The sequence below is a fragment of the uncultured Nostoc sp. genome (genome assembly GCF_964247315.1).
In the GTDB taxonomy this organism is placed as follows: Bacteria; Cyanobacteriota; Cyanobacteriia; order Cyanobacteriales; family Nostocaceae; genus Nostoc.
Genome location: NZ_CAXTTT010000012.1, coordinates 1 through 57,671 on the forward strand (window position 1 = coordinate 1; position 57,671 = coordinate 57,671).

The following is a 57,671-nucleotide window of genomic DNA, read 5'->3' on the forward strand; positions in this document are numbered from 1 at the left end:
TACGAACTCACCTCTATTTACCACTTTGCCAACATTTAGATGCGTTTGCCCTGGGATTTCTCGCTTGTGAAAAATCCGGGTGTTTTGTTTCCGAAAAAAAGCGTGTCAACCTCTTCAGGGAAGTCAAAAATCAAAGGTTGGTTATTTAGTTTCTACTAACAACAATTTTAACAATGTAGTCTTGAAGTGCGATCGTCTGTCCGCTCTTTGGGTACGGGGAAACCTGTGTCAATCTCACCGAATATTTATCTGAAAGTTGAATTGGTAAAGGATCGCGACCTGGGATCAGGGTTAGCATTAATGTTGAAAGTTGCTTTCCATTTTTTATGATGTCTAATCCAATAATAACTTGCCCTTGCCAAATACAAGTGACATTAGAAGGACACCGAGAATCTTGGATAACTTTTGAAAATTTGATTTCAATATTTTCAGTGGGGAGGTAAGCTGTCTTTCCATATTTAAGATAAAATGGAGTATCTAAAGTAGTTCCTACTCTAGCCATCAATTGTTGATGATTACCTTGAGCAATTGATTGGACTTCGATTTTTGAAGGCTTGATATTTGATAACATTCCATAGCTAGGAAGACAATTTCCTCCACTAAGAAATGTTAAGATAACTGCTGCGCTCACTACACTTTTCATTTTTATACTCCATAGTCAGGAATTTTATTATTAATTGAGCTAGAAAGCAAGCTTATAAATTGTTCTGTCTCTGCTAGAATGAAGCTTCAAAACACAAAACGCAATTAGCTAACTTTTGTACGTAGGCACAGCCTGTCGTAGACATCGCTTCTTGCATAACCATTAAGATTGAGAGCCGTTTGCTTTCTCACGCTTGAGTTAAAATACCATAAAACCAGCAATCTAAATACACAAGCTTTTTTCTGATTTCAAAAACTTCAACAGCGCTTTTCAAAGAATTTATTCCTTGATTTATCTTGAAGATTCACTCTAGTTTTACTTTCTAGCATTATTACTGCATAGTTGAGCAATTATTACATTATGTAAAAGGGACATTATTTTTTCTCTGTTCTCAACAAGCCCAGTTTTTTGCGACGATGAGCAATGACCACGATTTCACAAGGCGTAGCCCGTCGTAGACATGGCTTTGAGACTTGGAAAATAAATCAAATGAGAAATGCTGATTTTTTCGTTGGTTCTTAACACTTGGTTGCGATCGAGGGTAATTTAGATGTGTTTGCTTTAGCGATCGCAGAACTTAAATCTTTAAAACTCGATAAAATCTCACAAGTAATATTTTGCCACTCAACAGACTACAAAAATCAAGCTTCACTCTTTTTTGTAGTGTAATTGCATTGGTTTGTAGTACTCAACAGAGGTAAATTTCCCCTGTTTGAGCCGAAAAATCACTACTAAAACTGCCTCTAAAGCATTCACCATAAAGAATTATTGGGCAATTTTGCTGAAATCTGCCTGAACAATATCAAAAGAATGGCCAATCCAATCTAAATTTTGTTCATTTGAAATGTAAATCTGATTTTGTATACTTTTGATAAGTGTGCTACTTGCTGTTTTATTGAGAGCATCCCTATTTGGCAAGAAGATAAAAGCATTTTTTGGCTTTCATTCATGTCGTTAATCTTCCTGTTGATGGAGGAATTTCAGTTTGAGTTAATAGGAGTTTAATTCTAATGGCAACTTCTGACAATAGCAATCAAACTGCTGAACCACAAGGTACTAGCAATAATTCAACTGGTAATGGCAATTTTTCTTTCAGTGATGGCAGCAGTTTAGATGGTGGCGGTGGCTTCAGTGGGGCTACTACTGGTAGTAATAACTTCGCTTCCTTCAGTGGTGGTAGCAACCCCTTTGCTGGCAGTAGCGCATCTAGTGCTAACAATGCCACTGCTAGCGGAAACCTCCCCGGTAACTTACCATTTGGCAGCACTCCCCCCTCCAAGGAGAGTGGTAGCAACCTACCTAAAACTAGCAACGGTCTACCTGTACCTTATAACAGTGATAACTGGATATCTGATCTTAAAAACTTAGATAGTGCAAATGCCACTAGCAACGGTGGTCAAGGTAATGGTAACTGGTTATATGGTAGTAACAATACAACTGACGGTAATGGTAACTGGAATTTTGCTATAGGACTCCGATTTGATTTCTGAAAACATACTGAGACTGAAAAGCCCGTTTTATCAGGGTTTTATCTGAAATCTTGTTCAGAAATCAGATATGAGTCCTATAGTAGCAACACAACCAACGGTAACGGTAACTGGAACTACAGTGATGGCGGCAAAACCAAAAGGTAATGGCAACTGGAGCTTTGCTAAAGATAATACAACCTCCGGTAACGGTAACTGGAACTTAGGCAATAACAACGACATATTTGGTAATGCCAATACACTCGCTGGTAGTAACAACGACATCCTTGGTAGTGGCAACACAGGCAGTGTAAGTAACAGCAATCTCCTTGTAAATCGGATTGAAGCCAGTGGTGATGGCAAAACACTCGTTGGTAATGAAAACTAGAATTTTTCTGTTAGTGACGAACTGATATCGCTAGGTAGTACTACGCCCAGCAAAGCTATCGGCACTGATATCATCAGTTTAATCAGCAGTGCTGACCTTGTAACATCTGCCACATTAAATCCAGCCTACAACAACCCGAATTATGATTTCTCTGCCATATACTAAAACTTTGTAGCAGACAGAAGCTAGTTTTTGCATTTGGCGGCAGAATTCAAAACCGCTAATTTCTGGGATTATCACATTAGTAATAATTGCATCCAAACGATAGATTATTGCCTTGCTCATTCCATCTTTGGCATCATAAGCTTTAATTACCGTATGTCCCCTGTCTCTTAAAAAGCTATTGATTAACTCCAACTGAGAAGGAGCATCTTCAACAACTAAAATTGTTGCCATATTTATCTTCACTAGCTCAAATTAGTTAGATTTTATGGTTAATTTAAGTCAAATGCATAAAGACTATTTTCAGCAATTCGGCACGAGTAAATGGTTTGGTTAAGTAACCAGAGGCCCCGACTAATTTTGCTTTTACTTTGTCTACAATTCCTTTACTACCAGTGACAAAAATAATAGGAGTTTTTTGAAATAGGGAATTATTTCGTATAATTCGGCACAATTCATAGCCATCAATTCCTAGCATATTTAAATCCAACAAAATTAAGTCTGGTTTGTGCCTTATAATTGACAAAACGGCTTTTATTGGATCGTTAATAGTCACTACAGAAAAATTTTCATTTTCTAAGAAATAACTAATTTCTTTAAGAATTGTGGGACTATCATCTACAGAAACAATTTTGTGGAATTTTTGTACTGTTACAGTAGCAGCCGTTACTCTTTGGGAAGCAAGATTTATGTTATTTGATATTGTTGGTTCCTGAAAGTTTTCTTTTGAAGGAGTAGTAATCTGTGGTAATCCCTGAATAGGAACTATTTTCTCTTCAAGAATATTTGGGTAAGAATTTACAGTGGTACTTAGTTCTTGTTTGGTGTCAACTAACCCTGAAATCAATTTTGAGAAAAGCGGTCGCTCCTCGAAAAGCTTTGGTAATTTATCAAATGGTGGATCGGGTTCATGGAGGATAATCGCACCCTTAAGGATATAAGGGTATAAATTGCGAGCTAGTTGAATTTCATCTTGATTCAAAATTGCAGCCAGATGACAGAGGCTAAAACCCTTCATCCAGTTAGTTAAATCTGGCTGGAGGTCTGGCAAATCTTGGTTATCAAACTTGGTGTTAATCAACAGATATGGACGTTGATATGGAGAAGAAATTTTGGGTACAAAAGCCTGCCAATTCTGTAATCTTACTTGGCAACGGTCAAGAACTTTTTCTACATCTAGCCTGCAAATTTTTGGCATTTTATCAACTGGTTCTGTTAATTCATAAGTACCTTCTTGGATGAGCAAAAATGATTCAATTACCTCTTTAACTAATTCTTGAACCAGCACTGCTGCTTGTGTAGAATGTAGATGTTGTTGACTAACAAGCCAGGATATAGCCTGATACTCAAGAGGGTGGCTTCTCGAATTAGTGTCATCTTTGATTAGCTGACTGTGTGAGTCAAGTTCAAACATCAGCCGTACTTGCACACGAACCTCATTAGTAAGGAGTAGAATTTGCTGGCTGAGGCGTCGCAAATGGCGTTCTAGTCGATCAAAAGGTTCCACGGAATGGGTAGCGTAAGTTATTTTGCCCTGTTCTAAGTAAATCGACCAAGAAACTGAGTTACTCAATACTTGTAAACAAGTACTGTCGGAACAATTGGATAATTGCCTTAACAAACTTAGAGGACGTAGTTTGGTAAATGTACCTGAGTAATTCATATTTTTCAAGTTTTTTTGCGGAATCAACAACTGAACATTTGTAGATTGAAAATATGAGCTATAAAGTATTCTTTTCTTTCTAATATTTTTCTACCCACAAACTATTTATTTGAAAGTATGTACATATATTAAAAATTGTAAGTATTTTAAGTTTTTTGTTACATTTAGCACATTTAACTTAATCTATCTCAAAAAATAAGTAGGTATGAATAAAGGTAAACATCTATCATAGCTAGATTATCAGTCGATGTTGCTTAATTCTGGATTTTACCTCCTACTGACAACTCTTGAGTGAAGACCTTAATAATGACGTTTATTTATACCCATTCACTTAAAGAGGCAAATTTGATTCCAAGTTCGCGCAGTTACGCTGGTATAATTCTAGAGTTAACAAGCTTAATTATGGTTAATTACTTTTCCTTAAAGAAACGATTCTTCTACATAAAATCTTTAAAAATTTATCTAGGAAAGTTTACGTATTTATTGTACTGTAGGTTTAATGGATATAACTTTTTGGTAGATACATTACAACAGGTAATGCTGGGTTTTGATAAACTCTTTTTTGCTAAACTAAGCTGTGCTCAAGTTCATCTTAAATATATAGAGTATATAGAGAACTTCATGAAAATAATTTGTTTAATAAAGATTAGAGCATCTACCACTAGATACTATATTCTGTAGTCGCCTCGGCGATTAAAATTATATACTTTGAGCAAAGGAAAATAAAGCTTTGGACTTTAACATAACACAAAAAGTTATGCATGATACATTAAGACTTGATGAAGTAGTAGAATTTGCTGAGAACCCAGAACCACGTTGTCCTTGTGTACTTTTATTAGACACATCTGGGTCGATGCAAGGAGAGCCAATTGAGGCTTTAAATCAAGGTTTACTAAGCCTAAAGGATGAATTAGTCAAAAATTCTTTAGCCGCTAGACGGGTGGAAGTGGCGATCGTCACTTTTGATAGTAATATCAATGTATTACAAGACTTTGTGACTGCCGATCAATTCAATCCGCCTATTTTGACAGCACAGGGCTTGACTACAATGGGTGCGGGAATTCATAAAGCTTTGGACATAATTCAAGAGCGGAAATCTCAGTATCGTGCCAATGGGATTGCTTACTATCGTCCTTGGGTATTTATGATTACCGATGGAGAACCCCAAGGTGAGTTAGAGCATATAGTAGAACAAGCATCCCAGCGGCTACAGGGAGACGAGGCAAACAAGCGGGTAGCATTTTTTACAGTTGGAGTAGAAAATGCGAATATGACGCGTTTAAATCAAATAACTGTACGTACTCCCTTAAAGCTTAAAGGATTAAATTTTATCGAGATGTTTGTCTGGCTGTCAACTAGTATGTCAGCTGTTTCTCATTCCCAAGTAGACGAACAGGTAGCACTACCGCCAATTGGTTGGGGGACTGTTTAATTAAAAATTGCAGCTTGATGTTTACACAGCTAGCTGCTTGAAAAAAATTTATGAACATATCAAAACAGATTGCTCAATGGCGGATTGTGGCTGCGTCTGTATGTGGTACAAGTCACTTAAAAAACAATCAATTATGTCAGGATGCTCATCACTGGCAGATATTGTCAGATAATGTTTTAGTGGCGGCCGCAGCAGATGGTGCGGGTTCTGCTAGCCTTGGGAAAGTGGGAGCGATGGTTGCTGTGGAGACAGCAATAGAAAACATTTCTACCAAAGGGCTGACCCGAAAAAGTTTGACTGATGATACATTGGTGCGATCGCTCTTAAATGATGCTATATTAGCCGCCAAAAAAGCTGTGGATGATGAGGCAGCTACTTGTGAAAAACAGCCTCAAGATTTAGCAACTACCTTAATTATGCTGGTTGCCACACCAGAAGTTGTAGCTGTGGTACAGATAGGTGATGGTTTGGCAGTGGCAAAAGATCGTATGGGCAACCTGTTAGCACTGACTATGCCTGACAGCGGTGAATACATCAACGAAACCACTTTTTTAACTTCGCCTAATGCCTTAGATACAGCACAGATGAGACTATGGCGCACAGAGATAGTAAACGTTGGTATCATCACCGACGGATTACAAATGCTGGCTTTGAATATGGTTGTTGGCGAACCTCACAAACCATTCTTTTTTCCACTGTTTGAATTTGTCGCCAATACCGAGGATAAGACAGAAGCGAAGGAGCAGTTAGTAAAATTTTTACACTCAGAGCGGATTACGCAACGCACTGATGATGATTTGACACTCATTATAGCCGCATTCAACGACTTGTGAGCAATCAATCTACAGGTTTCACATCTTACAATAACTCCCGTTAGCGGTAATTTCATTATGCAGGTACTACGTTGTTCCCCTAAAAAAGAAATCCTCAGCCTCAATGTCAGTTTGGGGCGTGGGGGTGAAGCTTGCGTTTATGCAGTACCATCCGATAGCAATTTGGTAGCGAAGATTTACCACAAGCCAACCACTGCTCATGCTGATAAACTCCAAGCGATGCTTGCCAACCCGCCAGAAAACCCTACCGCTAGTTTAGGGCATATCTCTATCGCTTGGCCAGAGGATTTATTACGGGCGGCAGATGGTAAAAATAGCATCATGGGCTTTTTGATGCCACGTATTCAGGGGATGCGTCCAATCATCGACTTTTACAACCCCAGAACCCGTCGGCAACACTGCCCTTTATTCAACTATCAGTACCTGCTCCGCACGGCTCGTAACCTGGCGGCGGCTTTTGCAGCTTTGCACGCTAGTGGATATTGCATTGGTGATGTGAACGAATCCAATATTCTCGTCAGCGATACGGCATTGGTGACTTTGATAGACACAGACTCTTTCCAAGTAACCGACCCAAACAAGAAAGTTGTTTATCGCTGTCCAGTGGGTAAACCAGAGTTTACTCCACCAGAATTACAGAATAAAACTTTTGCCCAGCACGATCGCGAAATCTCTCACGATTTATTTGGGTTGGCGGTGCTAGTATTTCAACTCTTAATGGAAGGCACCCACCCATTTTCGGGGATTTTTCAAGGTGCGATTGAGCCACCACCTTACGAAGCACGCATTGCATCGGGTCATTTCACTTACAGCGAAAAGCGTTACGTACCCTACCTGCCGACACCGATTGCCCCCCCTTGGGAAATACTTCATCCCAGCTTACAAGAACTATTTGTCCGTTGTTTTGAAGAGGGTCACAACAATCCACAACTGCGCCCCAGTGCTCAGACTTGGCTCTCGGCAATGGCTGAAGCCGAAGATTCCCTGATTACCTGCACAACAAATCCCCAGCATCGCTACAACAACCACATGCGTAGCTGTCCGTGGTGCGAACGTACCGTGCGATTAGGCGGACGCGACCCCTTTCCATCACATCGGGCTATAGAAGCTAGAGAACATCTCCAACCGCGAATCAAAGCGAGAAAGCGCTACACTCAGACACCGCATTTTCCCCAGCGAGCCATGTCACCGCAGCAGCTAGTTAATTACTGGCAGCCAATAATGACTCCCAGCGGTTCATATAAACCTTCCAAAAAGTCAAAGTTGTACCCGATTATTTTTTGTTTGCTAGGTTTTGGTTTATTGGGATATGCAGACGTAATGATTAAATTTACTCAGCCGTTGGTTTCCCAAAATGCTTACACCCAACAAACAATCAAATCTCCCCATTCAAATAACAAACTCAGCTTCGCTGATTCTTATCAGCAAGGTTATATTGCTTATAAAGAGCGAGACTATGATAAAGCAATTGTCAACTTTAGCCAAGCAATTGAACAAGAACCGACACATGCTAGAGCAATTGTAAATCGTGGTAATGCTCGCTATAACCTGAAAGACTACGAAGGAGCAGTTACAGATTATAGCCAAGCTCTGAAAATCAATCCCAATCAAATCAAAGCTCTGGTAAATCGGGGCAATGCCCGCTATATGCTTGCCGAATATAGCAACGATCCTGATAAAGAATATAATCTAGCGATCGCTGATTATAATCGAGCCATCGGTCTGGATAATAATGAAATTGAAGCTTATGTCAGACGGGGGATTGTCCGCGCTCAAATGGCTAAATATAGCGGGGAATCTCAACAAGCTTACAAAAAAGCGATCGCAGATTTTACTCAGGCAATAAAACTTAATGTTTCCAAAGCCGAAGCTTACTTCCAGCGGGGTGTTGTCTATTATCAAATTGCTCAATATAGCAGCAATTATCAGCAAGAATATAATCAAGCGATCGCTGACTTTAACCAAGCATTAACTCTAAGCCCCAAACTAGCAAAAGCATATCTCAAACGAGGTATGGTTCGCTATGAACTGGCACAATATGGCGGTAGTGAAGCTAACAAAAACCAGACAAAAGCTGTCGAAGATATACAGGCATCTGCCAAAATATTTCTTGAGCAAGGTGACATGGATAATTATCAGCAAGCACTCAGTAATATGTGCGTAGTTGTAGAAAACAAATGTGACCCTTTATTCCAAGGTTCAATTAATGGCGAGAAAACTAACTAGAAACAAGTAACTTTTCTGACTAGCATATTATTGGTTTTGACTTCAAAAATCAAGCTTGACTAGGGTTAGCTGGCGCTAACCCTAGTTATTTTATAGGTGATATTTTTATTTATTTCATTGAGTAATTTATTTTTGTATTTATAGATATTCATAGAGCTTTTATATAGAAAAGATTTTAATTTATCTTACCTTTATAATTTCATCGAAAATTACAGTTAGATTATTGACGGAGAAACAGAAATCAGAAATACATTTTTCTCCCTTTAAGTGCATCCTCTTCATCTCGAAAAAGTCAAATAATCATATCCCTACAAATCTCCAAGGTAATTGCATGAAAGCGGTGATTTTGGCTGGAGGTCTTGGTACACGCCTCAGTGAAGAAACCAGTATTAGACCCAAGCCGATGGTTGAGATTGGTGGTAAGCCAATTCTCTGGCATATAATGAAAACATACTCTGCCCATAGCATTAATGATTTCATTATTTGTTGCGGTTATAAAGGTTACATCATTAAAGAGTATTTTGCTAACTACTTCTTACACATGTCAGATGTTACTTTTGACATGCGCTTTAACCAGATGAACGTGCATTCTGGTTATGCAGAACCCTGGCGTGTCACCTTAGTAAATACGGGTGATAATACAATGACAGGCGGACGTTTAAAGCGAATCAGCGAACATCTTGGTAACGAGACTTTTTGCTTTACTTATGGTGATGGTGTCAGTAATATTAATATCACCGAGCTAATTAAGTTTCACAAAGAACAAAATAGCTTAGGAACACTTACTGCTGTTCAACCAGCCGGACGTTTTGGTGCTATTTCTTTAGGATATGAGCAAACCAAAATCACCAGCTTTCGGGAAAAACCGGAAGGTGATGGAGCTTGGATTAATGGTGGTTATTTTGTGTTAGAACCAGAAGTAATCAACTTAATTGCTGATGACTCTACAGTATGGGAGCAAGAGCCATTAGAAAAGCTAGCTGATATGGAACAGCTATCTGCTTTTAAACATGATGGGTTCTGGCAACCGATGGATACTTTACGTGATAAAAACTATCTCGAAGGGCTGTGGAAAAACAATCAGGCTCCTTGGAAGGTATGGTAGCCGCTAGGCGGAAGTCAAAAGGTGCCAGTGCGTTGGGCGGCTCTGCCGACTTGTTCGCGCAGCGTCTCCCCTTGGGAGAAGCAACTGGCGTTCAAAAGTCAAAAGTCAAAAGAACTTTATTTCGGGCTTTTCTTTTGATATTTTATGATAGGGCATGTTGGCTTCCGTCTTAATGTACTAGATTGTAACTCCAAAAAACACTTATTTACTCTGGCTCTTAGCTACAATAATACTAATGTATGATTTTGCGATTATAGGTGGGGGAATAGTTGGACTTTCGACAGCGTTGGCTTTAGGAAAACGCTATCCCAATGCGCGTATTTTAGTACTAGAAAAAGAGAGCCAATGGGCATTTCACCAAACTGGCAATAATAGCGGGGTGATTCATTCTGGTATTTACTACAAGCCAGGGAGTTTCAAAGCTAAATTTTGTCGTGATGGTTCTCGTTCAATGGTAGAATTCTGCCAAGAGCATGGAATTGACCATGAAGTTTGTGGTAAGGTAATTGTTGCAACAGAAAAACAAGAACTACCACGCTTAGAAAATCTCTACCAACGCGGCTTAGACAATGGCATAAATGTCCAGAGAATTAGCCCCGAAGAAGTCAAGGAAATTGAACCTCACGTAAGATGTGTAGGTGGAATTCGCGTATCTTCAACTGGTATTGTTAATTACAAGCAAGTTTGTTTGAAATATGCCCAGATAATTCGACAGCAGGGTGGAGATTTACACCTGAATACAAAAGTCCTGAAAATCTCTCCAAGTGGTAAAAATCAGGTACTGCAAACAAACAACGGCAACTTTGCAACCCGCTTTGTAATTAATTGTACTGGATTGCATAGCGATCGCACCGCCAAACTAGGTCAAGTTGAACCCCAAGCCAAAATTGTCCCATTCCGGGGAGAATACTACGAACTCACCCCAGAAAAACGCTATCTAGTCAAAACACTAATTTACCCAGTTCCCAATCCAGATTTTCCCTTCCTGGGTGTCCACTTTACCCGGATGATTGATGGTAGCGTCCATGCAGGGCCAAATGCGGTTCTATCCCTCAAACGCGAAGGTTACAAAAAAACCGATTTTGACTTGCGGGATTTTTTGGAAGTCATCACCTATCCCGGTTTCTGGAAGTTAGCAGCTAAACACGCTGATGAAGGCATTCAAGAAATCATTCGTTCTTTTAGTAAAGCAGCCTTTACCAGAAGTTTGCAAAAACTAATTCCCGAAGTGCAAGCAGAAGACTTAGTTCCCACCCATGCAGGAGTTCGCGCTCAAGCCTTAATGAACGATGGCAAGCTTGTGGACGACTTTTTGATTGTTTCTGGTCAAAACTCCATTCATGTTTGCAATGCTCCTTCTCCTGCTGCCACATCTTCTCTAGAAATCGGCAAAGCGCTTGTGGCAGAAATTCCCCAACTTTCGCATCTAGAGAGTGTAGTAACTGCATAGATAGCATAGTTATTATTTCCGGGACTGCTGAATTAAGGGATGAATCTTGTATAGCGGGCATCTTTCCCTGCCTGAAAATACAACAAACAGGTAAGACACCCATCCCACAAGAAATAAAGTGTCATGCATCTATTAAGAACCACTATAGAGTGCTGCGGTAAGCCTGCAAAGGTTTTATTAACTACATAATGACTGTTAGCCAAGTCATATATAGTGCTTCTGGGTTCAGTCCAATGACATAAGAAAAGGGAGTAAGATTCAAAGCCTCTCTCCTCTTAAGAGAGAGGTTTGGAAAGAGGTTAAGTGATTGCATACAAACGAAAAATATAGCGGTTCCCTTCTAGATGCAACACACTCTAGGGCGTACATCTATGCGTCCAGATAAACGAAGAATTTAACTCATCAACACAATACAAAGGAATTAACCACAATGAAAATATTAGTAACTGGAACAGAAGGTTATCTAGGTTCATTATTACCGCCTCTGTTAATCGAACGAGGACATGAAGTTATTGGTCTAGATACCGGTTTTTATAAAGTTGGTTGGCTATACAACCCTAGTGGGGTGACACCCAAAACTCTCAACAAAGATATCCGCAACATCACCCCTGATGATTTAGAAGGTATTGAAGCCATAGTTCACATGGCTGAACTCTCCAACGACCCAGCCGGACAATTAGCACCCAATATTACCTATGAAATTAATCATGTAGGTTCAGTTCGTCTAGCTAGTCTGGCTAAGGCTATGGGTGTGCGTCGCTTCGTATATATGTCTTCGTGCAGTGTCTACGGTGTTGCTACCACAGGTGATGTTACAGAAAAATCCGCAGTTAATCCCCAAACAGCCTACGCAGAATGTAAAACTCTCGTAGAAAGAGATGTCGCACCACTCGCTGACGATGACTTCTCTCCCACCTTTATGCGGAATGCAACAGCCTTTGGTGCTTCTCCTAGAATGCGCTTTGATATTGTTTTAAATAACTTAGCAGGGTTGGCATGGACAAGTAAAGAAATCAAAATGATTAGTGATGGCACACCCTGGCGGCCATTAGTCCACGCATTGGATATTTGCAAAGCAATAGTCTGCACCTTAGAAGCACCACGAGACATTGTACATAACCAAATCTTCAATGTGGGAGATACAGCGAATAACTATCGCGTTAAAGAAATCGCGGAAATTATTGCTGATGTTTTTCCAGATTGTAAATTATCCTTTGGTGACAACGGCGCAGATAACCGTAGCTATCGCGTATCTTTCGAGAAAATTAACACAATCCTACCCGGATTTAAATGTGATTGGAATGCCCGACTTGGTGCCCAGCAGTTATTTGATTTATTCAGTCAAATACACATGGCTGAAGATACTTTCTTATTTAGAGGATTTACTCGTTTAAAACAGCTAGAGTATCTAATTCGGACAGAGCAAATTGACAAAGATTTTTTCTGGAATAAAAAGTAGCTAAACTCGTCTAGCAGTAACGGACAAATAATCTCAGCTTCCGAATCAACAGTATTTGATTCGGACTTATTTCATCCATAAAATTATTTGCAGGTCGCTATATGAATAAATTACTGACTATCGCAATTCCTACATTCAATCGTGCCCATATTTTAGATAAACAACTTACATGGTTAGCCAAATCTATTAAACGGTTTGAGTCTGACTGTGAAATCTTTATTTCTGATAATTGTTCTACAGATAATACCCAAGAAATTATTAAAAAATGGCAGTTGATTCTTAGTAATGTTACATTTAAATCAAACAGGAATAGTGAAAATATCGGGGTTATGGGTAATATTGCTTGTTGCTTAAAAGCCCCAAATAGTAAATATGTTTGGACAATTGGTGATGACGATCCAATTCAAGAGAGAACCCTAGATTATGTGTTAACAACACTAAAAAAAAATTCAGACTTAGCATTAATGTTTTTAAATTTTTCTGGTCGTCAAAAACAAACAGGTCAACTTGTTGTCGAACGCTGGTTGAATAGTGAGAACGATGAATTAAGAGTTGATGGTAAAAATGTCTTTCAAAGTTATCTGAATGAAAATTTTGGTGGTGTACTTTTTATATCAGCAGCAATTTATCGCACAAATTTAGTACAACGCGCTTTACAAAAATGGCCGTCTGCTACTAATAATTGGGCCTCTCAAGCATATTGGACTGCATTTTGCGCTGCTCATGGAAGTGTCATCGTCACTAAAGACACTTATTTAGAATGTACTATGGGCGCTAGTCTTTTGGATCTTGACCCAACATGGAACCTTAGAATGCGATATGCATACATACCTGAAGTTTATATAAAACTACTAAAGGTAGGATATCCTCATAAATTTTGTCAGGAAATGATTTGGCAGAATTTCCATCAAAAAACTGACTTGAAAATCCTATTAGGTGCTTTAAAACGTTGGCCTTTCTTGACAATCAAGATATTTATTCCTTACCTACGTTTGTTAAGTATATCAGCTTGGGCAATTCTTTTTCCACCAAAACAGCTAGAGACTAGTCTGTAACTATTCATATATCAATTTATTAACTACTATTTATTACCATGCACAAATTACTGACCATTGCTATACCAACTTATAATCGTGCTGAATTGCTGGATAAACAGTTAGCATGGCTAGCTCAAGCTATTAAAGGTTTTGAAGATGATTGTGAAATTTTAGTTTCTGATAATTGTTCAACAGACAATACTCAGGATGTGATTAAAAAATGGCAAATAATACTCAGCAGTATTCCATTTAAATCAAATAAAAATCCTCAAAATTTAGGCGTTGTCAAAAATATTATGTATTGCCTGAATTCGACGACAACAAAATATGTTTGGACAATTGGTGACGATGACCCAATTCAAGATAGAGCCATCGCTTATGTGATTAGCAAACTTAAGCAATATGAAGATTTATCATTATTGTTTCTCAACTTTTCCGGTCGAAACCAAATTACTGGTGAACCAGTTCATCCACCAACAATTGTTGGTAATCGCTGGTTTGATATAGATAGTGAAGATGGTGATGGTGATGGTAAAGCTATATTTGAGCATTGTTTCTCAAAAAGTGTCGGTGCAGTCATTTTTCTGACTGCTACAATCTACCGCACTGATTTAGTGAAATGCGCTCTACAAAATTGGCAAGATGCTGAGAATAATTGGATATCTTTAGCATATTTAGCCGGGTATTGTGCTTCTAATGGTCGTGTAATTGTCACGAAAGAGACTTATTTGGAATGTGTTGTTGGTGTGAGTTATTGGCAGAAAGAACCAAAATCTGCACTGTTAATGCAATACAAACACATACCCGAAGTAATTTTGAAATTGGAGCAGAGTGGATATTCTAAGCAGTTTTGTCGGCGGATGCTTTTACAAAACGGTAAAGAAGTCAACTTGAAAGTTTTCTTAGGTGCTTTAAGAAGATGGCCTATGTCTGCCATTAAGACAGTAGTCCCATTTTTAGCTTTAGTCAGTTTATGTGCTTTTGATGTGATGGTTTCTAAAGATTTTAGTTTAGCTGAATCAAGTGAAATACCTACTCAAGAAATGCGGAGCTATAAGCCATAAGCTACTCAATTACCGAACAATTGACATTGAAACTAGAAAGTATTTACTACATGTTTAGTGTAATTAAACGCAAAATATCTACGTTATCTTCTGACTTTCGATATTATGTAGCTCTTTGGAAGCATAGCAGAAATCTGCCAGCATTGGAAGGGTGCGATCGCAACATCCTGAAGGCTCTCAAAAAAGAGGGTGTTTATGTTACAACATTAGCAGATTTAGGCTTCAACTCTAGCTCTGAACTGCTCAAAGCTGCTTACCAGCAATTGTCTCAGATGGAAAATTCCAACAACGACCATCTAGATGAAAAGTTACCACAAATTTACACAGTTACAGGTTTACTAGAATTTTATGCCTGGGGAATGGAGAAAAGACTTCTCAATCTGATCGAAAACTATATTGGTCTTCCTATTGCTTTTCATGGTGTACATTTACGTAAAGATTTCCCTAGCAAACATCAGTTTGGCACACTACTATGGCATGGCGATTCTGAAGACCGTCGCATTATCAAAATCTTTATTTACTTGAATGATGTCGAAGAAAAAACTGGGCCTTTTGAATATATTCCCCGCTCTTTAACTTCCTTATTTAGTTGGAATTATTTTCGGCTTTACTACAAACTTTGGAAGTCAGGCTATAGGGGTATCGATGATGAAGAAGTGAAAACAGTCATCCCCAAATCAACTTGGAAATCCTGCCCAGGTCCAGCAGGTACTGTCTTGATTGTAGATGCAAAAAATACTTTGCATCACGGCACAGTCCGCACAGAAGAACGCTCAACACTATTCTTTTGTTACACCGCCAACCCTCCTGAAAGACCAGAACTCTGCACCCAATACTGGGATGATACTTATCCAAGAGCAGAGTTAAGGCAACAAATAGAGAATAGCCGATAGTGTATTAAAGGTAGTCATGCCATGCTGCTCAAGATTAAACGCAAAATTTCTTCACTGGGATCTGAGTTAGTTTACAGATTAGCACTTTTGAAACACGCTGCTAATTTACCTGCACTAGAAGAAGGCGATCGCCAAATTCTTGACAATCTTAAATGTGATGGTATTCATATCACCACACTTAATGAATTGGGATTCGATTCAACATCAGAATTGCTCAAGGCAGCTTATACTTATTCGTCCCAGATGGCATCTATCAATAATGACGATTCAAATGAAAAAATTCCCCAAATTTACACAGTTACATATTTACCTGAATTTGCTACTTGGGGAAGTGAAAAAAGGCTTCTAAACATCATTGAAAACTACATTGGTCTACCGATCATTTTTCATGGTGTACATCTCCGCAAGGATTTACCGAATAAAAATCAGTTTGGTACACAACTATGGCACAAAGATGCAGAAGACCGTCGCATGATCAAAATCATTATTTACTTGAATGATGTGGAAGAAAAGCACGGCCCCTTTGAATATATTCCAGCCTCTTTAACCTCTTTATTGAGATTAAATTATTACCGTACTTACTACAAGCTTTGGCAATCTGGTCATTTAGGCATCACAGATGATGAACTAAATAAAATTATCCCGAAACAGGCTTGGAAATCTTGTACGGGATCGGCAGGAACAGTCATTATTGTAGATCCCAAAAAAGTCATACATCACGGGACATTACGCACAGAAGATAGGTTAACTCTATTCTCTTGCTACACTTCTACTTCTCCCGATCGTCCAGAAGTTTGTACTCAATATCGAGACAATACTTTTCCCCAACCAAAGTTAGCGCCATATAGTTCAGTCTAAGCAAGCTAATTGTTAATCTAAAAACCCACTCAAGACTATTTTGGATGAGGTTTGTAACAAGTTAATTTTTCAAACTTGCCAAGTTTTGTTGTTCTCAATATTCCTCTCAAGGTTATTTATTCATGATCTTCACTCAAACTGCACTAAAAGACGCATTCATCATTGATTTAGAAGAAAAACCAGATCGCCGTGGTTTTTTCGCTCGGTCTTTCTGCGCTCAAGAATTTGAAGCACACGGATTAAAGCCAACAGTTGCCCAATGTAACCTATCTTTTAATTACAAAAAAGGCACTATTCGGGGAATGCACTATCAAATTCTGCCAGCAGCAGAAACAAAATTAATTCGCTGTACTAAAGGCGCAATCTACGACGTAATTATTGATATGCGTCCTGAATCTCCTAGCTTTTTATCACACATTGGTGTAGAACTAACACCAGAAAATCGCCGCGCTTTGTATGTTCCAGAAATGTTTGCTCATGGCTATCAAGCACTCACCGATGAGACTGAAGTTGTATATCAAGTGGGTGAATTTTACACCCTAGGATATGAAAGAGGTTTACGCTATGACGACCCATTCTTTAACATTGATTGGCCTCTAGATGTGACTGAAATCTCTGAGAAAGATTTAAATTGGCCTTTGTTGAGAATGATGACTGTTGGCGGTACAGCTTCCAGATAACTATAGACTATTTCTCTGTGCCAGGTGTTTCCCGTACAACACACTGGCTCCTCTACATGAGGTAATACAATAGACCTCTTGCAAAAATCCTTGAATTACCCCTCCCCAACCCTCCCCTTGTGAAGGGGAGGGGGCAAGATTTCAAGTTTCCCCCCTTTATAAGGGGGGATTAAGGGGGGTCTATTCGACTTATGCAAGAGGTCTAATAATGCGAAAGTCATAAGTATTGCCAATTTGTCTGCTAAAGACTTAAAGCTGATGTCTCGTCAGGTATGGGAATATGCAAGAGCAAATCATACCAAAGAAAAGTTTGCCCAAACATACAGAAATGCTGTGGAGCAAATTATCAAAAATCACAGCCAGAAAAAACAGACTACTACTATAACATCTAGCAAAAAACTAGTTAGTAGCTGTCATTAATGAAAATGTACTTAATATTTAGCCGTAACAAATTATTAAGTGCAAAATTATCGAGAATTTGTAACACAACAAACAGTTCCAAAAAGGAGTATAGTTCATGATTATTATCGATCGCGCCTTACAAGCCCGTGCAGCAGCAGGAAATCCTATCAAGGTGGGAATGATTGGTGCTGGTTTTATGGGTCGAGGAATTGCCAACCAAATTGTCAATTCAGTGCCAGGAATGGAGTTAGTTGCTATCTCCAATCGCCAGATTGGTGCAGCTAAACAAGCTTATTCGGAAGCAGGAATTGAAGATATTCAAGTTGTTGCAACTGTCAGCGAATTAGAAGATGCGATCGCTAACGGTAAATATGCAGTCACAGAAGACGCTAAGTTACTGTGTCGGGCTGAAGGCATTGATGCATTAATCGAAGTCACGGGTGCAGTGGAATTTGGCGCTGGGATCGTTATGGAAGCGATCGCCCACCGCAAACATGTGATTATGATGAATGCCGAACTCGATGGCACCATTGGCCCCATCCTGAAAGTGTATGCCGACAAAGCAGGCGTGATTCTCAGCGCTTGTGATGGCGATCAGCCAGGGGTGCAAATGAACCTTTATCGCTTTGTAAAAAGCATTGGTTTAACTCCCTTATTGTGCGGTAACATTAAAGGACTCCAAGACCCCTATCGCAATCCCACCACCCAGGAAGGATTTGCTAAACGTTGGGGTCAAAAGCCCCACATGGTGGCTAGCTTCGCTGACGGAAGCAAAATTTCCTTCGAGCAAGCGATCGTTGCCAATGCCACAGGCATGAAAGTCGCCAAACGGGGAATGTTGGGATATGACTTCAGCGGTCATGTCGATGAAATGACCCAGTTATATGATGTTGAACAACTTAAAGAACTGGGCGGTATTGTCGATTATGTAGTTGGAGCAAAACCAGGCCCAGGTATATATGTATTTGCCACTCACGACGACCCCAAGCAACGCCACTATCTCAACTTATACAAATTAGGCGAAGGCCCACTTTATAGCTTCTATACTCCTTATCACCTCTGTCATTTTGAAGTTCCCTTGTCCGTAGCGCGTGCTGTTTTATTTGGTGATGCTGTAATGTCTCCACTAGCAGGCCCGCTAGTAGATGTTGTCACCACCGCCAAAATCGACCTGAAAGCAGGAGAAACTTTAGATGGCATCGGTTACTACATGACCTACGGACAATGTGAAAATTCCGATATCGTCCAACAGCAAAATCTTCTACCAATGGGTTTAGCTGAAGGGTGCCGCCTCAAACGAGATATTTCTAAAGATCGAGTCCTCACTTATGAGGATGTAGAATTACCTGAAGGCAGACTCTGCGATCGACTACGAACTGAGCAAAACACCTATTTCGCTCCAGAAAAAATCTTAGTAGCAGTTGGATAATATCGGTTCTAAAAATATTTGCCACAAATGAATTAGCTGTAGGGGCGTACAGCTGTACGCCCCTATATATTTGTCGCCAGAATTTCATCAAGAGGATAGAAAGCTATACTGCGGGACACTAAAGTTGTTGATAGTAACTTGCTGGGGAGCGTTTCAACAAACTCGATCGAAACTTTAGGTCAAATTTCATGAAAATTGCTCTCGTCCATGATTATTTAACCCAGCGAGGTGGGGCAGAGCGTGTGTTTGAACTGCTTTGTAAGCGCTATCCCGAAGCAGATATTTTCACATCTTTGTACGATCCCCAAAAAACGATTGATCTAGGCGATCGCATAGTTAATACAACCTTCTTACAAAAGATTCCTGGTGCAGCAAAGTATTTCAGGTCGATGGCTCCTTTATATTTTCCTGCCTTTCGTGCCTTGGATCTACAAGAATACGATTTAATTATTAGCAGTAGCACCAGCTTCGCCAAAGCAGTGCGAAAAAATCCCAATGCCCACCATATTTGTTTTTGCCATAACGTCACCCGTTTCTTATGGGATACAGCAACTTATTTAAGAGAGTACGGAGACTATAGATATTTTGCTCCTTTAATCGAACAAGTATTTCAAGAAATGAGAAAGGTAGACCTGAAATATGCACAGGAGCCTGACCTTTACATTGCTAATTCTAGTGTTGTTGCCCGCCGGATTGAAAAGATTTATGGCAAAAAGGCAATGATGGTGAACTATCCAATTGATACTAGTAAATTTGTTTTTTCAGATATAAAAGATGAATATTATCTGGCCTCTGCCCGGATGATCGGTTATAAGCGACTTGATATAATAGTCGAAGCTTTTAATTGGTTAGGGTGGCGGCTATTAATATCTGGTGACGGGCCAGAACTAGCACGGTTAAAATCCAAAGCATTACAAAATATTGTGTTCTTGGGACACGTAAGTGATAGAACCCGCAAAGACTTGTTTTCCAAAGCCAAGTCTATTATTGTCGCAGCCTTAGAAGACTACGGATTAGTTCCAGTAGAGGCTAATGCTAGCGGCACACCAGTCATCGCCTATGGTGCAGGTGGAGTATTAGATACTCAAATTCCAGGTGAAACAGGAGTCTTTTTCAAAAGACAAACACCCGAATCTCTCCAAATTGCCTTATTAGAAGCGAATGGTATTTCTTGGAATTACGATCGCATCCGCAATCATGCTGTAGCAAACTTTTCAGAAAATGCATTCTTTAGCAAGGTTGAGCAAATTATTCATCAAGCTTGTGGCGTGCATCAATTATTCATTTAATTTCTGAATCTTTTTTCACTATCAGATTACCTATTTATTCGCTCACTCCTCATTGGTGATTCGTCAAAAAATAGATATTCTTCGGAGAATCTCTTAGCGTAAGTCTTGAAGACAAGGATAATAAAAGTGGTTCAAACTAGTCTAAATCCTCATCTAGCTCCAGCTTCTGAAAGTGAACCAAGTTACGGACAAATGTTTGCCGTATTTGTGCGGAGATTTCCTTGGTTCTTAGCAGTATTAATTAGTTCTCTTGTCATTGCTAGCATAGTAACTGTAAAGACAAAGCCTACTTATAAAAGTTCTATGCAACTGCTAGTAGAACCTAACTATCAAGGTAAAACAGAAGGTGGTGCGGGGGTAGACAATCAGTTTACTGACTCTAATGTGGTCATAGATACTGCCACCCAGCTTAACTTGATGCAAGGTTCAGGACTCATCCAAAAAGCAGTTGATAAACTTCAGTCTAATTATCCAGATATAACTTCAGCTGAAATTAAAGCTTCTTTGGTCTTAACTCAAATCAGGAGCAAAGAAGATAATGTTGCTACTAAAATATTTCAAGTTGAATACACTGCTGGAGATCCTGAAAAAACCCAAAAAGTTCTAGATGCAATTCGACAAGTTTATCTAGAATATAACAAACAACAACAGAGTTCGCGTTTACAAAAAGGTCTGCAAATCATCAGGGAACAGTTAAGTAAAGCCAGTGAAGAAGTAAACGCCGCTGAGACAAATTTACAAAGATTTCGCAGAAATCAGAACTTAATCGATCCAGAATCACAGGCCAAAGCGATTGAAACAGCTTTGAACAATCTTTCCCAAGAAAGACAGACAACTCGCGCTCAGTATGGGGAAGCTTTAGCACGCCAAAAATCTTTAGAAGAACAACTTAACCGTTCTCCTCAAAATGCTCTAGTTGCTTCTCGTTTGAGTCAGTCTACTCGCTATCAAGGCTTACTAAACGAAATCCAAAAAAGCGAATTGGCATTAGCACAGGAACGCTTACGCTTTACAGATCAAACTCCGAGCGTGCAAAAGCTCAAAGAACAGCTTCAGGGCCAGAAGGAATTATTGCAACAAGAGGTAGGAAGAACTTTAGGCGAAAAATCTGCTGGTGCATTCACTTCTGGAGACTCTCTTCTCGAAAAAGGGCAGCTGGGTCAAATCGATCTTAGCCTTGCTGGTCAGTTAGTAGAAACGCAGACAACTATAGTTGCTTTAACTGCTCGCGATCAAACTTTGGCCCAGAAAGAAAACGAGCTACGTTTTGAAATCAAACGCTTCCCGCCTCTGTTGGCTTATTACAATCGAATGTTACCGCAGTTGCAATTTAGTCGTGAAAGATTAGAGCAGCTTTTAAGAGCAGAACAACAATTACGGCAAGAACTTTCCAAGGGTGGATTTAATTGGGAAGTGGTAGAAGATCCTCAAAAAGGTGCAAAATTAGGCCCCAATCTCCAGCAGAATTTGCTGTTAGGTGCTGTGGTTGGCTTAATGTTAGGAGGTATTGCTGCCTTTATTCGCGAATCGGCTGATGATGCAGTTCACACCACTGCTGAGTTAGAGAAGCAAATGGCCATGCCGTTGTTGGGAACAACTCCCAAGTTACCGCCAGCCAAACCCAGAGAATCAATGATCAAGTTGCCTTTTGGCAAGCCAGAAGTTCTCGCTCCTTGGACGATTCAGGTATTGCAATCTCCACCGCGTTGGGAATCGCTGGATCTGATTTACAAAAACATCGAACTTTTAAATACTGTTACTAATTTAAAATCTTTGATGATTACCTCGGCTTTAGCCGATGAGGGTAAATCAGCTTTGGCGTTGGGTTTGGCAATGAGTGCTGCTCGTTTACACAAAAGGGTACTGCTGATTGATGCCAACTTACGCGACCCCAGTTTACACCATCAACTGAATCTTCCTAATGAGCAGGGGCTTTCAACTTTATTGGCGAGTGATACAACTCTACCCAACCAAATTAGTCTTCAATACTCAGGCTCTTCCTACATCGATATTTTGACTGCTGGCCCCAAACCTACCGACCCAGCTAATCTGTTGAGTTCCCCTCGGATGATCCAATTAATGACAGCATTTGAGGAAAATTATGATTTAGTACTCATAGATGCTCCCCCAGTTCTCGGCTTGGTGGATGCCATGCTTACCGCATCATCTTGTCGTAGTGTGATTATGGTGGCAAGCATTGGTATTGTGACGCGAAGTCAGCTTAATCAAGCGACAGCTATGCTGAGTAAGTTAAATCTAATTGGGGTTGTAGCTAATGGGGTATCAAACTCTAATAGTAATTACGTACCTAATATCAAACAACAGCAATTAGCTCTACGTCAAGCTGTAGAAAAGTAATTCGTAATTCGTAATTACTGTTCCGTAAGGGTTTTAGGCATTTAAAATGTTTGGCTTATTTAAGCTGCGCTGTACTAATACCGCTAGATGATAAATCCCCGACTTCTCTAAGGAAGTCGGGGATTTTGGGTTTCATATTTATAACCAAAATTGAATTTTGTTGCTATCGGGAAGAATTCAGTATATTTATGCTATCTTTATGAGTTTTCAGAGAAATCACTGACTCTTTAAAGAATAAATAAAGAAGTTATTTAAGCGATCGCTATTTCTACATAGTCTTATATTCTAGAGATTAAAGCACCTTCATAAAGGCTAGAAGACAAGAGCAGACTGGTTTTTTTAATCTATTGAGACAATGAACACCTCAGCGTAATTAGAGGTAGATATAGATTCATGGGTAATTTCTCTCTACACTTCTCTACTGTCAGTAGTTTCCGGAAAATCATAATTTGCCCATGAATGTTAATAGTAGCGGTGATTACTACCTATGTAATTAGTATCTGTCTAATTTATAAATTTCTACACCAGCAGCATTCTACGCAATACGTGCCTGGCTGAGTGGCAAATACTATAGCATATTTTTGGACTTACAACAAGATTCGGATTTGGGTCTTTGGCATTAATAGCCTTTGATAACGCCTCAGTAATTCACTCCTGTATAAACCCAAAGACATTATGACAACTTCAATAATTCCAACTCTAGATAATTTATATGATGTAACCCAGTCACACCAAGATAATCGTGGGTACTGCACACTTCAGTGGCGACGGGGTAAGCTTTTGGTGAAAGTGCCTGGACGAATTAAACAACCATATCTGGCTTCATTAAATAATAAGCGATCGCTAGTAGAATGCTTACAACATTCTCCAGTAAGTTTGGTCAGTATAGATCCAAAATTGGGTGAGGCTTTGCTCAAATTTTGGGCAGATGCATGTGAAGCAGCTCAAAAACCAATATTCCTAAGCATACCTGCTGGCAAAAAACTTCCTAACCAACCCTTGAGACAATTGCAGCGAGTAATTGATTGGATTGCTGCTTTCGTATTGCTGCTATTAGTAAGTCCAGTCATGTTGGGATTGATTGTATTGATGCAGGTTTACTCGCCAGGGTCAGTTTTTTGTCATGAATGGCGTGTTGGGGAACGGGGTAAACTATTTCAAGCGATGAGCTTTTGCACCCACAATACCACACTGCTAGCGCGTTGGATGGGTAAATACAATCTCGACAATCTGCCACAGTTATTTAACGTGCTACGGGGTGACATGAGTTTAACCGGATTTCGTTGTTGGACTTTGGAAGATGCAGTACAGCTAAATAAATTACCAGAAATTACAGCTTCCTGGGAAGTAGAGGCACAGTCTCATCTATTACATCTGGATAGCCAAACCCTGTAATTTATCTGTGCGGTAATTGATGATTTCATTTACCGTACTGAGGCTCAAACAAAAATTGTTTACATAGCATCTATAGAGTAATCCGGTTCTAGAGAATTGGTTTTTCAAGACGTAATAAATCACATCTCTACATTAAGGTTTTGTTACTCACTCTGAACCGGATCGATCTATAGATGTCTATCTACCTTGCCAAAATATTATGATCAAATCCATGAATTTACAGCTTCCTCAACCACTCAGTAATCTGCTTAAAGCTAGCAGTTTTTGGCAGGAAAACTATTTGATATTGCGAGAATTTAAACACTTTCGTAAAATTGCAATTTTAGCTTTAGTTTTCTCAATTTTGGCAGCAACCTTTGAAGGTGTAAGTATCGGTTTCTTACTTTCATTTTTACAAAGCTTAACTAGCCCCAATGCTCAACCTGTCCAAACAGGAATAGAATGGTTTGATCTTTGGATTTTGGGAGCCAAGACATCAGCAATTAATCGTTTATATCGCGTATCTTTGCTGATTCTATTAAGTACTTGGTTACGTGCCACTTTCAATTATTTTTCTCAAGTTTATACTGAATTATCTCAACTGCATCTTGCCGATCGCTTACGCAAGCAAATTTTTGAACAGTTACAATCTTTATCTCTAAGTTACTTTAGTAAAACTCGTTCTGGCGAACTAATTAACACAATTACCACAGAGATTGAAAGAATCAGACAAGGTTTTAGTGGCGGAGCTTTTTTAGTAACTAGAGGAATAACAACCTTTGTCTACTTAATATCAATGTTTTTGATATCATGGCAATTGACTATAATATCAGCATTGCTATTTACACTTTTAGGAGTGGGGTTGTCAAATCTGAATGCTAGAGTCAGAGAATCAAGTTTTGGGATGACAACTGCTAATGCTAATTTTACATCAACAGCCGTAGAATTTATTAATGGCATTCGCACTGTTCATTCTTGTGGTACTCAAGAATTTGAGCGTCAACGTTATTATAAAGCTAGCGATAAGGTAATAAGTAGCACAACAAAAGTTGTATTTACCTGGACACTTGTGAAGCCAATTGCTGAAGGGGTGGCGACTACAGTATTGATCGGCATGATTATTTTAGCATTTACTAGTCTTGTCACTAATGGAACGCTACAAGTTGCTTCTTTACTAACCTTTTTCTTTGTACTATTTCGTTTTATCCCATTTGTTCAAGATATTAATGGTACGAGAGCATATCTTAGCACTTTACATGGTTCAGCAGACAATATTAAAAATCTGTTGACAAGTGATGAAAAATATTACTTTCAAAATGGCAGAGTTAAGTTTAAGGGATTAAACAGATCGATAGATTTAGTATCTGTGGATTTTGGCTATGATGATGAAAATCTAGTCCTGCATAATATTACCCTGACGATTGAAAAGGGAAAGATGACAGCGTTAGTCGGAGCATCTGGCGCTGGTAAAACAACTCTTGCTGATTTGATTCCCCGATTTTATAATGCAACAGATGGATATATTTACATCGATGAAATCGATATCCGTCAGTTTGAAATTAACTCTCTACGTCGCAAAATAGCTGTTGTCAGTCAGGATACTTTTATCTTCAATACTAATGTTTGGCAGAATATTTCTTACGGGACTCCAGAAGCGACGACTGAGGAAATTCAAGAAGCCGCCAAACTAGCCAATGCACTAGAATTTATTTTGGAAATGCCTGAAGGTTTTGATACCCAATTAGGAGATCGGGGTGTTAGATTATCTGGAGGACAAAGACAGCGAATTGCTATTGCACGAGCTTTACTGCGGAACCCAGAAATTTTGATTTTGGATGAAGCAACTAGCGCCTTAGATTCGCTATCTGAACGCTTAATTCAAGATTCATTAGAAAAGCTATCTGTTGGTAAAACAGTAATTGCGATCGCTCACCGTCTTTCTACTATTTCTAAAGCAGATAAAGTTGTAGTTTTAGAACAGGGACGGATAGTAGAACAAGGTAAATATCAAGAACTATTGGAACTAAAAGGCAAGCTTTGGAAATATCATCAAATGCAATATGAAGTAAGACAACAAGATTAGAAAAAACAACCAATTTCCAAAGTACTTACAACATATTCATCGGCTGTAAATCTCTACAGCCGTAAACCACTAAATTCGCAAAATAGTAAATTAATAAAATTTTAAACACTTATTATACCGATAAATAAGTTATTAAAATTAGTCCTATATACTTAAAATTCATAGAAAATATGTCCCAAGAAATCTTTGAAAAAGACCTAATTTATCAATGCTCAAGTTTCGGTGTCGGTGGGAGCGGAGGTGTTGAAACTTATTTAGCTTCTCTGTTTGAACATCGACCATCTGATGTTAGCGATCGCGTGATAAAATCACTTAAAAATATCGATCAAAGTCAGTTCAAACTGCTGCACATCCACAGTCCAGATTTGCTATTGCAACTTACAGGGGAATGTCCTGCTATCTTCAGCGTTCATAATCACTCATTTTACTGCCCTAGTGGCACAAAGTATTTAGCAGAGCAACGGACAATCTGCGATCGCAACTTCTCTTACTTAGGATGTACCTGGGGTAAATTAGTAGATAAATGTGGTAGCCGTAGACCTTTAAGAACTCTTAGAGAACTTCAAACCACTCATCAGTTTTTAGATGTCTTGAAAAGGCTAAAAATTACTTTCATTGCTAATAGCGAATATGTGCGGCAAGAGTTAATTCAAAACGGTGTACCCCCAGAACAAACTATAACGCTACACTGTGGAATCTCTATACCAGAAATAGCAACTTCCCCTCTAAGTTTGGAAGTACATCAAAATCAAAGAATTTTGTTCGCTGGACGAATTGTTTCTGATAAAGGTCTGGAATGGTTACTCAAAACCTTAATACATACAGACCCGAAAATTCAACTTGATATTGCAGGTGAAGGTTGGGAACGACCACGGTTAGAAAAGTTAGCAAGTACACTCGGATTGAATCAGCGAATCACTTGGCATGGTTGGTGCGATTCGGATAAATTAGATAAACTTTATCAACAGTGTTTTGCAGTTATATTTCCTAGTGTTTGGCCTGAACCTGCTGGTCTTGTAACTCTGGAAGCATACTCTCGTTGTCGCCCTGTAATTGGTAGTGCAGTCGGAGGGATTCCAGAACATTTACGAGATGGAGAAACGGGTATTCTTGTTCCAAGCAATAATATCCAAAAGCTGGCTGATGCTATTAATGAATTGTATAGAGATTATCAAAAAAGCCGATACATGGGTGAGCAAGGTCATACTTTATTGATGAAAGAATTTACAATGGCTGCTCATGTAACTAATCTCCGAACAATTTATGCAAAAACAATAGCTGAATTTCCTTCTCAAGCCAACAAACTATATAGTATCTCTCCAGCTAAATAAGCTAAATTTGCTAAAAAATCAAATAGTACATCTTTTACTTAGAAAATATCAAGGGAGAAAAATATGTCATTACATCAAGAATGTCAACAACCTTTAGTCAGCGTTGTTATCCCCACCTATAATCGACCAGACTATCTCAAGCAAGCGATCGCCAGTGCGGTAAAACAAACTTATCAAAATCTTGAAATTATTATTTCTGATAATTGTAGTTCAGAAAATCCCCAAGCCATTGTCGCATCTTTTGGTGATTCACGCATCAAATTTTGGCAGCATCAGCAAAATGTAGGTATGTTAGCTAATCAGCAGTATGGCTTTAAAATGGCGCAAGGTAAGTATGTTGCTAGTCTACATGACGATGATATTTGGAATGAAGACTTTTTAGCAAAGCTTGTACCACCACTAGAAGCAAATTCTGATTTAATTCTCGCTTTTTGCGACCAATATATTATAGATGCTAATAGTATAATTAATCATGCTGGTACCGAAGAAAATACCCGTGCTTACAAGCGAGACAAACTAGCAAAAGGAATTCATCAACCTTTTTATAAAATTGGATTGATAGATAAAAGTATACCTACTGCTGCATCTTGCGTGATTCGGAATAATTTGGTGGATTGGTATAGTATTCCCTCAGAAGTTGGTGGGATGTGGGATTTATATTTAACCTATCTATTCTGTATATCTGGTTATGGCGCTTACTATTGTCCAGAAAGATTGACGCGATATCGCGCCCATGAGCAAACTGATACTATGCTCAGTGGGAGTCGAGATGTGCAAGCAAAAATTCGCAAAGCTAAAAGCGAAATGTTTTGTTATCAAGTATTTATGGAAGACCCTCGTTTACAGGAATTTAGAACTCATTTTCAACAGAAATGGTTAGAAGCTAATACTACTTTAGGAATTGGTTTGCTACGAAGCGAACAGATAGCCGCCGCACGTCCTTATTTTTTACAGGCGCTGAATCAACAAAAATTTAATGTGCGAACTATGGCAGCACTTAGTCTTAGTTTTACTCCGCGATTTTTAGCAAGTAAGTTAATCGGAGTATCGAAATAATCAGGCAATCATATCTGAGTTGTGGTTCTAGTTTTTTTTACGAACCGCAAAGTACGCATTCGCGCAGCGTCTCGTCAGAGAAGATCGCAAAGAGAATAGAAGAAAATTATTTAAAGTTTTTATTAGCGTCTCTGTGTGAGCTTGTTAAGGAAGATAGTGGATGAAACTTTGTATTGTTACTCATAAAATCAAAAAAGGTGATGGTCAAGGGCGGGTAAACTATGAGGTTGCGAATGAAGCAATTCGTCGCGGTCATCACTTGACATTATTAGCTAGTGAAGTCGCACCAGAACTAGAAGAAAATAGCCAAGTTAATTGGATTAAAATTCCAGTCAAAGGCTATCCTACAGAATTTGTACGTAATTTCATCTTTGCCCAAAAAAGTGCAGATTGGTTACGTAAACATCGCTCTGACATTGATTTAGTTAAAGTCAATGGAGCAATTAATCTGGCTGCGGCTGATGTGAATGCTGTACATTTTGTCCACAGTTCATGGTTGCGATCGCCTGTTCATATTTCTCGCAACCGCCGCGATTTATATGGTTTTTACCAGTGGCTATTTACGGCTTTTAATGCCCGTTGGGAAAAACAGGCTTTCCAAAAAGCGCAGGTTGTGGTGGCTGTATCTGAAAAAGTAGCTCAAGAATTAGTCAACATTGGTGTACCGCGTTCTCGAATTCGGGTAATTGTCAATGGCGTTGACTTAGAAGAGTTTACCCCTGGCCAAAGCGACCGCCAAAAATTAGGTTTACCGCAGAATGTCACCCTAGCCTTGTTTGCTGGAGACATCCGCACACCCAGAAAGAATTTAGATACAGTACTACACGCCTTGGTGAAAGTACCCAATTTACATTTGGCGGTAGTAGGTCATATCGAAGGTAGTCCCTTCCCTGAACTAGCAGCATCCTTGAGGTTAAGCGATCGCGTGCATTTTGTCGGATTTCGTCGTGATATCCCCGAAATTATGCGGTCAGTAGATTTATTTATTTTTCCTTCCCGATATGAAGCTTGTAGCCTCGTATTGTTAGAAGCACTTTCTTCAGGACTACCAGTAATTACTGCCACAGCTACGGGGGGTGCAGAGTTAGTGACACCAGAATGTGGCATTGTCTTACCCGACTCAAATGATATCGATGCTTTAGCTGTGGCGATGATGTCCTTGGTAAGTGTAGATATGCTAATGCAGCAAATGAGTCAAGCTGCTCGTTCTGTGGCAGAACAACATAGCTGGATTGCTATGGCACAAACTTATGTGGATCTATTCGAGGAGTTAAGCAAGAATGCGGAACACCGTTCTGATACCGACTTATCGCCGTCCACAAGACCTCTCACGCTGCCTTTTGGCGCTACAGGAGCAAACTAAACCAGTCGATCAAGTGATAGTGGTTGTCCGCGATACGGATGCACAAACTTGGCAATTTCTGGCGCAATACACAGCGCACAACTTGCCACTGCATACCGTGAAAGTGACACAATCGGGGGTAGTAGCAGCTCTCAACGTCGGACTAGCAGCAGTGGAGGGCGATATTGTTTCCATTACTGATGATGATGCCGCACCCCACCCGGATTGGTTAGAGCGGATTGCGGATTACTTTACCTGCGATCGTCGCCTTGGCGGACTGGGAGGGCGTGATTGGATATATCACGGCAGCAAATTAGAAGACGAATCCCGCCCAGTAGTGGGACAGTTGCAGTGGTTTGGGCGAGTCATTGGCAACCATCACCTGGGAGTGGGAGAACCCCGCGAAGTCGATATTCTCAAGGGTGTGAACATGAGTTTTCGCACCCAAGCAATCGGACAACTGCGCTTTGACGAGCGGATGCGCGGTACTGGAGCGCAGGTACACTTTGAAATGGCATTCACCCTGACATTAAAGCGGGCTGGTTGGAAGATAATTTACGATCCTCACGTTGCTGTAGATCATTATCCAGCACAACGTTTTGACGAAGATCAGCGAAATAACTTTAATGAAATTGCCTTTATTAATTTAGTCCATAATGAAACCTTAGTTTTACTAGAGCATTTACCATTTATCCGCCGAATTGCATTTTTGTTCTGGGCAGTATTCGTGGGTACTTGCGATAGTTTGGGCTTAGTACAATGGCTGAGATTTTTACCTAGTCAAGGGCCGTTGGCGGGGAAAAAGTTATTAGCATCTTGGCGTGGACGTTGGCAGGGATATAAACAATTCGTAATTCGTAATTCGTAATTGAAGAACTAAATTGTGAATTACTTTCAATTTGCCAAATTGATTTATATGTATATCTAAAATTGAATGAATTCTAAGCAGATACTTTTCAATAGTTTTTTACAAGAAAACTATTCTCCTGAAGAGCGATCGCTACAGGGTTGGATGGCGATCGCAGGCTTTATATTACTAACTGTAGTTTGCTATTTTGGTGGTGTTACTGCCGGATTACGCCTAATTTTCCCGGTGACAGCTTTAATAGTAGCCGTATTTTTATACTTGCGGCATCCTATTCTCTACATTGGCTTTACCTGGTGGATTTGGTTTCTCACACCCTTAGCAACTCGCTTAGTTGACTATCGGGTGGGCTGGGATCCTAGCCGCCAAATGCTTATAGCACCCTACTTAGTGGTGTTTATAACTATAGCAACATTTTTACGACACTTTCCCCGTGCCTCTCGCCAGGGAGCTTTGCCGTTTGTTTTGGCTTTTATCGGAGTGTTCTATGGCTTTCTTGTCGGTCTAATTTACAACCCACCTATTCCTGTAGCACGCGGATTGATGGATTGGCTCAGTCCTGTGATTTTCGCTTTTCACTTATTTATCAACTGGCGAGATTATCCCAGCTATCGCCAGAATATTCAGCGAACATTTCTCTGGTGTGTGTTGATTTTAGGAACTTATGGCGTATATCAATTTGTGGTAGCTCCTGAATGGGATAGGTACTGGCTCATACAATCAAAATTATTCATGAGTTCTGGAAACCCTGTACCTTTCGGGATGCGCGTCTGGAGTACATTACACTCAGTCGGCCCCTTTGGTTCTGTTATGCAGGCTGGGTTACTGTTGTTATTGACCGGTTCAGGAAACTTAATTTTTCCGGCTTCAGCTGTTGGTTACTTATCTTTTTTATTAACTCAAGCACGTACTAATTGGGGAGGCTGGTTATTTGGAATAATTATGATTATGGGTTCAGTCAAAGCCAGAATTCAAATGCGCTTAGTTACAATAATTTTGGTCATGGCTATTTGTGTTGTGCCATTGACAACTATCGAACCAATTGCTGGGGTGGTAGCAGCGCGTTTTGAAACTTTTTCTAATATTCAAGAAGATGGCAGCTTTAAAGATAGATCGGGAACTTACGACAGAAATCTTGGTTTAGCCCTTTCTAATGGTCTAGGTAATGGCTTAGGAAATATTTGGAAGGTCAACGAAAAAACTGGTCAAATTGAAGTAGTGGTAATTGATAGTGGCATTTTAGATATGTTTTTCACCCTTGGTTGGTTTGGAGGCATATTTTATATGGGTGGATTAATCTTCTTAATTATTAGTGTTAGCAGCTATGGTGAAGGTCGTTTCGATAGTTTTGTCAGTGCTGCCCGCGCCATTGGGATCAGTTCTGCTTCACAGTTAGTTATCGGTAGCGGGATGTTGAGCGTGTCAGGGATGATTCTTTGGGGATTTTTAGCTATGGCTATGGCAGGACACAAGTACTATAGCAATCCTCAGATGCTCTCCAACATTCCTAACTTCTCTAATAAATCGAGAATCTCATAAATATTACAACTTAAATAGGACTTTTATAGATTATGAAAGTAATTATAGTCATGCCACTGGCCGAGCAACGAGGCGGTGGTGAAATGATGCTTTGGGATTTGGTGCAGCAGGGACGTAATGCTGGTGTTGAGTGGCTGGTGATATTTTTAGAAGACGGCCCGATGGTCGAACAAGTAAAGTCTCTGGGTATTGATGCGCGAGTTGTAGAAAGTGGACGTTTACGCCAAATCCACCGTTTTATTGGCGCTGTTTTACGGATAGCTGCGATCGCTCGCCGCGAACGTGCAGATATAATTGTTAATTGGATGTGGATCACGCATATATCTGGAGGTTTGGCGGCAATGTTGGCGGGGTTGCCTGCTGTGTGGTATCAACTAGAAGTGCCTAGTGATAAAACTTGGTTGGTACGAATCGCAACTTTCATTCCAGCACGGGCAATTATTACCCTCTCGCAAGATGGTAAGCAAGCACAGGCAGAGATTTGGCCTCACAGGCCAACACCTTTGGTTTATCCTGGTGTCGCATTAGACCGATTTGAGCCTAATGCTTTACCAACTCCAGAAGAAGCACGGCGAAAATTAGGCTTACCTTTACACGGGCCGTTGATTGGAATTGTGGGGCGATTGCAACGATGGAAGGGAATGCACGTATTGGTGCAAGCGATGCCCAAAATTTTACAGAAGTATCCCGATGCCCATTGTGTGGTGGTTGGCGGTAAGCACGATTTAGAACCGGATTATGATAACTTTTTAAAAGCCGAAATTGCTGCTTTGGGCTTGAAAGAGCAGGTAATTATGGCTGGACTACAGCGTAATATCCCGGAATGGGTGCAGGCAATGGATGTATTCGTTCATGCATCAGATAAAGAACCTTTTGGGATTGTGATTATTGAGGCGATGGCGCTGGGTAAACCTGTAATTGCTGGCAGTGCAGGCGGCCCGACAGAGATTATTACCGATGGCATGAATGGATTATTAACACCTTACGGCGATGCGGATAAACTAGCGATCGCAATTCTCCGCTATCTTGACGAGCAAGAATTTGCCCAGAGTGCCGGAGTAGCTGCCAGACAACGCGCCCTCGATTTTTCAACGCAGAATTATGCCCAAAATTTTATTAATGCAATTCGTTCTGCAATACCGAGTGTTTCATCGGCTGAATGAAACAGTAAACTTCTTACAAAAGCCAATTTTATGAAAATAAAACTACAGATTTACATCAATTAATTTTCTATGTCAATCTGTGGTTAAAAATAATAAATTAGATTCAAAGGAATTAATTAATGTTGATTGATAGCCGCAAATTGCCGATAGATGAAGTTATCAATACTGAAGTTTGTATAGTTGGTGCTGGCCCAGCAGGAATTACACTCGCACGAGAATTAATTGGGCAAGACTTTCAAGTGTGCTTACTAGAAAGTGGTGATTTGGAATTTAATCAAGAAACTGCATCTCTTGGTGAAGGAGAAACTGTTGGAGATCCTTTTCCACCACTGCAAGATATGCGTCATCGTCAATTTGGTGGATTGGCTAATGTCTGGAATATTGAAATTAATAAAAATCAACTTGGTCTGAGGCACGTGCCGTTAGACGAAATAGATTTTGAAAAACGAGATTGGGTGCCATACAGTGGCTGGCCTTTTAGTAAATCTCACCTCAATCCATTTTATGAGCGCGCTCAAGCAGTTTGTAAACTCGGTTCTTTTGCTTATGAAGCTGAGGCTTGGGAAAATGCTCAATCTCCTCGGACACATTTCACAAGTGACCGAGTTACTACCAGTATGTTTCAGTTTGGCCCACGCGATATTTTCACCAATGAATATCGCCACCAAATCAATCAATCTCCTAATATAACTACATTCCTCAACGCCAATGTGGTAGAAATTGAGGCAGATGACACAGCCCAGACGGTGAAACGCGTGCAAGTTGCGTGTTTATCTGGTAATAAATTTTGGGTAGCTGCAAAAGTATTTATTTTAACCGCAGGTGGTATTGAAAACGCACGTTTATTGTTATTGTCAAACCGAATTCAAAAGAATGGATTAGGCAATCAACATGATTTGGTGGGTAGGTTCTTTATGGATCATCCTTTTATTCGTTGTGGTATGCTTGTTCCCCAAAACTGTAAAATCTTTAATTCGATGGCTTTGTATGACTTACGTCGGGTGAATAATGTCACAGTCATGGGAAAATTTGCCCTAACAGAACAAGTTATGCGCCGCGAAAAATTACTAAATATGACTGCGTTGTTATATCCCAGAGATGAAAGATTTAGATCGGCAGCAAAGGCTTCTGCAAAAATTTTGTTTTCTTCGGTTCGACAAAGACAGTTACCTAAAAATGTTTTTCAGCATTTGCAAAATGTGATTACGAATATTGATGATTTAGTAGCTGATTGGTATAAATATAATGTCAAAAAAGAATATTTATTCCCTGATTTGAGTCATGGAGGATGGTCTTACCATGAAAATAATGAACAGAAATATACAAAGTTTGAAGTTCTCAGCCAAACTGAACAAACCCCAAATCCAGATAATCGGGTAACACTCAGTAATCAATTAGATAAGCTTGGCTGTCCGCAAGCAAAATTAACTAATTATTGGAGCGAAATAGATATTTGCAGTGTGAAGCGATCGCAGCTAGTACTTGCAGAAGAGTTTGCTAATGCAGGACTGGGCCAGTTGCAGATTGAATTAGATGGAGATCGTCCAGTCGCTTCGCTGAGTACCCATCATAATATGGGAACAACACGTATGCATCACGACTCCAAACAAGGAGTAGTCGATGCAAATTGTCAAGTTCATGGCATCTCTAATTTATTCATGGCAGGTAGCTCTGTTTTCCCTACAGGAGGCTATGCTAATCCTACGCTCACCATTGTTGCCTTAGCAATTCGATTGGCAGACCATCTGAAAGCACAATTGTGTCACTAAGTACAACTTTGCATCAAATCATCACAATTTTAAACATAGCGATCGCCTGAGCTTTTCTTTGTGCCATTCAGTGCGCAAACTTGTATCATAATCCGGCTAATTAGTTATAATTCCCAAATCTATGCAGAAAGCCTAAAACCTCTCATGCTGTGGGTCTAGTTGCTGTGTACTATCTTCTGATAGTCCATTTTCTTTGAGAGGAATAGCAATTTTAATATCGATAGGACTTACGCACACTCTACGAAAACAAAGCAATGATTGTACGGAATACCTTTTAGACTCATTTCCTGTACCCATGTGCGATAATATTCGGATATTTAATGTTAAGTGAATCAAGTCAGAGGAATACAGAGGTTACATAGCATCTAAAAAACGATATTTCTATGGGGTTAGAGTCCAATTATTAACTACTAAAAGCGGTATACGAGCGTGAATTTGTGTTTTTACCAAGTAGTGCTTCTGATGTACGTGCGTTAAATGCTTTACCGTTAAATCTACCACCTCAAAGCGTTGTATATGGCGATTCGGCGTACACCGATTATACTGCTGAAGACGACCTCGAACACAGCAGCCAAATATTCTTAAAAGTCTTGCAAAAAAAGAATTCTAAGCGTCAAGATGAACCGTGGAATCAGTATATTAAGCAGCATACCAGGCATTACATTGAAACAGTGTTTAGTAGCATCACTTGTGTTTTCCCAAAGTCGATTCATGCGGGTACATATTAAGTGTTTTTACTGAAGGTGCAAGAATTTATTTTTACATTTATCATTCAAGAAGCATTCATTAAATGAGTTAAATGTAATACTAAAACCTGGTTCGGCACTTATACTTTCGATTTCGCTAAAGTGGTAGAAGCGCGTCGCGCTTCCACCACTTTGAAGTGCGCGATCGCATTCAGTAGTAAATTTGTATTCCATAACCCGCAACTTGGGTTAATTACTAATTCTCATGCAGTTGCGATCGCTCAACGCTTAACAATTCCTCTCTATCGTCAAGGTATTCCCATTTTTGACCGTTTAGATGTCAATCAGTTTACTAAAGTTGGCTATCGAGGTACTATGCAGCTTTTAGAGCAGTTGATAGGCATATTGATTATCTTGTTTTTCTCGGGTTTAAGTCTAATTTTTGCACCTTTACTCATCAAACTACTGATTGCAATAGTTTTGCTGCTCAGTAAACAACCAAAGCTTGGAATCAAGGCCTGCTTCACTAAGTCCTCAATTAGTCAGAAATAGAAATATTATTACCAATAAAATTGGTAGAATGTAGCACTAGATACAATACCATAGAACAATTTTAGCTTTGATAGTTACTATCAAGCCGTATACGCCATCTGTGAATATACCAACCAATGTCAGCAAGCTAGGCGCGAGCTTCTGCATGAACTCAAAATTAAGTCTTCCACTCTCATGAATCCAGCACAGCTAAGGCAAACAACTATGAAGGCGAGTCGTGTTACAAGAAAACTTCGCCGCCGTTTTGATATTACACAATCTGCGATGCCTGCGGCGGGCTACGCCTACGCACCATCTTTGCTTACTTGGTTCGAGGTGATTGGCTACACAGTTTTATTAGAGCCAGATGTTGCTTTGGGTAAGCATCACATAAAGCGCAGTAGTTATAAAGAAGTGGTTTTGCGCGATCGCCTTCATAGGGCTTTACAAAAGATTAACCCAACAAAACCGCCTGAAGCGATCGCTAAGGTTATCTATCAAGTTACCTCCACAGAGAGTTCTGACTTGTTGGAAAATAACCGCCGCTTTCACAAACTTCTAACCGATGGTGTTGAAGTTGAATATTTCTTTAACGAAGAAATAGTTCATGACAAAGTGTGGCTCATCGATCCATTTAATTTGCTAAATAATGATTGGCTAGTTATTCATCCTTTGACTATAGTTGAAGGGAATCATGCTCACTGTCCTGATGTAGTTGTCTTTATCAACGGTTTACCATTGGCAGTTATTGTCTCGATTTATCCAGGTGATGAACATGCCACATTCAAAGCAGGTTATCGACGAATCCAAACTTACCTTCAACAGATACCGAAGCTGTTTGTTTATAATTCATTCCTATTTATTACTTGCAAAAATCAAGCACGAGTCGGTACATTAACCTCAGACTTGCAGGAGTTTTTACCCTGGCACACTATTGATGATGAAGATTTTTCTCTCAAAGGTGCAACTGAACTAGAGGTGCTGATTCAAGGCATTTTTGATAAACGGCGTTTCCTAGAGCAAGTATTGCACTTGATAGTATTTGAGTCCAACGGAACCGACATCAGTAAAAAATTGCTTCGCCAACCTTTTTGCACAGAACCAAACTCTAATAAAACGTTTCGCTCCCCACCTGTTTGTGGCTAAAACTGCGACGGCTTGCAACACAAAAATAAGAACACTTGTTATGAAAACCGGACTTTTCTGCAATTACGAAAATCATCACCAAGATGCTCGTCGTGCCATCGAGGAGCAAGTTGCGTTGGTAAAACGTGCAGAAAGCTTGGATTTTGAAGAAGCTTGGGTAACAGAGCATCATTTTAACGATTTCAGTGTTAGCCCAGCGACTTTAATGTTGATGGCACACTTAGCAGGCGTAACTGTCAAAATCCGATTAGGTTCAGCAGCATTATTGCTGGCATTTCATAACCCGATCGCTATTGCTGAAAGCATTGCTACACTGGATAATCTATGCAACGGGCGACTTTCCATTGGAATTGCAAAGGGTGGGCCGTTCCCCGAACAAAACAAGCACTTTGGCACTCCCATGAGTGAATCTCGCTCTAAAACTCTAGAGGCAATGGCATTGATTCATAAACTACTATATGATACTAACGTGTCATTTAGCGGTAAATACTATCAGTGCGAAGGAGTGACTATTTATCCAAAACCTTTGCAGAAACCGATTTCAGTATATGTAGCAACCAGCGATGATGAAGCGCTCAAGTTTACCGCAATTAATTCCCTTGGCTTAATGGGAGGAGCGCCGTTTTCTCTGGATACTCTTAAGAGCAATGTTACTAAATATCGTGCGATTAATTCCAGTGGTTGCGATCGGTTGATGCTAGCGCGGTTCTTTTTTGTTGCTCGCACAAATGAAGAAGCAGTAAGTGAGGCATTGCCTTTTCTTCGCACTTTTAGCCAAAGAATGAAAGCTTTTAAAGATAGAGCCAAAAGTTGTGGTAATGACAGTAAAAATCTGATACCGATTAGCGATCAAAAAAGCTCTTTTGATGAAGACTATTTGCTGGAAAACTCAATTATTGGTGATGTAATTACCTGTCGTGACAAAATCAAACGATTTCAGGATGAACTTAATTTAGAGACTTTAGCACTCAATCCTTGCTCGTTAAACCTGCAAAAAAAACTAGAAAGTTTGACATTTTATAACCAGGAAGTGCAAAGTTACGTCTGAAGAGACTGCGATCGCTAATTATTTAATGGTCTTAATTCTAATCGTTTAACATTACACAAGCTTGTTTATAAACTGTTATTGCATATAATAAAACATGATTACGCCATGTGAGATCGGAGGGCGAAAAGACCTCTAGTAATCGCTGCTTAGAGGGGGCAAACAAGTTTCTTTGTGCATAGTGATGCAGTCGATTCTCGTTGCGTAACGCAGCCAAAACACGAAGCATATTATAAGTGCCAAACTCGCACGTAATCCCGTCGTAGCGGACACCCCAAAGGCGTTGAGCCAAAGCGCGGGTAAAGCCACCACGGACAAGGTAGCCACCTTTGCGATCCGATCATCGTAACGGCTTTTCAACCTAGAGCCAAACGCACACTGCGCTTGTGCAACTTGCTCTGGATTAGACTCTCCTTCAAATAGCAAAGATATCTCGCCAAACTTACCGAGACCACTGTGCAGGTCAACGTGTACAATTCTTTCTCGGTGACTCAACGTTTTGTCGAGAAATAATAATAGTCGAGACAACCCAAGCTGTAACGATTTACCACCAAAGAATAAACCTTGGGGATATTCATATTGCCTAGTCACCACAGCATTTTTCACGTTCTCGTAACCATATTGAAGCACTGCTCCTATAACTTGCAATAAAAAGAAATCTCTTGTTGGTGGCGAAGGTGGATTCAGCAGAGGATCGAGGAGACTATAAGTGGGATGTGCGCCTTGATACTCCTTAAACGAGTTTTCTACCCTTAAGCAACTTCGTCAGCGATGCCTACGCCTACGTACTAACTAAAAAACAGCGATCGCATACTGAACAATAAGGGTGTTAGGATATTTTTCACCAGCTGAATCTGACTTATGAAATTAGTTTGCTCCCAAAGCGATCTTAGTACAAACCTCTCACTCGTTAGTCGTGCAGTACCTTCACGACCAACTCATCCAGTACTTGCCAATGTGCTGTTACAAGCGGATGCTGAAACTAACCAAGTAAGCTTAACAGCCTTCGATCTCAGCTTAGGAATCCGCACCAGCTTTAACGCAGAGGTATGGGAAAGTGGTGCGATCGCACTTCCTGCTAAATTACTTTTAGACATCACTTCTCGTCTTCCAGAAGGTGAAATCACTCTCGATGATGAATCAGCCTTGACAGGTGCAACATCTGCTGGAGAAGGTTTAATTGTCACACTCACACCCAAGAGTGGACATTACCAAGTCCGAGCAATGGGGCCGGAAGAATTTCCCGAACTCCCTGTAATTGAAAATACAGAAGTAATTCATCTCACCACCACTGCATTAATTGAGGGATTACGCGGTTCATTGTTTGCTACCAGTGCTGATGAAACCAAACAAGTACTCACCGGTGTGCATTTAACAGTTAAACAAGATACTCTAGAATTTGCAGCTACCGACGGACATCGCCTTGCAGTCGTAGAAACTAGCAACGAGCGTCCTCTAGAAGGAACCAGTCAACTAGAAGTAACAGTACCAGCTAGAGCATTACGCGAACTCCAACGAATGCTAGCTCATAGCGCCTCATCAGATGAACCTGTAGCTTTATATTTCGATCGAGGTCAAGTTGTGTTTGCATGGCAAAATCAACACTTGACTAGTCGCACATTAGAAGGGCAATATCCTGCTTATCGACAATTAATTCCGCGCCAATTTGAGCGACAAGTAACAATTGAACGGCGACAATTTGTTAGCACTTTGGAGCGGATTGCTGTGTTAGCCGATCAAAAAAATAATATTGTCAAGCTCAGTATTGATAGCGAAGCTCAAGAAATTACCTTATCTTGTGAAGCTCAAGATGTAGGCAATGGTAGAGAGTCAATGCCAGCACAAATTTCTGGTGAAAATATTGAAATTGCTTTTAACATTAAATATTTGATGGAAGGCTTAAAAGAGTTACCATCTACCGAAATTCAAATGCATTTAAATCAAAGCCTAACTCCAGTAATTTTTACACCATTAGGTAGTTTGAAAATGACCTATTTAGCTATGCCTGTGCAACTTAGAAGTTAGAGGTGATTTATCAACTAAAAATCTAATTACTGTAAGATTAAATGTTATTTAATCCTGATTTAGATCCCCAACTTCTTCAAAAAGTTGGAGATCGGCAATATGCTTCAGTTAAAGGTAAAAGTCTTTGCCAATGACAAATGACTAATGACTAATTTGTTTAATCGGAATTTCAATCCAAAATTCTGTACCTAACCCCGACTGAGAATCACATCTAAACACACCACCATGTTTATCTACGACAATCTGGTAACTAATTGACAACCCTAAGCCAGTGCCTTTTCCCACTGGCTTAGTTGTAAAAAATGGATCGCAAATTCTTACTTTCAGGGATTCGGGTATTCCTGGGCCATTGTCTGCAATGCGAATTACTACGCTTTTGATATTACCTTCAAGCTCTCCAAGGGCAGTACGGATAGTAATTTGATTGCTATGAGGTTTTAATTGAGATTTCGTGTAATCTTCTAAAGCATCGATCGCATTGCTTAAAACATTCATAAATACCTGATTTAGCGGGCCAGCATAGCACTCTACTAAAGGAAGGTTACTATATTCTTTGACTACTTTAATTGCTGGACTTTCCGGTTGTGCTTTCAAGCGATGCTGCAAAATTAGTAAGGTGCTATCAATGCCCTCATGAATATCAACTGGTTTTTTTTCTGCCTCGTCAAGGCGAGAGAAGTTCCGTAAACCCAAGACAATCTGCCGGATGCGATCGACCCCAATTTTCATGGAAGATAGAGTTTTGGGCAAATCTTCTATGATAAATTCTAAGTCGATCTCGAAGGCGCGATCGCTAATCTCACTACTAGGGTTGGGAGTATTTTGGAAATAGAGGTCTAGGATACTGAGTAAATCTTGGGTGTAATCATTGACATGATTGATGTTGCCATAAATGAAGTTTACGGGGTTATTAATTTCGTGAGCAACACCAGCTACTAGTTGACCTAATGAGGACATTTTCTCAGTTTGGATCAGTTGGGTTTGAGTTTGCTTTAAATCATGCAAAGCTTGAGCTAGCTTTTGGGTCTGCTCTTTGGTTTGATTATGTAATTGAGCTTGTTGGAGTGCAACCCCAAGTTGATTGGCAATTTGAGTAATAAATTTAATTTCTGAGGCTTCCCAATGGCGGGGTGCCGAATTCTGGTAAGCTGCTAGCAAGCCCCATAGCTGTTGCCCGATAAATATAGGTGCGATCGCATAAGCTCTTGCCTGAATTTGCTCTAAAGCCGTAACATGGCATTGAGAGTGGCCAACTTCATATATGTCATCGACTACAAAGGTTTCATTGTGACGATATCGCCCACCTTGGGTTTCCTGTAAATAGCTATCTTGCCAAACTGTATTGGTATCAGAACTTACTAGCTTTAACCAGTTATCACCCACAAACTCGGCGATATATTCACCACTCCAATCAGCCTCGAAGCGGTAGACTGCAACTCGATCTGCTTGTAATGATTTACAAATTTCTTGGGTGGTTGTCTGAAAAATCGCATCTAAATCGAGAGATTCCCTAACTTTCGCCACAACTTCAAACAATACCCGTTGTTGTTCTGTTGCTTGTTGCAAATCTAATGTCTGTTGTTGTGTCTGAGATAGTAAATCAGCTTGCTGGAGTGCTACGCCCATTTGGGCGGCAATCTGACTGAGAAAGTTAACTTCAGAAGTTTTCCATTGCCGGGGGCCAGTGTGTTGATAAGTTGCTAGTAAACCCCAAAGTTTTTGCCCAACAAAAATTGGCGCAAGCACAAAAGCATGAATTTGAAACTGCTCTAGATTGTCGATATGACACTGAGCAAACCCCATATTGTAGATGTCATCAACTGCAAATGTTTCATTGTGGCGATAACGTCCTCCTTGTGTGTCTTGTAAGTAAGTGTCATTCCAAATTGTATTAATACCTAGTTCGGACTCATTCGACCAATATGGACTAGCAGCCTCGAAATCTCCGACAAATTCACCACCCCAATTAGAATCGAAACGATAAACAGAAACGCGATCGGCTTTGATTAATTGACTAACTTCTTTAGTAGTGGTTTGAAAAATCGTATTTGTATCCAGAGATTCCCGAATTTCGGCAATAACTTTAAACACAGCCTGTTCTTGTTCAGCTGTCCGTTGTAACTCAATTGTGCGTCTTTTAACTTGTTTTTCTAAATTTTCATTGAAGACTTGTATTTGTTGGTATAATTCATACTGCTGAATTGCAGAAGCAAAGTGTTTACTCAGGTTTCTAGCCAGTTCAATTTCTTCAACCGTCCATTTTTGAGCTTGTGCTTTTTTAGATTCGCGCCAAACCTCAAAGGATCGCCGGGGATACTGTTGCCTTTGATCGCTGTCATACTGCCCCGCCCATAGAGTTTCTGTATCTATTTCGTCGCGGAAAATACTTAAGTAGCCCAGTAACTGCTGACGATACTGGAGTGGGATCATCAACACGCTGCGAATTTTAGTTGGTTGAAAAGCAATTTGCAAAGTTCGCAAGCCAGGAGTGTTATATATATCTGAAATCGCCCAAACATCGTATTTACTAGACTTGTAGTGTTCTTGCCAGATACTATACTGTTCTATGAGTGGATATATAGTTTGTTCTGGCATTACAGGTTGCTCTCCACAGATATAAAGCTTGATACAAGTATTTCCTGGTATTAAGCATTCTGTTAAGCTAGTGACGTTGCCGTTGTGGAAATCAAAAGCTTCATTTCTAATGCAAAGCCTGCCACCAACACCATTAAAGGCAGCAACACCCTCTTCTAGGGCTGGCTGTAATACAATTGTTGGTAGTGAATGTAGTAGCGTAGCAATGCGATTAACGATCGCTTCTCGTTCGGCTGTTTTGCGGACTTGAGTGAGCAGGGTACTTTGAGCGATCGCCATTGATACCTGCTCGACTACCATTTGTATTGCTTCTAGTTCATATTCTGAAATCAAACGCGCTTCAGAGTTATGAGACACTAGCAGCCCCCAAAGTTGATCTTGATAGAGAATAGGCGCTACTACAGAAGATTTTACCCCCATTGCCGTCAAATATTCAATATGGCAGGGATCTACAGTGCGGTAATGGATCTCCTCTGATATAGTTTCTCCATTATCCAAGTCATGCAAGTGAATTTGACCAATTTCCTTAGTATCAACGTTTATAACAGAACGCACCCGTGATTTAATAAATAGTTCACGAGCGGTGGGTGGAATATCATCAGCAGGGAAATTCAATCCTAGTAGTGATGGCAAACGATTTTCGTAAATTGACTCAGCAATCACTTGACCACTACCATCGGGATGAAATTTGTAAATCATCACTCGGTCAGTTTTTAATAGCGATCGCACCTCTACCGTTGTGACTGTGATAATTTCTTCCAACTCTAAGCTTCGTCGGATACGGTTTGTAATGCGGCGTAGTAAACTTTCTTCATGGCGACATAAGGGCAAATCTTGTTCAGGATTATAGGTCATTGCTTATAGAAAAATAAATTAATATTTTGAAAATTGACATAATTAAATCTAAAAACATTTTGAATTTTTTTTCATCAATTTGTCTTCAGTAAAACTACGGTCAAATTACTAGTGAAAATATTTATTTGCCTTTTATAAAAATTTATAAAAAAATCATAAAAACAGACGCTAAAATAATTGCGTCTGTAGTAGCTACAAGAGAAAGTTCTTGCTTTTCAGTTTTAACTTTTTGTTGACAGAGGAACGTTCAATCAAATTAAACTCTTGTATTGTCAGCAAAGCGGATTTTTAGATAGTCATCCTCCATCTTTGCTCCGCCTGGTTGTAGTGCTGCTAAAGCTTGTGGCAAAACTAAGTTACGACGATGGTTGCCAATAGTAATGTTTAATTCGTCTCCAGTTTTACTGAGTTGAACTTGGTCTTTAGGAATACCAGGTAAGTAAAGTTCTAAGCTGTATTGGTTTTCCTCTTGTACTACTCTAAGAGTTGTTTCTTTGTAATAAACCTGAGTCGGATCTTCATCTTTATAAAGAGTTTCTTTCAGGCGTTCTAATGAAGCTAATCCACACATTTCCTCAGAAAATAGGGGAACCTCTTTCACAGGCAAAGGGTGAAAATCATCATGAATTTCTTGACGATATTGCTCCTGACTTTCTTTCCAACGTTGGAAAAATGGATCTTGAACTTCATTGGGAATAATCCGATTAGCCACAACTAAATCTGTTGCAACATTATACAAACTCAGATAAGCATGGGCGCGGAGTGACTCTTTAATCACCATTTTTTCGGGATTAGTGACAAGACGCACTGAGGTTTGAGTATTATCTGTTAATACTTTTTCCAGAGCTTCAATTTGTTCATAAAACTCATAAGGTGCATCCATTACCTCTTTATCAGGTAGCGAAAAACCAGCAATTGGTCTAAAAAAAGGTTCAACCAAGGGTCGAAGTGCCACCGAGATGTTTTGAAATGGTTTGTAAAAACGGCGCATATACCAGCCACCGACTTCAGGTAAACTCAACAAGCGGAGTGCTGTGCCGGTGGGGGCTGAGTCGATAATTAAGACATCAAACTCACCTTCATCGTAATGGCGTTTCATCCTTACCAAGCCAAAAATCTCATCCATGCCTGGTAAAATTGCCAATTCTTCCGCTTGTACGCCATCTAAACCCCTTGCCTGTAAAACTTGGGTAATATAACGTTTCACAGCACCCCAGTTTCCCTCCAGTTCTTGCAGCGCATCCAGTTCAGCACCCCACAGATTTGGGCGAATTTTTCGGGGTGTATGTCCCATTTCCATGTCAAAACTGTCTGCTAGGGAGTGGGCGGGATCTGTACTTAAAACCAATGTCTGATAGCCGAGTTCTGCACAACGGAGTCCAGTTGCAGCAGCGACGGAAGTTTTGCCCACACCGCCTTTACCAGTCATCAAAATTACACGCATAGATGCTTCTGTCCTGCCTGAGGATTTTTTACATTTATTTACATTATCGACTGTTTAAGGAAAATAAATGTTGTTTCAATATGTATAGCAATCCTAAATGAGTCGTGAAAAATATAGATAAGGAAACGAACCGCCAACTCTTGGAGAGGCTGACGCCAACGCGCAGCGTCTCGTTAAAGAAGGACGCAAAGGGAAGAAAGAAGAAAGAGATATAGAATTTTCATGATTTAGGACTGCTATATAAAAATTATTACCAGTATTTACCCTAACTCATCTGTTGGGTTTTGCTGCAATAGCCGATCGAGTTTAGTTTCCAATGCTGAGAGTTTTTTAAGAATTGTGGGGCGATCGCCATCAAGAGAAATTAGTAAATTGGTTATTCTCTCTTGTATGTTTGTTAATTGTGTTACTGCATTCTGGATTTGAAGCATTCCTTCTCGGAGTTCTTGGCGTTCCTGACGTGCGTCCGCCATTTCATCTAACATAGCTTGGACTGTTTTAGCATTACTCTCAAGTAAATGTTTGAGTTCTTTATCAGTCATTGCGATCGCGCTTTCGAGTTGAGTTTATTATTCACTCTAAAGTATTGGGGGATTTTGTTTCAATCCCCCGTAGATCAGCACAACTGTGCTACCCTGCACTATTGTTTAATTACCTAAAAATTGCGATAAAGGCTGTTTACTGGCTCAACATGGCAAAAGCTTGCTCAACAAGCATCTTAGCCTTGTGCAAGTTCAACAGTTTTTCCTGTTCAAATCTATCTGGGTAAGCCATTTTCCTACCTTCCAGCGTTAGCCGAATCAGTGCTATTTGCTCATCTGTAGGTGAACCCATCTCATCTATCGCTGCGCCAATATACTGAAAAGTCGTGAAAGTGGGAGGCTTTAACCCTCTTCCCTCGTGCATCTGATGTAGGGCTAGTTGTGGGAATACCATCAGAGAAGTGATGTAAGAAACTTTGTATCCTGGGTTTCCTGTCGGCTTGATACCGTAGCGTCGGCATAAGTCGCGTAACTCTAAGATGGTTTTGATTTCAAGTTCGGAACGCGTGAACATAAAATAGAAGTGTCTCGTTTCTAATGGGATATTTAGTGGGTATCTAGTTTCTCAGGCGAAATACCCACTAATAAATCATTATTCAATATGTATATCAATTAATCCAGATATATTAAGTAACGTAAAGTGTCTAAAGATAATCGTGGAAATCCAGAAATTAAAAATCATGGTTTTAAAACTGACAGAGATAAACCATTGACTGAATACATACACTTGCGAGTCACTAAGGAAATGAAGGAAGAGGTAAAAGCTAAAGACGATCCTCCAGAATTTTGCCGTCGTGCTATTCAAAAAGCACTAGATGAAGAGAAAGAAAAGTAGTGCTTATTTTTCCTACTCTAACTCTTCTGGATTAACCCCCAATTCCTTCAATCTAGCCTTCAGTTCTTCTACTTGCTGGTGTGCTATTTCAGTTTCTCGTTCTGCTGCTTGTGCCCTTTCTTCTGGAGTCGCTACCAACTGATTATCTACGTTAAAAAACCGTAATTTTGACTCATACACTCCCAAAAATAATTCTAACTGCTGACTCCACAGCCACCCTTGAGCATTTGGTTCCAAAGGTTGATATTTACCACCTACTAAACGAAATCCTTGAAACTCCAAAGTATTGGGGTGAAACCAAAAATATTCCGGCGTGCGAAAAGTCTCCTGGTAAAGTTCAAACTTCAGACCTTTATCAACCTTGGCAGTACTGTTAGAAAGTAATTCAATAATCGCATTCGGATACTTTCCTTGTTCTGCCCATAATACCCAACTTTTGCGGGGGCGATTTTCACAATCCTTGACGACAAAAAAATCTGGGCCTCTAAAGTCTCGCGTGGTAATCTGTTCTGGGCTAAAATAAATCGTTAAATTTCCAGTAGCATAAAAATCAGTACGCTGACGCCACCACCATTTCAGACACGCCAACAGTAGTTCAATTTGCTCGCGATGTAGATCGCTTTCCAAAGGAGGCTCATCACTCCATAAATCACTAGGGGGAATGATAATATCTTCTGCTTCTGTATGTATAGTTAATTCACCAGGGATTTCAGGATTTTTGGCAGCCGTCACGTCGCTTTGCTCCGAATTCAAAATTCAAAATTCAAAATTAACAATCCCCATAAGGAAATTTACTTGCTCTGTATCCTTTTATTTCTCGTTCATAAAGATTAATGGCTTTTGTTGTTACGTTTAGTGTAATAGCAATCATCTGTTCAGATATATCAATTATTAACTTTTTCAAGAGGAAAAATGCTGTTTCACTACATCTAGGCGTGAACAGTTCCAATAATCGATATGAGAGACAATCAAACCATCAGAGTTAAGACCTAATTCACTCCAACCAGGAATAGAAATCCGTGGCTTCCAGGGGAGAGGAGTATTCCAACTTAGTGTCCACTCAGTTTTTATTGTGTCTCCTAAACGTTGAATATTATGTAAGTCCATCTTGGGATCTAAAAAGCAAGTTTGGATAAAATTAATCATTGCTTTGTAACGTTTAACACCACGAAATTTATTCAGTGGGTCTTGAAAATAAACGTTTGGAGTGTAAATGCTGTAAGTTTGATTGACTGGGAATCTTTGATAGTCTTCTTTGAGGATTTCAATGATATCCATGATAGATAAATATATCTGTAAATTGGTTTAATATGGAAACTGAAAAATGGAAATTAACCCTCATTCCATAAACGTTCTAACTGACGCCGCCAAGCAGTTAGGACTTCTTCTCGCCCTTGTGAAGTTTGATTCATTTCGCCCATCATTCCTTCGGCATAAAAGCGATCTAAGCTTTGCATAGTAGCTTGCAGAGATTGTCCTTGCTGTTTTGCTGCCTGAATAATTTGTCGGATGCGGCTTTTAACTAGTTGATTAAAGACATTATCTAATTTAGCCTGATGGAGAGATAAAAGCCGGTTGATTGCATTGGACAAATCTGCACTCACTAAAGTTCCACTGTGATGTTGAAATACCCCCCAAATTACCCTTTCATACAAAGCGTAACGTACTTCCTGAGTGTCATCAAAGTTGGCTTCTAGGAACTGTTCTAAAAATGGTTGGGCTTCTTGAATGGGCAGAATAGGCAGTAAAACTCGCAGCCAAGTATTATCTTCGGAAAGCAGCACCAACAGCCGAAAAGTAGGAGTGTCTACTTGCCACGAGCCAGGAGCAGTCGTAGCAATAGCCGATGTGTCAAATAATTCTGTGAGCGTAGCCGCAATTTCTTCAGGTGTCATAACTTTTTATTTATATATATAGCCTCTAGATTAGCGCAGAGGTGCATCAACTTATTCACGAGAATGCTTGCTTGTCCAGTCTGAAAACGCAGCAGTGGGGGCGCACAGCTAGATGTACGCCCCCACAAATGATCCACCGAATTGAAATATCTGATTTAAATAAGCGAATTGCTCAAAAACACAATACCGATCGCACAAAAAGCGAAGCCAGCAAGGCTGATTTTCCAGGGTAAAATTCGGTTTATTTCTCCCATACCCATCGCAACACCAATTTCTCTAGCACTCATGGCAACGGTAAACAGAGTTAAGGTAATACCTAGTATATAGGCAATTACTGGTATTATTCCGGCCGCAACAATAGATTCAGCATTAGCGTAACCCTGAAATAAACCAGCACTGATGCCCACTAGAGCAAACACCAGAAAGTTTAGTTGATTTGGCATCATCAGCATAGTACCAAAAACAATGGTATAAATGGCGATGGCTGCGCCAACGCTTTCAGCGATCGCTATTTCTGTCCCTGGTAAATTTAGCTGAAATATATGAATTACAATGCCTAAAACTGTTGCGAAGATAAAACATCCAGCGATCGCAGCGCCACGAACAAATACAGATGAGAGTAAGCCAATAGCAACAATACCAACTAAACAATTCAAGCTAATTACTGGATCTGCCAATCCCCAGAGAAAAGCTTCCCAGCCGTTAGAGATGCTATGCTCAACTGATATACCACTCAATGAACTGAGTAAGCTAATTAAAATTAAAGCTGCGATCGCTCCAACATGGCGATCCATGAACTTTGAGGTATTAAGTTCCCCCCAAGTATGGGATTGTGATAATTTAGTCTTGAACATCGCTAGATACCAAATTAGTTTTTAGGTAATTTATACTACCCGCCTACCCCAAAAAACTAACGTGATAATTACGCTATATTGTACTAACTTCATAAAGTTATGTAAAGCCACAGTGGTAGAAAAAGTTATCTCATAAGCAAGTAGCGATCGGGCTATTGATGTTGAGATTCAAGGTGCGATCGCTCGCTAATCAAGAATCGATTCTAAAATAAAAAAATATTTTTATAAAACTGCTTCCATAATTTGAATAATTAACAATTACTTTATTTGCGATCGCATTATGTTAAAGCAGTATATATGTGTAGCACTGTTTTTACTTTTTAATTTTCGTTAATTGATTCTGACTCCTGAATACTAACTTCTGAATTATTTATGACGATATGCTCAACTAAATTTTGAATGATTTGGGCATCTGTTTCACTTAAACTTTCCAACTCAATTCTGTTATTTACTTGTAGGGTACTAGAATCGCTACTATATATACGACGACTCAAGCCGATGGGACTATTCTCATAAAATGTTGTATAGAATACACACGCTGCAACATACGATCCAATCGGACTAGGGTGGCTTCGATCTGAGCTGTAAAGGTTTAATTTCACATTCGCTTCTTGAACTTTTTGCCAAGCAATTCCCACAGGTGCAACTTTAGCATTGAGTTCTTTAGCAATGCTCATGTAAGCATCAGTCAATATCTGCTGCGTTTCTGGTAGATTTTGTTTTGCCCAAGTCAAATAAAACACTGTTTGGGAATTAACTCGTTTAATTTCGGCATCAAACAGACTAGCGTACTTGTACATTTCCTTGGGATTGGTAATTGGTAAAGTACTTTGCTCTTGCAGTACTACGTAATTCCAGCGTTTCGCTTTCAAAAGCCTGAGTGCTTCACCACGTTTCCAGTGGTTTTTAAGTGTAGCTCCACCAATCACAACCATTTCAGTTTCTAATTTTTTAGGTTCTTTCGCCGAAGCAGCCAACTGTTGTGTCAACCAAAGAAGATCGTTGAAATAGGTATAGCTGTTGCCAATAAATAAAACTCTGATTGCCTGCTGTTCACCTACTGGGAAGGAATTTGCCTGAATCTGCCTTCCTAACGTCTTAAACAAGACAATTATCAGAAAGAAGAATAAACATACATATACTATGTTGGTGTTGCTCATCATCCCTGAAATCTTTGCAGTATAATTTAATTCTTGGATGGGATTTTTTTGGAAATAGTTCTGACTTTTGATGAGTATATGAAAGTTTTCCCAACAAATTGCAAACTTTACCCAACCTAAAACTTTTCTTAACTGAACTGTATTAATAAGAAGACTAATCTAGAAAGTACTTCATTAGAAGAGACAATGAAATTTATCAAATTGCTACTACTTAGTATTACTTTTATCTTCTTTGGATGGATTAATCCACTACAAGCTAGTTCAATAGCTCAATTCCCAACTCCTTTACCTGTAGTTGCAGAACGTGAAACAACATCTCTGAAAAATTCACAGGATGTATTGACTGTTGCAACCTTTAATGTTGAGAATTTAGACCCGAAAGATCGACGCTTTGATAATATTGCCAAAATTATTGGCAATAATTTGAACGCACCAGATGTCATTAGTTTAATTGAAATTCAGGATAACAACGGCCCAACCAATGATAACGTTGTTAATGCAAATCAGACTTACCAAAAACTGATTGATGCGCTCAAAAATGTTGGTAGTCCAGCATACGAGTTTGTTGATATTCCACCCACTGACGATCGAGATGGTGGAGAACCTGGAGGCAATATTCGTGTCGGTTTATTGTTTAAACCCAGCCGGATAACTCTAGCAAAAGCGCCCAGAAGAGGCGGTTCATTAGATGCTGTGACTATAACTCAAAGTACAAATGGTCTCGATCTCTCGCTCAACCCAGGTCGGATTGACCCCACGAATGCTGCTTTCGATGAAAGCCGTAAGCCACTTGCAGCAGAATTTATTTTTAACGACCAAAAAGTGTTTATTATTGCGAATCACTTTGTTTCCAAACTTGGAGGTTCTCCCAGTGATGTAAAACGAGTCAAACAAGCCGAAATCGTGAATGAATTCGTGGCGCAACTACTACAAATCGATCCACAAGCCAAAGTAATTGTATTGGGTGATTTAAACGATTTACCAGATTCCCTAACTCTGAAGACCTTGAAGGGTAACATTCTTGAGAATCTAACAGATCGTTTACCTGTTGGCGATCGCTTTAGTTTTAAATTCAGGGGAAATCCTCAACTTATTGACCATTTGTTAGTCAGTGAAAATCTTTCCCGTGTTGCTCAACCAGAAATTGACATTGTGCATGTTAATGTTGGCTTTAGTAAGCCTGTCAGCGACCACGATCCTGTAATTGCAGCGTTTACATTACCTACTAATCAGTCCACCTCTGATACCATCCCTCCGGTTGTCCAGCCAATTCCCACTCCCATAAGTGATTCTGCGATTATATTCCCTACAATTCGGATAATTATCTTCAATAGTAATTGAACCGGAATGTGCCTTGATCGCCATTTTGCAGAAAGCCAATCCTAAACCAATTTGCGAAACTTCTGGTATCGCAATACTTCTTGGTTAAGGAGAAGGGAAAAGGAAACCTTTAACCGTTACCCTTTACCCAAAACCTGATTCGGAATTAAAAATGCCTAACCGAGAAGTATTGTCTTATGTATTATCTTCAGTTAGTTCTATAATTTCATCTTCAAATGCCAATCCTACATCAATTCCCTGGATTGACAATAAGTTTGACTGTCAATATAGTAGTAGAACCTAGCAGGATAACAAGTGTTGAGATTATGAACATAATCCGATGTTTTAAAGTTTAGTCCTTTGCTCAAACTTTATTTTTTACTTAGTTCTAATTACTTTGATTACGGTTAAGCTGCATCTACTTTAAAAATCGTTGGTAAGAATTCAGGAGTCAGAATTCAGGATTCAGAATAGTTAAAGAATCAAAAGAACATTTGATGAATAAATATACTAATTATTCTAGATTCCTTGTAAATTCTGACTCCTGACTGCTGGGTGCTGAATCCTTACAACCGTTGTTTTTTGAAATCAAGAAAAAGCTCAGAACTCAAGCCATGAACAAATAATATACTTCTACTAAAAAGCCAGTTTTTACAATAAATGAGATTTATTAAAAATAATCTAAAGTTTTTATAAAAATATAAAAAAATTAATCATAGAAAATACTGATGCTTTTTAATTAATTATGAGCAAAAATATTATTTACTTCTTTATTAAAGATAATTTTATACAGAATGTTCATTAACTCTCTCATCTCTGATAATTTACAACAGACTATCATTCGTCATCCACTCATTGTTAACTCTGAGATTACGCTTCCAGATGTGATTGCACTAATCAATGAGGCATCAGGTAATCATTATAGCTTGTCAATAAAAGATAGCAATTATTTGACCAAATCAAGTAAAGATATAGCTAGCAACACATCTCAAGCTACCAGTTGTGTTTTAGTTATAGAAAACTCACAGTTGGTGGGAATAATTACGCAACGAGATTTAATTAAGCTGACAGCACAAGGTAAAAATTTAGAGGGTATCAGTGTTGCCCAAGTAATGACCAGAGAGTTAATAACATTGAAGTTAAAAGATTTTAAAGATGTTTTTACTGCGTTACATTTGCTAAGGCAAAATCGGATTTGCCATCTGCCTATTATTGGGGATCGAGGAGAATTGATTGGATTGGTAACTCCTACCAGTTTGCTGGCAGTTTCTATTCTACAAGCCGAACTTTACAATCATACACGAGTCAAACTTGTAGAACGCCAAAAAATAGAGGCAGAATTGCGATTGGAGCGTAATTTTGTTTCTACCGTTTTGAATTTAGCAGACGCTCTAGTTATAGTACTAGATTTTCAGGGGAAAATTGTTCGCTTTAATCATACTTGCGAGCAAGCTACGGGTTACGCATTTGATGAAGTTAAAGGAAGATTTGTTTGGGATGTGCTGCTGTTACCTGAAATCACACAATGTATCAAAGATATTTTTCAAAATTTAGCTAAAAGAGAATTTCCTCAACGTTACGAAACTTCTTTAGTTACTAAAGATAGGGATCGCCGCTTAATTTCTTGGTCAAACAAAGTCTTACTTAATCGGGATAATCAAGTTGATTATATCGTCTGTACAGGCATTGACATTACTGAAAGCCGGAAAGCACAAGAGGAACTCCAACAGACTCGCAACTTTTTACAGTCGATGATTAATAATCTGCCTATAGCCGTCTTTGTTAAAGATGCCAAACCAGAAAGTTTTGGGACAGTCAAGCTATGGAATCATACCTGCGAAAATATTTTTGGTATTACAGCAGAGCAGGCTATTGGCAAAACAGATTACGAATTTTTCCCGAAAGAACAAGCAGACTTTTTCTGCCAAAAAGACCTAGAAAGTTTTGCTAGCGGTTTACCTCAAGATATTTCTGAAGAACCTATTGACAGTCCTAGTTTTGGTAGAAGAATTTTACACACGACTAAAATTCCTTTGTATGACAAAAACCAACAACCCGAATACCTATTGTGTATTTCTGAGGATATTACAGAATATAAACGAGCAGAAAAAAATCTGCAACAAGCAAAAGAGCAATTACAAACGGTTTTAGATGCAGTACCTGGGTTTGTTTCTTGGGTAAATGATGATGGATATTATTTAGGGGTTAATCGCCATTTAGCTGAAAGTTTTAACTTGACTCCCGATGCTTTTGTTGGTCAAGAATTGGGCTTTATGGAAAACAGCCCACAATTTACAGAATTTATGCATGAATTTTTAAATAGGCAAGATATAGCAGATTCTAAGGTTATTGATGTTAAAATTAATAGTAAAACATGCAATTATTTGCTCGTAGCTCAAAAATATCAACAAAACACAGCCGCCGTTGCAATTGGAATCGATATTACAAAACGCAAACAAGCTGAAATAGCCTTACAAAGTTTGATAGAAAGTACAGCTTCTACGACTGGACGTGACTTTTTCCCAGCATTAGTTGAGCATATTTCTTCTACTTTAGATGTCCGTAACACCTTAGTAAGTGAGTTAATTGATGGGCAAGCCCACACTTTAGGATTTTGGTCTGATGGGCAGTTACAACCGAATATTTGCTATGACCCAAAATCAACTCTATGTGAAATTTTGCTTGAGCAAGGATTTTACCACTGTAGTTCAAGAATTCAGCAGTTATTTCCTAATGCTAAAAGATTAGCTGCTATGGAAGCTGAAAGTTCTATGGGAGTTATTTTAAGTGATGATTTTGGTCAACCAATTGGCTCACTATGCATAGTAGATGACAAACCCATACCCGATCAACATAAATTTGAAGGAATTCTCAAAGTATTTGCAGCCAGAGCATCTGCTGAACTGCAAAGGCAACGAGCGCAAGAAGCTCTACAAAAACTCAATCAAGATTTAGAAGTCAGGGTTAAGCAACGCACTTTAGACTTACAACAAAGTGAGGCAGAACTTAGAGCTATTTTTAATCAAGCAGCTGTGGGAATTAAACTAGAAACTTTAGATGGTCATTTTCTTAAAGCTAATCAAAAGTTGTGTGAAATTTTAGGCTATAGCCAAGAAGAAATATTAAAGAAAAACTTTAGAGATATCACACATTCAGAGGATATAGAAATCCATCTAAATCATCTGCAAAAATTAATAGCAGGAAAGGTTGAAACATTCTCAATTGAGAAGCGCTATTTACATAAAAATGCTGATGTAATTTGGACAAATATAACGGTTTCGCTAATTCGAGATCCGATTGGTAAACCCATTTATGTGATCGGTGTAGTTAAAGATATACGCGAACGCAAACAAGCTGAAGAAAATATTTGTAAAGCTTTAGCAAAAGAAAAAGAACTCAGTGAATTGAAATCTCGCTTCATTTCTATGACCTCCCACGAGTTCCGAACTCCTTTAGCTGTGATTGCTTCCTCTGCTGGAATCTTAAAAAGTTTTAGCCATAAACTAGATGAACAACAAAAACATAAACATCTCCAGTGCATTCAGACTTATGTTCAACACACTACTCAACTATTAGATGATATTTTGCTAATTAATAAGGCTGAAGCTGGAAAATTGGCATTTGAACCAACTTATATTAATTTGATTAATTTCTGTCGTTCTTTGGTAGAGGAAATTCAACTCAGTTCTCCCAAACATACCCTAGCTTTTTCTCCCCAGTACTTGGGTAATTCCTCAACACACGATCATTTTATGGCTTATATAGACAAGAAACTTTTGCGACAAATTCTGAGCAATTTGCTTTCAAACGCTGTTAAATACTCACCAGATGGTAGCAATGTTCAAATTGATTTATTAGTTCGAGATGAAAGCGCAGTTTTTATGATTCAAGATGAGGGTATTGGTATTTTACCAGAGGAGCAACAGAAATTATTTGAAGCATTTTACCGAGCTAGTAATGTTGGTAATATGCCAGGAACTGGATTAGGTTTGGCAATAGTCAATAATTGTATAGAGCTTCATAGAGGAAGAATTACCTTTGCTAGCCAGATCAGAGCCGGTACGACATTTAGGGTAGAACTACCACTAATTATAAGTGACTTCCTCAATTGAAAATATCTTATGTGTTATTAGTAAATAGTTTTAGGAAACAATAAACTGCGAGATATTGTTTAAAATCTAATGTAAATTCCCAAGTAGTAAGCTGAATAATTAATTCTAGCAACTGCATTTACTGTGGCTATAGATATCACAAAAACTGCATTATTCAACACCTAGCATAAATATGCAACAAGGTTTTACAAAAACTTTTACAATACTTAGGCAACCCCCTTTCTAATATCAATATGGCAATTTATATGCTGAAAAAAGCTCAATCAGATGTTGAGTGCGATCGCAACTTGAGTATCCTACAACAAGAATATGCTAGAGAAATCATGTTTTTGAATGAAATGAAGAACTTACAAACACTACTAACCCCAGAAAATGCCAAAGTTCTGCAAAATTTTAATTTGCTTAACTATAGCAAATACTATAGTTTTACAAAAAACATATTTAAATATTTCAGCGTTTGTACTTAGGGCATAAATAGGATTATACGGTATTATTGACAATTAATTTTTATTGTTTAGCAAGATCAGCTTTCTATGGATATACCGTTTATTAAGCAACTGAAGTATATCCAAATCTTGTTTACTAAGGTTATTACCTTTGAAAACGTATCTCACTAGGTCGGAAATTGCTATAGCATATCATGCTAGACCAATAAAATAAAACTGATATTTTTATTTTTAATAATCATAGATGAACACAATTTTAATCATAGAAGACGAACCCCAAGTAAGAGGAAACATTCAAGAAATTTTACAACTTTCTGATTTTGAAACTTTGATAGCTGCAAATGGTAAGATTGGATTAGAAATTGCTCAATCAAAATTACCAGATTTAATTATCTGTGACATTATGATGCCTGAATTAGACGGCTATAGCGTGCTGTCTGCTTTACGCCAAAATGAAGCAACTATCAATATTCCTTTAATATTTGTTACTGCAAAATCAGAGCGTTCAGATTTTCGTCAGGGAATGGATTTTGGGGCTGATGATTATTTGACTAAACCATTTACTCCTGAAGAACTACTCAATGCGATCGCTTCTCGTCTTCATAAACACGCTTTGGTTGAGCGCCAAGCTCAAGCCAAACTAGACGAACTCAGAATGAATATTGCTCACTCATTACCTCACGAACTGAATACACCTTTAAATGGTATTCTTGGTATGTCACAGTTGTTAATAGAAAGTTGTGGCATCATACCTGACTCTGAAGAAGTCGAAATTGCGGAATTAATTTACAGATCCGCCAATCGCTTGAATGCACTCGTTC

Annotated in this window: 48 protein-coding genes and 2 pseudogenes (1 of these 50 running past the window's edge); 36 read left to right on the forward strand and 14 right to left on the reverse strand. The window is 39.3% G+C overall.

From position 1 onward, the window contains the following. Positions 1–145: 145 nt before the first annotated feature. Positions 146–643, reverse strand: a complete 498-nt coding sequence (locus ACFE93_RS05855; RefSeq protein ID WP_375472427.1) for a hypothetical protein — start codon at positions 641–643, stop codon at positions 146–148. 1,010 nt (positions 644–1,653) lie between these two features. Here ACFE93_RS05855 and ACFE93_RS05860 point away from each other — a divergent pair. Further along, positions 1,654–2,133, forward strand: a complete 480-nt coding sequence (locus ACFE93_RS05860; RefSeq protein ID WP_375472428.1) for a hypothetical protein — start codon at positions 1,654–1,656, stop codon at positions 2,131–2,133. A gap of 67 nt (positions 2,134–2,200) precedes the next feature. Continuing rightward, complete coding sequence (locus tag ACFE93_RS05865) at positions 2,201–2,497, forward strand: hypothetical protein (protein ID WP_375472429.1); 297 nt, start codon at positions 2,201–2,203, stop codon at positions 2,495–2,497. A 114-nt stretch (positions 2,498–2,611) separates the two neighbouring features. Here the strand turns inward: ACFE93_RS05865 and ACFE93_RS05870 are convergent, their stop codons facing one another. Together ACFE93_RS05870 and ACFE93_RS05875 are read right to left on the reverse strand one after the other, a co-directional pair. Beyond that, positions 2,612–2,893 carry a response regulator transcription factor gene (locus ACFE93_RS05870; RefSeq protein ID WP_375472430.1) on the reverse strand — a complete coding sequence of 94 codons (282 nt, stop codon included), beginning with the start codon at positions 2,891–2,893 and terminating at the stop codon, positions 2,612–2,614. Positions 2,894–2,936: 43 nt separating this feature from the next. Beyond that, positions 2,937–4,322, reverse strand: a complete 1,386-nt coding sequence (locus tag ACFE93_RS05875) for a response regulator (protein ID WP_375472431.1) — start codon at positions 4,320–4,322, stop codon at positions 2,937–2,939. A 757-nt stretch (positions 4,323–5,079) separates the two neighbouring features. Between ACFE93_RS05875 and ACFE93_RS05880 the strand changes: the two genes are divergently transcribed. The 28 genes and pseudogenes from ACFE93_RS05880 to ACFE93_RS06015 all read left to right on the forward strand — a co-directional run bounded on the left by ACFE93_RS05880 (position 5,080) and on the right by ACFE93_RS06015 (position 38,770). Then, the gene (locus ACFE93_RS05880; RefSeq protein WP_104909341.1) at positions 5,080–5,754 is read left to right on the forward strand and encodes a VWA domain-containing protein; all 675 of its coding nucleotides are present in this window, start codon (positions 5,080–5,082) and stop codon (positions 5,752–5,754) included. Between the two features lie 50 nt (positions 5,755–5,804). After that, positions 5,805–6,587, forward strand: a complete 783-nt coding sequence (locus tag ACFE93_RS05885) for a PP2C family serine/threonine-protein phosphatase (RefSeq protein WP_375472432.1) — start codon at positions 5,805–5,807, stop codon at positions 6,585–6,587. 57 nt (positions 6,588–6,644) lie between these two features. After that, positions 6,645–8,813: a tetratricopeptide repeat protein gene (locus ACFE93_RS05890; RefSeq protein WP_375472433.1), complete on the forward strand. Its 2,169-nt coding sequence runs from the start codon at positions 6,645–6,647 to the stop codon at positions 8,811–8,813. Positions 8,814–9,144: 331 nt separating this feature from the next. After that, complete coding sequence (rfbF, locus tag ACFE93_RS05895; protein ID WP_375472434.1) at positions 9,145–9,918, forward strand: glucose-1-phosphate cytidylyltransferase; 774 nt, start codon at positions 9,145–9,147, stop codon at positions 9,916–9,918. Positions 9,919–10,153: 235 nt separating this feature from the next. Then, positions 10,154–11,368 (forward strand): L-2-hydroxyglutarate oxidase, encoded by a 1,215-nt coding sequence (gene lhgO / locus ACFE93_RS05900; protein ID WP_375472435.1) that lies wholly within the window; start codon positions 10,154–10,156, stop codon positions 11,366–11,368. A gap of 430 nt (positions 11,369–11,798) precedes the next feature. Further along, entirely contained in the window at positions 11,799–12,827 is a 1,029-nt protein-coding gene (locus tag ACFE93_RS05905) for an NAD-dependent epimerase/dehydratase family protein (protein WP_375472436.1), read from the forward strand. 101 nt (positions 12,828–12,928) lie between these two features. Then, positions 12,929–13,882, forward strand: a complete 954-nt coding sequence (locus tag ACFE93_RS05910) for a glycosyltransferase family 2 protein (RefSeq protein ID WP_375472437.1) — start codon at positions 12,929–12,931, stop codon at positions 13,880–13,882. 38 nt (positions 13,883–13,920) lie between these two features. Next, entirely contained in the window at positions 13,921–14,928 is a 1,008-nt protein-coding gene (locus ACFE93_RS05915) for a glycosyltransferase family 2 protein (protein WP_375472438.1), read from the forward strand. A 50-nt stretch (positions 14,929–14,978) separates the two neighbouring features. After that, positions 14,979–15,821, forward strand: coding sequence for a phytanoyl-CoA dioxygenase (locus ACFE93_RS05920; protein WP_375472439.1), 843 nt, complete (start codon positions 14,979–14,981; stop codon positions 15,819–15,821). A 21-nt stretch (positions 15,822–15,842) separates the two neighbouring features. Continuing rightward, a complete protein-coding gene (locus ACFE93_RS05925) occupies positions 15,843–16,679 on the forward strand; it encodes a phytanoyl-CoA dioxygenase family protein (RefSeq protein WP_375472440.1) in 837 nt (278 codons plus the stop codon). Between the two features lie 122 nt (positions 16,680–16,801). Beyond that, a complete protein-coding gene (rfbC, locus tag ACFE93_RS05930) occupies positions 16,802–17,359 on the forward strand; it encodes a dTDP-4-dehydrorhamnose 3,5-epimerase (RefSeq protein ID WP_375472441.1) in 558 nt (185 codons plus the stop codon). Between the two features lie 258 nt (positions 17,360–17,617). Further along, complete coding sequence (locus ACFE93_RS05935) at positions 17,618–17,779, forward strand: hypothetical protein (RefSeq protein WP_375472442.1); 162 nt, start codon at positions 17,618–17,620, stop codon at positions 17,777–17,779. A gap of 97 nt (positions 17,780–17,876) precedes the next feature. Beyond that, positions 17,877–19,190 carry an NAD(P)H-dependent oxidoreductase gene (locus ACFE93_RS05940; protein WP_375472443.1) on the forward strand — a complete coding sequence of 438 codons (1,314 nt, stop codon included), beginning with the start codon at positions 17,877–17,879 and terminating at the stop codon, positions 19,188–19,190. Between the two features lie 188 nt (positions 19,191–19,378). After that, positions 19,379–20,479 (forward strand): glycosyltransferase, encoded by a 1,101-nt coding sequence (locus tag ACFE93_RS05945; protein ID WP_375472444.1) that lies wholly within the window; start codon positions 19,379–19,381, stop codon positions 20,477–20,479. 126 nt (positions 20,480–20,605) lie between these two features. Next, positions 20,606–22,837 carry a GumC family protein gene (locus tag ACFE93_RS05950; RefSeq protein ID WP_375472445.1) on the forward strand — a complete coding sequence of 744 codons (2,232 nt, stop codon included), beginning with the start codon at positions 20,606–20,608 and terminating at the stop codon, positions 22,835–22,837. A gap of 675 nt (positions 22,838–23,512) precedes the next feature. Next, the gene (gene hepC / locus ACFE93_RS05955) at positions 23,513–24,232 is read left to right on the forward strand and encodes a heterocyst development glycosyltransferase HepC (RefSeq protein ID WP_375472446.1); all 720 of its coding nucleotides are present in this window, start codon (positions 23,513–23,515) and stop codon (positions 24,230–24,232) included. Between the two features lie 211 nt (positions 24,233–24,443). Further along, positions 24,444–26,294 (forward strand): heterocyst formation ABC transporter subunit HepA, encoded by a 1,851-nt coding sequence (gene hepA, locus ACFE93_RS05960; RefSeq protein WP_375472447.1) that lies wholly within the window; start codon positions 24,444–24,446, stop codon positions 26,292–26,294. A 170-nt stretch (positions 26,295–26,464) separates the two neighbouring features. Continuing rightward, positions 26,465–27,625 carry a glycosyltransferase family 4 protein gene (locus ACFE93_RS05965; protein WP_375472448.1) on the forward strand — a complete coding sequence of 387 codons (1,161 nt, stop codon included), beginning with the start codon at positions 26,465–26,467 and terminating at the stop codon, positions 27,623–27,625. Between the two features lie 63 nt (positions 27,626–27,688). Then, on the forward strand, positions 27,689–28,681 hold the full coding sequence (locus ACFE93_RS05970) for a glycosyltransferase family 2 protein (RefSeq protein ID WP_375472449.1): 993 nt from the start codon (positions 27,689–27,691) through the stop codon (positions 28,679–28,681). A gap of 160 nt (positions 28,682–28,841) precedes the next feature. Beyond that, positions 28,842–30,044: a glycosyltransferase family 4 protein gene (locus tag ACFE93_RS05975; protein WP_375472450.1), complete on the forward strand. Its 1,203-nt coding sequence runs from the start codon at positions 28,842–28,844 to the stop codon at positions 30,042–30,044. Further along, on the forward strand, positions 29,962–30,891 hold the full coding sequence (locus ACFE93_RS05980; RefSeq protein WP_375472451.1) for a glycosyltransferase family 2 protein: 930 nt from the start codon (positions 29,962–29,964) through the stop codon (positions 30,889–30,891). Before ACFE93_RS05975 ends, ACFE93_RS05980 begins: the two co-directional genes overlap by 83 nt. Positions 30,892–30,957: 66 nt before the next feature. After that, entirely contained in the window at positions 30,958–32,427 is a 1,470-nt protein-coding gene (locus ACFE93_RS05985) for an O-antigen ligase domain-containing protein (RefSeq protein WP_375472452.1), read from the forward strand. Positions 32,428–32,459: 32 nt separating this feature from the next. Further along, positions 32,460–33,590 (forward strand): glycosyltransferase family 4 protein, encoded by a 1,131-nt coding sequence (locus ACFE93_RS05990; RefSeq protein ID WP_375472453.1) that lies wholly within the window; start codon positions 32,460–32,462, stop codon positions 33,588–33,590. A gap of 119 nt (positions 33,591–33,709) precedes the next feature. Beyond that, positions 33,710–35,359 carry a GMC oxidoreductase gene (locus tag ACFE93_RS05995; RefSeq protein WP_375472454.1) on the forward strand — a complete coding sequence of 550 codons (1,650 nt, stop codon included), beginning with the start codon at positions 33,710–33,712 and terminating at the stop codon, positions 35,357–35,359. A 437-nt stretch (positions 35,360–35,796) separates the two neighbouring features. Continuing rightward, positions 35,797–36,087, forward strand: coding sequence for a hypothetical protein (locus tag ACFE93_RS06000; RefSeq protein WP_375472455.1), 291 nt, complete (start codon positions 35,797–35,799; stop codon positions 36,085–36,087). Positions 36,088–36,294: 207 nt separating this feature from the next. Beyond that, positions 36,295–36,456: pseudogene (locus ACFE93_RS06005) on the forward strand (nitrogenase component 1); the annotation flags it as partial. A 345-nt stretch (positions 36,457–36,801) separates the two neighbouring features. After that, on the forward strand, positions 36,802–37,722 hold the full coding sequence (locus ACFE93_RS06010) for a type I restriction endonuclease (protein ID WP_375472456.1): 921 nt from the start codon (positions 36,802–36,804) through the stop codon (positions 37,720–37,722). Between the two features lie 40 nt (positions 37,723–37,762). Next, the gene (locus ACFE93_RS06015) at positions 37,763–38,770 is read left to right on the forward strand and encodes an LLM class flavin-dependent oxidoreductase (RefSeq protein ID WP_375472457.1); all 1,008 of its coding nucleotides are present in this window, start codon (positions 37,763–37,765) and stop codon (positions 38,768–38,770) included. 37 nt (positions 38,771–38,807) lie between these two features. On the opposite strand, the gene ACFE93_RS06020 is transcribed toward ACFE93_RS06015, so the two are convergent. Both ACFE93_RS06020 and ACFE93_RS06025 read right to left on the reverse strand, forming a co-directional pair. Next, a complete protein-coding gene (locus tag ACFE93_RS06020; protein ID WP_375472458.1) occupies positions 38,808–39,059 on the reverse strand; it encodes a DUF2817 domain-containing protein in 252 nt (83 codons plus the stop codon). 59 nt (positions 39,060–39,118) lie between these two features. Further along, positions 39,119–39,484, reverse strand: a pseudogene (locus tag ACFE93_RS06025) (DUF2817 domain-containing protein); the annotation flags it as partial. A 144-nt stretch (positions 39,485–39,628) separates the two neighbouring features. Between ACFE93_RS06025 and dnaN the strand changes: the two are divergent. Further along, positions 39,629–40,792, forward strand: coding sequence for a DNA polymerase III subunit beta (dnaN, locus tag ACFE93_RS06030; protein ID WP_375472459.1), 1,164 nt, complete (start codon positions 39,629–39,631; stop codon positions 40,790–40,792). Positions 40,793–40,933: 141 nt separating this feature from the next. Here dnaN and ACFE93_RS06035 read toward each other — a convergent pair whose 3' ends face one another. The 4 genes from ACFE93_RS06035 to ACFE93_RS06050 all read right to left on the reverse strand — a co-directional run bounded on the left by ACFE93_RS06035 (position 40,934) and on the right by ACFE93_RS06050 (position 46,742). Beyond that, positions 40,934–44,242 (reverse strand): GAF domain-containing protein, encoded by a 3,309-nt coding sequence (locus tag ACFE93_RS06035; RefSeq protein WP_375472460.1) that lies wholly within the window; start codon positions 44,240–44,242, stop codon positions 40,934–40,936. A gap of 256 nt (positions 44,243–44,498) precedes the next feature. Beyond that, positions 44,499–45,686 carry a TRC40/GET3/ArsA family transport-energizing ATPase gene (locus tag ACFE93_RS06040; protein ID WP_375472461.1) on the reverse strand — a complete coding sequence of 396 codons (1,188 nt, stop codon included), beginning with the start codon at positions 45,684–45,686 and terminating at the stop codon, positions 44,499–44,501. Positions 45,687–45,946: 260 nt separating this feature from the next. Next, positions 45,947–46,228, reverse strand: a complete 282-nt coding sequence (locus tag ACFE93_RS06045; protein WP_375472462.1) for a hypothetical protein — start codon at positions 46,226–46,228, stop codon at positions 45,947–45,949. 136 nt (positions 46,229–46,364) lie between these two features. Continuing rightward, positions 46,365–46,742: a hypothetical protein gene (locus tag ACFE93_RS06050; protein WP_375472463.1), complete on the reverse strand. Its 378-nt coding sequence runs from the start codon at positions 46,740–46,742 to the stop codon at positions 46,365–46,367. A 126-nt stretch (positions 46,743–46,868) separates the two neighbouring features. Between ACFE93_RS06050 and ACFE93_RS06055 the strand changes: the two genes are divergently transcribed. Further along, positions 46,869–47,063 carry a hypothetical protein gene (locus ACFE93_RS06055; protein WP_375472464.1) on the forward strand — a complete coding sequence of 65 codons (195 nt, stop codon included), beginning with the start codon at positions 46,869–46,871 and terminating at the stop codon, positions 47,061–47,063. Positions 47,064–47,075: 12 nt separating this feature from the next. On the opposite strand, the gene ACFE93_RS06060 is transcribed toward ACFE93_RS06055, so the two are convergent. The 5 genes from ACFE93_RS06060 to ACFE93_RS06080 form a co-directional block, all read right to left on the reverse strand. Then, the gene (locus ACFE93_RS06060) at positions 47,076–47,795 is read right to left on the reverse strand and encodes a Uma2 family endonuclease (protein ID WP_375472489.1); all 720 of its coding nucleotides are present in this window, start codon (positions 47,793–47,795) and stop codon (positions 47,076–47,078) included. A 168-nt stretch (positions 47,796–47,963) separates the two neighbouring features. Next, positions 47,964–48,341 carry a DUF2358 domain-containing protein gene (locus ACFE93_RS06065; RefSeq protein ID WP_375472465.1) on the reverse strand — a complete coding sequence of 126 codons (378 nt, stop codon included), beginning with the start codon at positions 48,339–48,341 and terminating at the stop codon, positions 47,964–47,966. A gap of 53 nt (positions 48,342–48,394) precedes the next feature. After that, on the reverse strand, positions 48,395–48,958 hold the full coding sequence (locus tag ACFE93_RS06070; protein WP_375472466.1) for a hypothetical protein: 564 nt from the start codon (positions 48,956–48,958) through the stop codon (positions 48,395–48,397). A gap of 155 nt (positions 48,959–49,113) precedes the next feature. Continuing rightward, positions 49,114–49,812 carry a HupE/UreJ family protein gene (locus ACFE93_RS06075; RefSeq protein WP_375472467.1) on the reverse strand — a complete coding sequence of 233 codons (699 nt, stop codon included), beginning with the start codon at positions 49,810–49,812 and terminating at the stop codon, positions 49,114–49,116. Between the two features lie 320 nt (positions 49,813–50,132). Beyond that, entirely contained in the window at positions 50,133–50,918 is a 786-nt protein-coding gene (locus ACFE93_RS06080) for a hypothetical protein (protein ID WP_375472468.1), read from the reverse strand. Between the two features lie 240 nt (positions 50,919–51,158). Here ACFE93_RS06080 and ACFE93_RS06085 point away from each other — a divergent pair, with 240 nt between their 5' ends. The 4 genes from ACFE93_RS06085 to ACFE93_RS06100 all read left to right on the forward strand — a co-directional run. Beyond that, a complete protein-coding gene (locus ACFE93_RS06085) occupies positions 51,159–52,313 on the forward strand; it encodes an endonuclease/exonuclease/phosphatase family protein (protein WP_375472469.1) in 1,155 nt (384 codons plus the stop codon). Between the two features lie 773 nt (positions 52,314–53,086). Then, positions 53,087–56,404: a PAS domain S-box protein gene (locus ACFE93_RS06090; RefSeq protein WP_375472470.1), complete on the forward strand. Its 3,318-nt coding sequence runs from the start codon at positions 53,087–53,089 to the stop codon at positions 56,402–56,404. A gap of 233 nt (positions 56,405–56,637) precedes the next feature. Continuing rightward, positions 56,638–56,871 carry a hypothetical protein gene (locus tag ACFE93_RS06095; protein ID WP_375472471.1) on the forward strand — a complete coding sequence of 78 codons (234 nt, stop codon included), beginning with the start codon at positions 56,638–56,640 and terminating at the stop codon, positions 56,869–56,871. 223 nt (positions 56,872–57,094) lie between these two features. Continuing rightward, a protein-coding gene (locus ACFE93_RS06100) for a response regulator (protein ID WP_375472472.1) crosses the window boundary here: on the forward strand, positions 57,095–57,671 show its 5' portion. 515 nt of this gene lie beyond the right edge of the window; the window shows 577 of its 1,092 coding nt (coding positions 1–577); its start codon is at positions 57,095–57,097; its stop codon lies off the right edge, out of view.

Excerpts from the sequence above, each read along its gene's own strand:
- ACFE93_RS05915 (WP_375472438.1), top strand. The coding sequence starts at position 13,921 with ATGCACAAATTACTGACCATTGCTATACCAACTTATAATCGTGCTGAA.
- ACFE93_RS06095 (WP_375472471.1), top strand. The coding sequence starts at position 56,638 with ATGGCAATTTATATGCTGAAAAAAGCTCAATCAGATGTTGAGTGCGAT.
- ACFE93_RS05880 (WP_104909341.1), top strand. The coding sequence starts at position 5,080 with ATGCATGATACATTAAGACTTGATGAAGTAGTAGAATTTGCTGAGAAC.
- ACFE93_RS06085 (WP_375472469.1), top strand. The coding sequence starts at position 51,159 with ATGAAATTTATCAAATTGCTACTACTTAGTATTACTTTTATCTTCTTT.
- ACFE93_RS06070 (WP_375472466.1), bottom strand. The coding sequence starts at position 48,958 with ATGACACCTGAAGAAATTGCGGCTACGCTCACAGAATTATTTGACACA.
- ACFE93_RS05860 (WP_375472428.1), top strand. The coding sequence starts at position 1,654 with ATGGCAACTTCTGACAATAGCAATCAAACTGCTGAACCACAAGGTACT.
- ACFE93_RS05855 (WP_375472427.1), bottom strand. The coding sequence starts at position 643 with ATGAAAAGTGTAGTGAGCGCAGCAGTTATCTTAACATTTCTTAGTGGA.
- ACFE93_RS05990 (WP_375472453.1), top strand. The coding sequence starts at position 32,460 with ATGAAAGTAATTATAGTCATGCCACTGGCCGAGCAACGAGGCGGTGGT.
- ACFE93_RS05970 (WP_375472449.1), top strand. The coding sequence starts at position 27,689 with ATGTCATTACATCAAGAATGTCAACAACCTTTAGTCAGCGTTGTTATC.
- ACFE93_RS05985 (WP_375472452.1), top strand. The coding sequence starts at position 30,958 with ATGAATTCTAAGCAGATACTTTTCAATAGTTTTTTACAAGAAAACTAT.
- ACFE93_RS05975 (WP_375472450.1), top strand. The coding sequence starts at position 28,842 with ATGAAACTTTGTATTGTTACTCATAAAATCAAAAAAGGTGATGGTCAA.
- ACFE93_RS05905 (WP_375472436.1), top strand. The coding sequence starts at position 11,799 with ATGAAAATATTAGTAACTGGAACAGAAGGTTATCTAGGTTCATTATTA.
- lhgO (WP_375472435.1), top strand. The coding sequence starts at position 10,154 with ATGTATGATTTTGCGATTATAGGTGGGGGAATAGTTGGACTTTCGACA.
- rfbC (WP_375472441.1), top strand. The coding sequence starts at position 16,802 with ATGATCTTCACTCAAACTGCACTAAAAGACGCATTCATCATTGATTTA.
- ACFE93_RS06090 (WP_375472470.1), top strand. The coding sequence starts at position 53,087 with ATGTTCATTAACTCTCTCATCTCTGATAATTTACAACAGACTATCATT.
- rfbF (WP_375472434.1), top strand. The coding sequence starts at position 9,145 with ATGAAAGCGGTGATTTTGGCTGGAGGTCTTGGTACACGCCTCAGTGAA.
- ACFE93_RS05920 (WP_375472439.1), top strand. The coding sequence starts at position 14,979 with ATGTTTAGTGTAATTAAACGCAAAATATCTACGTTATCTTCTGACTTT.
- dnaN (WP_375472459.1), top strand. The coding sequence starts at position 39,629 with ATGAAATTAGTTTGCTCCCAAAGCGATCTTAGTACAAACCTCTCACTC.
- ACFE93_RS06065 (WP_375472465.1), bottom strand. The coding sequence starts at position 48,341 with ATGGATATCATTGAAATCCTCAAAGAAGACTATCAAAGATTCCCAGTC.
- ACFE93_RS05875 (WP_375472431.1), bottom strand. The coding sequence starts at position 4,322 with ATGAATTACTCAGGTACATTTACCAAACTACGTCCTCTAAGTTTGTTA.
- hepC (WP_375472446.1), top strand. The coding sequence starts at position 23,513 with ATGACAACTTCAATAATTCCAACTCTAGATAATTTATATGATGTAACC.
- ACFE93_RS06050 (WP_375472463.1), bottom strand. The coding sequence starts at position 46,742 with ATGTTCACGCGTTCCGAACTTGAAATCAAAACCATCTTAGAGTTACGC.
- ACFE93_RS06010 (WP_375472456.1), top strand. The coding sequence starts at position 36,802 with ATGAAGGCGAGTCGTGTTACAAGAAAACTTCGCCGCCGTTTTGATATT.
- ACFE93_RS05980 (WP_375472451.1), top strand. The coding sequence starts at position 29,962 with ATGCGGAACACCGTTCTGATACCGACTTATCGCCGTCCACAAGACCTC.
- ACFE93_RS05925 (WP_375472440.1), top strand. The coding sequence starts at position 15,843 with ATGCTGCTCAAGATTAAACGCAAAATTTCTTCACTGGGATCTGAGTTA.
- ACFE93_RS05940 (WP_375472443.1), top strand. The coding sequence starts at position 17,877 with ATGATTATTATCGATCGCGCCTTACAAGCCCGTGCAGCAGCAGGAAAT.
- ACFE93_RS05865 (WP_375472429.1), top strand. The coding sequence starts at position 2,201 with ATGAGTCCTATAGTAGCAACACAACCAACGGTAACGGTAACTGGAACT.
- ACFE93_RS06015 (WP_375472457.1), top strand. The coding sequence starts at position 37,763 with ATGAAAACCGGACTTTTCTGCAATTACGAAAATCATCACCAAGATGCT.
- ACFE93_RS06045 (WP_375472462.1), bottom strand. The coding sequence starts at position 46,228 with ATGACTGATAAAGAACTCAAACATTTACTTGAGAGTAATGCTAAAACA.
- ACFE93_RS05965 (WP_375472448.1), top strand. The coding sequence starts at position 26,465 with ATGTCCCAAGAAATCTTTGAAAAAGACCTAATTTATCAATGCTCAAGT.
- ACFE93_RS05935 (WP_375472442.1), top strand. The coding sequence starts at position 17,618 with ATGTCTCGTCAGGTATGGGAATATGCAAGAGCAAATCATACCAAAGAA.
- ACFE93_RS05885 (WP_375472432.1), top strand. The coding sequence starts at position 5,805 with ATGAACATATCAAAACAGATTGCTCAATGGCGGATTGTGGCTGCGTCT.
- ACFE93_RS05870 (WP_375472430.1), bottom strand. The coding sequence starts at position 2,893 with ATGGCAACAATTTTAGTTGTTGAAGATGCTCCTTCTCAGTTGGAGTTA.
- ACFE93_RS05890 (WP_375472433.1), top strand. The coding sequence starts at position 6,645 with ATGCAGGTACTACGTTGTTCCCCTAAAAAAGAAATCCTCAGCCTCAAT.
- ACFE93_RS06040 (WP_375472461.1), bottom strand. The coding sequence starts at position 45,686 with ATGCGTGTAATTTTGATGACTGGTAAAGGCGGTGTGGGCAAAACTTCC.
- ACFE93_RS05995 (WP_375472454.1), top strand. The coding sequence starts at position 33,710 with ATGTTGATTGATAGCCGCAAATTGCCGATAGATGAAGTTATCAATACT.
- ACFE93_RS05945 (WP_375472444.1), top strand. The coding sequence starts at position 19,379 with ATGAAAATTGCTCTCGTCCATGATTATTTAACCCAGCGAGGTGGGGCA.
- ACFE93_RS05910 (WP_375472437.1), top strand. The coding sequence starts at position 12,929 with ATGAATAAATTACTGACTATCGCAATTCCTACATTCAATCGTGCCCAT.
- hepA (WP_375472447.1), top strand. The coding sequence starts at position 24,444 with ATGAATTTACAGCTTCCTCAACCACTCAGTAATCTGCTTAAAGCTAGC.
- ACFE93_RS06035 (WP_375472460.1), bottom strand. The coding sequence starts at position 44,242 with ATGACCTATAATCCTGAACAAGATTTGCCCTTATGTCGCCATGAAGAA.
- ACFE93_RS06075 (WP_375472467.1), bottom strand. The coding sequence starts at position 49,812 with ATGTTCAAGACTAAATTATCACAATCCCATACTTGGGGGGAACTTAAT.